Origin of the sequence: Rathayibacter sp. VKM Ac-2801, from assembly GCF_009834245.1 — a bacterium.
GTDB lineage: Bacteria > Actinomycetota > Actinomycetes > Actinomycetales > Microbacteriaceae > Rathayibacter.
In genome coordinates, this window is sequence record NZ_CP047183.1 from 1 (window position 1) to 56,557 (window position 56,557).

The following is a 56,557-nucleotide window of genomic DNA, read 5'->3' on the forward strand; positions in this document are numbered from 1 at the left end:
ATGGCAGACGACACGTCGATGGTCGACGCGTGGAACGTGATCCTCGGCGCACTGTCCCAGGACGAGCGGATCACCGCTCCCCTCTACGGGTTCGTCTCGCTCGTGGAGCCCAAGGGCATCATGGCGGGCACCTTCTACCTGGAGGTCCCGAACGAGTTCACCCGCGGGATGCTCGAGCAGCGCGTGCGCGTTCCCCTGCTCAGCGCGATCGGGACGCTCGACGACTCCTTCGGTGTCACCACGTTCGCCTTCGTGGTGAACCCCGACATCGAGCACGAGCCCCTCGGCTCCCCGTCGTCGCAGGAGTCGATGAACCCCTTCGAGCCGATCACCGCGTCCTCGGCGACCGTCGCGCCGACCCGCGTGGTCGAGGAGCTGCGGACCGTGCCGGCGACCGACACGCGGCTGAACCCGAAGTACAGCTTCGACAACTTCGTCATCGGAGGCTCCAACCGGTTCGCGCACGCCGCGGCCGTCGCCGTCGCCGAGGCTCCCGCCAAGGCCTACAACCCGCTCTTCGTCTACGGCGACTCCGGACTCGGCAAGACGCACCTCCTCCACGCCATCGGCCACTACGCGATGAGCCTCTACCCGGGGATCCGCGTGCGGTACGTCTCGAGCGAGGAGTTCACGAACGACTTCATCAACTCGATCGCGAACAACCGGGGCAACGCCTTCCACGGCCGCTACCGCAACGTCGACATCCTCCTGATCGACGACATCCAGTTCCTGCAGGGGAAGGCGGAGACGCAGGAGGCGTTCTTCCACACCTTCAACCAGCTGCACGACCACAACAAGCAGGTCGTGATCACCTCCGATCTGCCGCCGAAGGCCCTGACGGGCTTCGAGGACCGGATGCGCTCGCGCTTCGAGTGGGGCCTCATCACCGATGTGCAGGCTCCCGACCTCGAGACCCGCATCGCGATCCTCCGCAAGAAGGCGGTCAGCGAGAAGCTGCTCGTGCCCGACGACATCCTCGAGTTCATGGCGTCGAAGGTGTCGAGCAACATCCGCGAGCTCGAGGGGACGCTCATCCGCGTCACCGCGTTCGCGAGCCTGAACCGCACGCCGGTCGACATGTCGCTCGTGCAGACCGTGCTGAAGGACCTGATCACGCTCGACGAGGACAACGTCATCTCGCCGGTCGACATCATCAATCACACCGCGGACTACTTCAAGCTCACCGTCGACGACCTCTACGGCTCGTCGCGCTCACAGGCCGTCGCCACCGCGCGCCAGATCGCCATGTACCTGTGCCGCGAGCTGACCAACCTGTCGCTGCCCAAGATCGGCCAGCTGTTCGGCAACCGCGACCACACCACCGTGATGTACGCGAACAAGAAGATCTCGGAGCTCATGAAGGAGCGCCGCAGCATCTACAACCAGGTCACCGAGCTGACCACCCGCATCAAGACGAACCGCTAGCCGGCGGCCGGACGACCCACGGAGACGGCCCGTCGTGGGCCGCCGTGCCCTGGGTCGATCGGCGTCCGTGCGCGGTGGTCGACCAGCCGCGGCCTCCCTCCTCGCGTGAGGTGAGGCGGAGGCGACGGGGATCGCCGCACGAGGAGAAGGACGTCCTGTGGTGTCGGCGCGCGTCGGGATCAGGTGAGGGGTGCTGTCGGGGGTCTCGATACGCCGCGCTGCGGCTTCCTCTACCAGCCTGACCCGGACGAGCTCAGGAGGACCGGGTGCGCGGCGCAACGGCTGCTCGGCCGGCACGGTCCGGGCGCGATCGGTCGATCTCGATCCGCCGCACGACGGCGGAGGGACCAGTGCAGGGGAGAGGGACCGCCCGTCCTCTTCTGCGCCGCTCGGACGGCGGAGACGCCGCTCGCGACCTCCGGCGTGCCCGATGAGGTCGTCGACGGACCCCTCCGGCCCGACGCACGCGCCTCGGACACGCCGCCTCGCGCGCCTCCGAGGGCCGATTTCCACAGTGTGAGGAACCTGTGGATAACTGTGGACAACCACCTCGGGACTGTGCGCCGGGAGGGCCCGCCTGTGGAGGGCAACGGGTCGGCCCGAATCGCTCCACAGGGCGTCCACGGGCGCGCTCACACTCCCTCCACAGGGGCGGGTCCCTCCGATCCCACCCAGGAGTAGGGGTCCGAAGCGTTTTCCACAGTTTCCACACGTGTTAACACTGTTAACGCAGTTCTCTCTTTAATGAAGCCTCGACCGGCAACCTCTCCACAGCGGCTCGGGAGTGCTCGACGGACCACACCCTTCCGAGCTCGCCGAGCCCGGCGGGTACGATGGGCGACGGTCTTCGTCCGCGACTCGTCAGGGGTGTACTCGTGAGGTTCCAAGCCAACCGCGATGTCTTCAGCGAGGCGGTGTCCTTCGCGGTCAAGCTGCTTCCGCAGCGCACGACCCTGCCGATCCTCTCCGGAGTCCTCATCGAGGCGACCGCCGAGGGTCTGACGCTGTCCTCCTTCGACTACGAGGTGTCCGCGCAGACGCAGATCGCCGCCGACGTGGAGGAGACGGGGACCGTGCTGGTCTCCGGCCGCCTGCTCGCCGACATCGCGAACCGCCTCCCCAACGCTCCAGTGCGCATCGCCACGGAGGAGTCGCGTGTCTCGGTCTCGGCCGGCTCGGCGCACTTCACGCTCCTCCAGATGCCCGTGGAGGAGTACCCGAGCATCCCCGAGATCGACGCCTCCACCGGCCTCGTCCCGGCCGACGCCTTCGCGGCCGCCGTCTCGCAGGTGGCGGTCGCCGCCTCCCGCGACGACGTGACCCCCGTCATCACCGGCGTGCAGCTCGAGATCACCGAGAACACGATCGGCCTCGTCGCGACGGACCGCTACCGCGTCGCCGTCCGCGAGATCGACTGGGACAACGGGAACAACCCGGCGCCCACCCAGCCGCTCACCGCCCTCGTGCCCGCGCGCACGCTGCAGGAGGTCGGCAAGACCTTCGGCCACTCCGGCACTGTCTCCGTCGCGATCACCAACCGCGACGAGCGCGAGCTGATCGCCTTCACCGCGGACCGCAAGACCGTCACCTCGCTGCTGATCAAGGGCAACTTCCCGCCCGTGAAGCGCCTCTTCCCCGCCTCCGTCGAGAACTACGCGGTCATGTCGACCAGCGACCTCATCGAGGCCACCCGCCGCGTCTCGCTCGTCCTCGAGCGCGAGGCGGCCCTCCGCTTCAGCTTCAGCAGCGACGGCCTCACCCTCGAGGCCATCGGCTCGGAGCAGGCGCAGGCGTCCGAGAGCATCGACGCGATCGTGACCGGCGACGACGTGGTCGTCTCCCTCAAGCCGCAGTTCCTGCTCGACGGCCTCGCCGCCGTCCACTCGGAGTTCGTGCGCATCGCGTTCACGAAGACCGAGAACCCCAACAAGCCCGGCCCCGTCCTGATCACCGCGCAGACCTCGCGGGAGCAGCCCGGCAGCGACAGCTACCGCTACCTGCTCCAGCCCAACCTGCTGCTGCGCTGACCACTCGCCGGATCGCAGAGCCGCGACCGCCCCGCTCCCGACGAGCGCCCGCCCGCCGGACAACGAATCCAGGAAGGTTCACCATGCACATCGGACTCGTCGGCCTCGGCAAGATGGGCGACAACATGCGCTCCCGCCTCCGCTCCAAGGGGCTCGAGGTCACCGGTTACGACCGCAATCCCGACGTCTCGGACGCGGCCTCTCTCGACGAGATGATCGCCGCACTCCCCTCGCCCCGCATCGTCTGGGTGATGGTGCCGGCCGGCGAGATCACCGACGCGGTCGTCAAGGACCTGTCGGAGAAGCTCAGCGAGGGCGACCTCGTCATCGACGGCGGCAACTCCCGCTTCACCGAGGACTTCAAGCACGACGCGCTGCTGAAGCCCAAGGGCATCCACTACATCGACGCGGGCGTCTCCGGCGGCGTCTGGGGGCTCCAGAACGGCTACGGCCTGATGGTCGGCGGCCCGAAGGAGCTCGTCGAGTACGCCATGCCCGTCTTCGACGCGCTGCGCCCGGAGGGCCCCCGCGAGGAGGGCTTCGTCCACGTGGGCGAGGTCGGCGCCGGCCACTACGCGAAGATGGTCCACAACGGCATCGAGTACGCCCTGATGCAGGCGTTCGCCGAGGGCTACGAGCTGCTCGAGACCCGCAGCGACATCATCAAGGACGTCACCGGCACCTTCAAGGCGTGGCAGCGCGGCACGGTCGTGCGCTCCTGGCTGCTCGAGCTCCTCGTCCGCGCCCTCGAGCAGGACCCGGACTTCAAGAACATCGAGGGCTACGTGCAGGACTCGGGCGAGGGCCGCTGGACCATCGAGGAGGCCATCAACAACGCCGTCCCGGTGCCCACGATCAGCGCCTCGATCTTCGCCCGCTTCGTCTCCCGCCAGGAGGACTCCCCTGCGATGAAGGCCGTCGCAGCGCTCCGCAACCAGTTCGGCGGGCACTCCGTCAAAGCGGTCGACTGAGTCGTCCGGTGAGGACTGCCGTCGGCAGTCCTCACGGCGGTCGGCTTCTGGAGGCGGGCGCGTTCTGCAGAGCCGGTGACGGACGGCGGACTGCGGCCCGCCGCCCCCGTGAGGCAGGGATGCTCTCACGAGGGCGGCGGGCCTCCGGCCGCCTCCACCCTGCGACGGACGTCGGGCGGCGGCGGGCCTTTGGCCGCCTTCGCGGGTAGGGACGGGCACCGCCGATCATGGTGATCGAGTAGGCCCGGAGGGGCGTATCGAGACCCGGGACGAAGGTCGTGGGAGAGCGGACCGCAGAGCGCCGGACGGGCGGATCGGCCCGATCTTGCTGGTCGAGCAGCGCCGCAGGGGCGCGTCGAGACCCCGCGAAGACGGGTGGAGGAGAGGAGCGCGACGTGCAGGTGACGCAGCTGGCGCTCAGCGACTTCCGGAACTACGAGTCGGTCGACGTCGAGCTCGTGCCCGGACCGAACCTCTTCGTCGGCCGCAACGGACAGGGCAAGACGAACCTGGTCGAGTCGCTCGGCTACCTCTCCACTCTGGGCTCGCACCGCGTGTCGAGCGACCAGGCGCTCATCCGCGCCGGCCGGGACAGCGCCGTGGTGCGCGCCCGCCTCCGCAACGGCGAGCGCGATCTGCTGGCCGAGGTGCAGATCAACCGCTCCTCCCCCAACCGCGCGCAGATCAACCGCGGCGGGATCAAGCCGCGCGAGCTCCCCCGCTTCTTCTCCAGCGTCCTGTTCGCCCCGGAGGACCTGCTCCTCATCCGCGGCGACCCGTCGGCCCGCCGCCGCTTCCTCGATCAGCTGGTGATCCTCCGCTCCCCGCGGATGAGCGCCGTCCAGGCCGACTACGAGCGGGTGCTGCGGCAGCGCAACTCCCTCCTCAAGTCGGCGCGGGCGAGCGGCGTCCGCGACCCCTCGAAGCTCGGGACCCTCGACATCTGGGACGAGCGCCTGATCGCGCTCGGGACCGAGATCATGCAGTCGCGCCTCACCCTGGTGGACGAGCTGAGCGGACCGGTGCGCGCCGCGTACGAGGCGGTCGCCGGTGCCGACCAGCGTCCGGTGCTCCGCTCCCGCCTGAGCATCGAGGGTGCGGTCGACGACGACGGCGAGCCCGTGGAGCAGGCGGGAGCCGCGTCACCGGCGGCGGGCGAGGGACTGGCGGTGGCGTTCGCGTCCGCGCTGGCCGGGGTGCGCCGCCGCGAGCTCGACCGGGGGGTCTCCCTCGTCGGCCCGCACCGCGACGACGTGCAGTTCGAGCTGAACGCGCTGCCGGCGAAGGGCTACGCCAGCCACGGCGAGAGCTGGTCGTTCGCGCTGGCGCTGAAGCTGGGCGCCGCGGAGCTGCTCCGGCGCGACTCCCCCATGGGCGATCCGGTGCTGATGCTCGACGACGTCTTCGCCGAGCTGGACGCGCGCCGGCGCGAGCGTCTCGCCTCGGTGGTCGCCGACTACGAGCAGGTCCTGATCACCGCGGCCGTCTTCGACGACGTCCCGGAGGCCCTGGCCGCGCATACCGTGCGGATCGAGGCCGGCCGGATCGTCGGCACGGGCGCCGCCGCCGCGCCGATCGCCGTGCCGGAGCCGACCGCACCCGATCCCGCCTCCTCCGATCCGGTGTCCTCCGACTCGTCTTCTCCCGATCCGGTGTCCTCCGACTCGTCTTCTCCCGATCCGGTGTCCTCCGCCTCGACCTCTCCCGATGCGGTCTCCTCCGACTCCCCTTCTCCCGGTGACGTCTCCTCCGCCGCGCCCTCCTCCTCCTCGGAGCCCGCGGCCACACGTCCCGCGTCCCCGGAGCCGTCCGCCCCCGCCCCCTCGGAGCCGTCCGATGGCTGACTCCCCCCGCCGCGGAGCCCCCGCTCCCGACTCCGAGGCCGCCCGCGTCTACCGCCACCTCAAGGAGGTGTTCGGCGCCGACGGCCCGCGCCGCATCCGAAAGACCGTCGAGCGCGCCGAGCCCAAGGGCGACGCGATCCCGTTCGGCAAGGGCCGCGACCCGCACGACCTCGGCGACGTCCTCGACTCCCTCACTGTGAAGCTCGGCTGGACGGCGCCCCTGGCGCAGGGCGACCTGATGTCGTCGTGGACGGCGATCGCCGGCGAGGAGACGGCGAAGCACTCGACTCCGGTGGGCGTCGTCGACGGCGTGCTGACCGTCGCGTGCGAGTCGACGGCGTGGTCGACGCAGCTCCGGCTGATGCGGATCGAGATCATGAACCACATCGCCGTGAACTTCCCCGAGGCGGGCATCGCGTCGATCCGTTTCCAGGGCCCGGACGTCCCGAACTGGAAAAAGGGTCCCAGGTCGATTCCAGGGCGTGGTCCGCGCGACACCTACGGCTGAGGACGCATTTTCGGTCGACCGCCGATCTTTCGCGCCTCAGATCGCCGTCCAGCGCTTCGGATCGACCCGGCACGCGGTAGAATGGAGGGCCGCCGAACCGCAGTGACGCCGCCGCGCGGGCGATCTCCAGATCACCGTGCGCGTCGCGACGGACCGTCAGAGGAGAACTCCACAGCTATGACTCACGAGCCGAACGACTCCACGTCACCCGCAGCGAACGACCTGGACGCGAACGGCTCAGCAGCCCCCTCCGCTCCGCACGAGAGCATGTCGACCAAGTCGTCCGGCGACTACGGCGCGAACCAGATCCAGGTCCTCGAGGGCCTCGAGGCGGTCCGCAAGCGTCCCGGCATGTACATCGGATCCACGGGTCCGCGCGGTCTGCACCACCTGGTCTACGAGATCGTCGACAACGCCGTCGACGAGGCGCTCGCGGGCTACTGCGACAACATCGAGATCCTGATGCGCGCCGACGGAGGCGTCACCGTCTCCGACAACGGCCGCGGCATCCCGGTCGACATGCACCCGACCGAGGGCATCTCCACGGTCGAGCTGGTCCTCACCGTGCTGCACGCCGGCGGCAAGTTCGGCGGCGGCGGCTACGCGGTCTCCGGCGGCCTGCACGGCGTCGGCTCCTCCGTGGTCAACGCGCTGTCGACGCGCCTCGACGTCGAGGTCAAGCGCCAGGGCGCCGTGTACCGGATGAGCTTCACCGACGGAGTGCCGGACGCCCCGCTCGAGAAGGGCGAGGCCAGCGAGGAGACCGGCACGACGATCACCTTCTGGCCCAACGCGGGCATCTTCGAGACGGTCGAGTTCGACTACGAGACCCTGCGCGCGCGCTTCCAGCAGATGGCGTTCCTCAACAAGGGCCTGCGCATCGCGCTGACCGACCAGAACGAGGTCGAGTTCGAGGGGGAGGGCGAGAACGAGACCGAGGGCGACCGGACCGACGTCTTCCACTACGAGAAGGGCCTCGTCGACTACGTCGAGTACATCAACTCGCTGAAGAAGTCGGACCTCGTGCACTCCGAGATCATCGACTTCGAGTCCGAGGACACCGAGCGCCGCATCTCGCTCGAGGTCGCGATGCAGTGGACCACGGCCTACACCGAGAGCGTCCACACCTACGCGAACACGATCAACACCCACGAGGGCGGCACTCACGAGGAGGGCTTCCGCGCCGCGCTGACCACGCTGGTCAACCGCTACGCGCGCGCGAACAACCTGCTCAAGGAGAAGGACGAGAACCTCTCGGGCGACGACATCCGCGAGGGCCTCACCGCCGTCGTGTCGATCAAGCTCGGCGAGCCGCAGTTCGAGGGCCAGACCAAGACGAAGCTCGGCAACACCGAGGCGAAGGCGTTCGTGCAGCGCGTGGCCGGCGAGCAGCTGGCCGACTGGTTCGACCGCAACCCGAGCCAGGCGAAGGACATCATCCGCAAGGCGATCCAGGCGGCCTCGGCCCGCATGGCCGCGCGGAAGGCGCGCGAGACCGCCCGCCGCAAGGGCCTGCTCGAGGGCGGCGGCATGCCGGGCAAGCTCAAGGACTGCCAGTCCAAGGACCCGTCGATCTCCGAGATCTTCATCGTCGAGGGCGACTCCGCGGGTGGATCCGCGGTGCAGGGCCGCAATCCCGAGACGCAGGCGATCCTCCCCCTGCGCGGCAAGATCCTCAACGTCGAGAAGGCGCGGCTCGACCGCGCGCTCGGCAACAACGAGGTCCAGGCGATGATCACGGCGTTCGGCGCCGGCATCGGCGAGGACTTCAATCCCGACAAGGCCCGGTACCACAAGATCATCCTGATGGCCGACGCCGACGTCGACGGCCAGCACATCACGACGCTGCTGCTGACGCTCCTCTTCCGCTACATGCGCCCGCTGATCGATCTCGGCTACGTCTACCTCGCGCAGCCGCCGCTGTACCGACTGAAGTGGTCGAACTCCCCGCACGAGTACGTGTACAGCGACCGCGAGCGCGACGCCCTGATCGCGCACGGCTCGGCGACCAACAAGCGCATGCCCAAGGAGAACGGCATCCAGCGCTACAAGGGCCTCGGCGAGATGGACTACAAGGAGCTGTGGGAGACCACGATGGACCCCGCCACGCGGACCCTCCTCCAGGTCACCCTCGACGACGCGGCCGCGGCCGACGAGATCTTCTCCACCCTCATGGGCGAGGACGTCGAGTCCCGCCGCTCCTTCATCCAGAAGAATGCGAAGGACGTGAGGTTCCTCGACATCTAGATGACGAGGAAGCGCACGTCCTTCGAAAGGCGGCAGCCTGCGGATCGCACCGCGATCCGAAAGGCGGCAGCCCCGCGGCACACGGCCGCGGACCCGGCCACCTGAAGAAGGTGACGGCGGCCCTCCATGGGCCGCACCAACACCGCCGAACCGCCACCCGCTCCCCACTCGCCCCACATCACCCACCGACACCTGACACCCAGCGCGACCGCCGCCCCCGCTCCTCCGGGGCACGGACCCACCTGAGAGACCAGAGACCATGGCAGACGAAGCAGACACCCCCACCGGCCCGGACGAGAGCGACGACATCGTCACCGAGACCGGTGTGGTGATCCACGGTCACGACAAGATCGAGCCGGTCGACCTGCAGCTCGAGATGCAGCGCTCCTACCTCGACTACGCGATGAGCGTCATCGTCGGCCGGGCCCTGCCGGAGGTCCGCGACGGCCTGAAGCCCGTGCACCGCCGTGTGATCTACGCCATGTACGACGGCGGCTACCGTCCCGACAAGGCGTTCTCGAAGTGCTCGCGCGTCGTCGGCGACGTGATGGGCCAGTTCCACCCGCACGGCGACTCCGCGATCTACGACGCGCTGGTCCGCCTGGTGCAGCCGTGGAGCCTCCGCTACCCGCTCGCGCTCGGGCAGGGCAACTTCGGCTCCCCCGGCAACGACGGCGCGGCCGCCCCCCGGTACACCGAGACCAAGATGGCGCCGCTCGCGCTCGAGATGGTCCGCGACATCGACAAGAACACCGTCGACTTCCAGGACAACTACGACGGCCGCACTCGCGAGCCGGCGATCCTGCCCGCCCGCTTCCCGAACCTGCTGGTCAACGGCTCCGTCGGCATCGCGGTCGGCATGGCGACCAACATCCCGCCGCACAACCTGCGCGAGGTCGCCTCCGGCGCGAAGTGGGCGCTCGAGAACCCGGACGCGACGCGCGAGGAGCTCCTCGAGGCGCTGCTGCAGCGGATCAAGGGACCCGACTTCCCCACCGGCGCGCAGATCCTCGGTGTCCGCGGCATCCAGGACGCGTACCGCACCGGCCGCGGCTCGATCACGATGCGCGCCGTCGTCTCGATCGAGGAGATCCAGGGCCGCACCTGCCTCGTCGTCACCGAGCTGCCGTACCAGGTGAACCCGGACAACCTCGCGATCAAGATCGCCGAGCTGGTCAAGGACGGGCGCGTCTCCGGCATCGCGGACATCCGCGACGAGACCTCCGGTCGTACCGGCCAGCGCCTCGTCGTCGTCCTCAAGCGCGACGCCGTGGCGAAGGTGGTGCTGAACAACCTCTACAAGCACACGCCGCTGCAGGAGAACTTCGGCGCGAACATGCTCGCGATCGTCGACGGCATCCCGCGCACGCTCTCGCTCGACGGCTTCATCCGCGCGTGGGTCGACCACCAGGTCGAGGTCATCGTGCGACGCACCCAGTACCTCCTCGACGAGGCGGAGGCGCGGATCCACATCCTGCGCGGCTACCTCAAGGCGCTCGACGCGCTCGACGAGGTCATCGCCCTCATCCGCCGCTCCCCCACTGTGGAGGAGGCGCGCGACGGCCTGATGGAGCTGCTCGACATCGACGAGGTGCAGTCCCGCGCCATCCTCGACATGCAGCTGCGCCGCCTCGCGGCCCTCGAGCGCCAGAAGATCATCGACGAGCACGACCGGATCCAGGCCGAGATCGAGGACTACAAGTCGATCCTCGCGAGCCCCGAGCGCCAGCGCACGATCATCTCGGACGAGCTCGACGAGATCGTCGACCGCTTCGGCGACGACCGCCGCACCGAGATCCTCTTCGGATTCGACGGCGACATGAGCGTCGAGGACCTGATCCCCGAGGAGGAGATGGTCGTCACCGTCACCCGCGGCGGCTACCTCAAGCGCACCCGGAGCGACTCCTACCGGGCCCAGCACCGCGGTGGCCGCGGCGTGCGCGGCGCGCAGCTGAAGGCCGATGACATCGTCGAGCACTTCTTCGTCACCACCACGCACCACTGGCTGCTGTTCTTCACGAACACGGGACGCGTGTACCGCGCCAAGACCTACGAGCTGCAGGAGGCCGGCCGCGACGCCAAGGGCCAGCACATCGCGAACCTGCTCGCGCTCGAGCCGGGGGAGCAGATCGCGCAGATCCTCGACATCCGCGACTACGAGGCGGCCCGCTACCTCGTGCTCGCCACGCGCGACGGCCTCGTGAAGAAGACGGCCCTCTCGGAGTACGACACGAACCGCTCCGGCGGCATCATCGCGATCAAGCTGCGCGACGGCGACGAGCTCGTCTCGGCGCTCCTGGTGGAGGAGGACAGCGACGTGCTGCTGGTCTCCCGCAAGGGCATGTCGATCCGCTTCACCGCGTCCGACGAGGCGCTGCGTCCGATGGGCCGCTCCACCTCCGGAGTCCGCGGCATGTCGTTCCGCGGGGAGGACCGCCTCCTCGACGCCAACGTCGTCAGCGACGAGGGCTTCGTGTTCGTGGTCACCGAGGGCGGCTACGCCAAGCGCACCGCGGTCGATCAGTACCGCCTCCAGGGACGCGGCGGACTGGGCATCAAGGTGGCCAAGCTGGAGGAGAAGCGCGGCGACCTCGTGGGCGCCATCATCACCGGAGAGGACGACGAGGTGCTCGTCGTGCTCGCCAGCGGCAAGGTGGTACGCTCTGCCGTGGCCGAGGTACCGGCCAAGGGTCGCGACACCATGGGAGTCGTCTTCGCACGATTCGCTGAGGACGACCGCATCATCGCACTCGCCAAGAACACCGAACGCAATCTCGACGCCCAGGACGAGGATCCCGACGCCGCGGCGCCGGCCGAGTCCGCTCCGGTGTCGGAGGAGGATGGGTCCGTAGATGAGTAGCACCGTCGCCGAGAAGCTCGCCAGGAAGTCCGCGAAGAGCCCGGCGGCGAAGCAGGTCCGCCTGAAGCTCGTCTACGTCGACTTCTGGTCGGCCGTGAAGCTCTCGTTCCTGCTGGGCCTGACGCTCGCGATCATCACGATCGTCGTCGTCTACCTGGTCTACACGGTCCTGGCCCAGACGGGCGTGTTCGACGAGGTCAACGGCCTCGTGCAGGACATCGCCGGCGCGGAGGCGTTCGACCTCAACACGATCATCTCGCTGCCGCAGGTCATGGGCTTCGCGATCGTCGTCGCGGTGCTGAACACCATCGTCACCACTGCGCTCGGCGCGATCGTGGCGCTGCTGTACAACCTCAGCGTCAAGATCACGGGCGGCCTCCTGGTCGGCTTCACCAACCAGTAGAGCGCACGGTCCGGCCGATTGGGATTCCTGCTCGATGTCGGGTAGAGTCTCCTCTGGCCATTCCGGGGGTATAGCTCAGGCGGTTAGAGCGCTTCACTGATAATGAAGAGGTCCCAGGTTCAAGTCCTGGTACCCCCACCCGGTCCGAACGGCCCGTCACCTCGCGGTGGCGGGCCGTTCGACTCTCGGAGACGGATCGCCCCGTCTCCGGCCCGGGGCCTTAGCTCAGTTGGTAGAGCGCCTGCTTTGCAAGCAGGATGTCAGGAGTTCGAATCTCCTAGGCTCCACACTTCCTGCCCTCTCATGGGTGCTGTCGCTTCGCAGGCCGTCCTGCTCCGCCGGTCCACGGCATCCACGGTCGTCCGCCACGGTGCCGGTCCCGCTTCCGAGGTCGGCGGCCTCTCCTGCAGCCGACCGCCCGATCCTGCGATCAGGGCGTCACTCGGTCGGACGAGCCGCCCGTCAGCGGTCCACGCAGGCGAGGCCGAGGAACTGCTGGACCGAGAGGGTCTCGGACGTGCCGTCGCGGATGTCGCCGACGATGATCTCGCCGACGGAGAGCGTGTCGAACTGCTCGGCCGTGAAGACGACCGGACGGGCGAGCACGGAGCGGTCGGTCGCGTAGGCGCCCAGCGCGAGGTCGACGCCGAGCGGGAACCGCTCGATCACCGTGTCGGCCGGCCAGACCGTGGAGCCGGAGAGATCGGTCGCGCCCAGCTGCGTGACCGGCGACGGGGAGACCCAGCGGGTGACCCTCCGCAGCCCGTCGCCGATGGACAGGGGGGCGGAGTCGGAGGCGGCGAGGTCGAGGCCGTCGACGGACCCCGAGCACACGACGACGACTCCGAGGACCTCGCCCTGGTCGCCTCCCCGTCCGAGCCCCACCGCGGCCGTGGTCACCGGCTCCTCGGAGGCGCACGCCGAGACCGCGAGGGCGCCGAGCAGCACGAGGGTGCCTGCGAGCGCGGCGCGACGGTGCATGGGTCCTCCCGCGGCTACCCTACGCGGGGAGGGCGAGGGCCAGAGCGGCGAGAGCCTGCGGGAGGGAGGGGGCGCCCTCCGCTCGGAAGACCACCTCTCCGGTCGTGCCGCGGACGATGACCGTGGGGGTCGAGCGGATGCCGGCGGCCTCGGCCTCGACGGGGTGGAAGGCCACGTCGCGCTCGCGGATCTCCGCGGCCGGGACGAGCTCCGCGGCACGCTCGAGCACCGACCGCGCGGCATGGCAGGCGCCGCAGAAGGCGGACGTGTAGAGCTCGACGATCACGACGAAGGGAACGCCGGGGCGCGGCCGGGGATTCCCGGGCACCGTCAGCGGAGGAGCCAGGCCTCGTTCATGGTGAGGGCCGCATCGACGAGCTCGACGCGCTCCAGCTCCTCGACGTCGCTCAGGGGGAACCAGGCGGCGGCGTCCGTGGAGCCGTCCACCTCGTGCGTGAGCTCGCCGCCCACGATGCGGGCGCGGTAGACGACGCGGATGGCGTGCAGGGGGCCGGCCTCGGGATCGCTGCGGCGGTGCGCGGGGATCACGTGCGAGTCCACGCCGATGAGGGCCTCGAGCTCGGCGCGGTAGCCCGTCTCCTCGAAGATCTCGCGCACCGCGGCGTCGGCGGGAGACTCGCCCTCGTCGATACCGCCGCCCGGAAGCGTCCAGGCCGACCACGGGCCCTGGCTCCAGTGCGCGAGCAGCATCCGCTCGCCGTCGATGATCACGCCGTACGCGGCGACCCGGATGTCCACCGCAGAAGCCTAACCCGGGCATGCGAAGGAGCCGGACCCCCTAAGGGGCCCGGCTCCAGCGACGAGGACGTCAGGAAGCGGTCGAGGCCGCGTTCTGCGCGGCGCTCTGCGGCTCGTCCTCGGCGACCCACAGCTCGTCGTCGGCGCGGAACGTCTGCCAGACGGCGTAGCCGATGCCGCCGACGGCGACCAGCGCGGCACCGATCGCGAAGACCGTGCCGACCTTGTTCTTCTTCTTCGGGGGAGTGGTGAGCTCCTCCCAGCGCGCCTTCGAGATCTCGGCGAGCTTCGCGCGGTTCTTCGAGTCCTTGGCGGCCTCGAAGGCGGCAGCGGCCGTGCCGCCGACAGCGGCGAAGGTCGGGACGACCTTGTGCTTGTAGGCCTGACGGGCCGAGGAGTAGGTGCCTTCGACGGCTGAGACGCCGTTGTCGTAGACCGGCTTCACGCGCGAGTCGTACGTGTCCTTGACGAAGGGGACGAACTCCTTCTTGGCGTACTTCGACGCGTGGCGGCGGCTCTTCTCGAGCACGGAGGCCGCGTGCGCCAGCACCTCCTGCTGCTCGCCCCAGACCGCCTCGGCGTTCTTGCGAAGACGCTTGAGGTCCTTCTTGTGCTTACGTGACAGACCCATGTTGGTCCTCCATCGGCTACGAGCAGCGAACGCCTCAATACTGCCACTCATCGAACGGCGTCCGCATCGCGCACCCAGCGCATTGACACCGGGCGTTGCAGGGGCCTACAGACGCGCTGTGCGAGAATCCGATCATGCCTTTGCACACCGCAGTCGCGACGTTCCACACCAACAAGGGCGACATCGTCGTCAACCTCTACGGGAACCACGCTCCCAAGACGGTCCGCAACTTCGTCGGTCTCGCGACCGGCGACATCGAGTGGACCCACCCCGCCACGGGTGCGAAGACGAAGGAGCCGCTCTACAACGGCACCGTCTTCCACCGCATCATCCCCGACTTCATGCTCCAGGGCGGCGACCCGCTCGGCCAGGGCATCGGCGGCCCGGGCTACCAGTTCGACGACGAGATCAACTCGGAGCTGGACTTCACCCAGCCCTACATCCTCGCGATGGCGAACGCCGGCAAGCAGGCGGGCCGTGGCACGAACGGCTCGCAGTTCTTCATCACCGTGGCGCCGACCACCTGGCTCCAGGGCAAGCACACCATCTTCGGCGCCGTCGCCGACGAGGAGTCGAAGAAGCTCGTGCAGTCGCTCTCGGCGGTCCCCACCGACGGCCGTGACAAGCCGCTCGAGGACGTCGTGATCGAGAGCGTCGAGATCACCGAGGTCTGATCGCCTCATCCACCACTCATTCGAGGGCCGGGTCCGTCAGGGCCCGGCCCTCGTTCTCCCCGGAGGCACGTCCGTGACCCAGGTCCCGCCGAGCAGCACCTACTCCTGCTACCGACACCCCGACCGGCAGAGCTTCGTGCGCTGCCAGCGGTGCGGCCGCACCATCTGCGGCGAGTGCCAGACCCCTGCTCCGGTCGGCGTGATCTGCCCGGACGACATGGCGCAGCAGCGCGCCACCGCGCCGCGCACCCGCGGTCCCCTCCTCTCCCGCGTGCGGGCCATGACCCGCGCGGACCAGCCGACGGTGACCTACGCGATCATCGCGCTGTGCATCGTGCTGTGGATCGTCGAGATCCTCCCCTTCGTCGGCGGGCCGGCGGTGAATGCGCTCCTGTACGCCCCGGCCTACACGCTCCCCGGCTTCGGCGCCGGCTTCGAGCCGTGGCGGATGCTCACCTCGGTCTTCCTCCACAGCACGTCGCTCTTCATCGTCATCCCGTTCCACCTGGTGCTGAACATGTACACGCTGTGGGTGTTCGGCATGGTGCTCGAGCGGATGCTGGGCCGCGGGCGCTACCTGACCCTCTTCCTCCTGAGCGGGTTCGCCGGCTCGGTGGGCGTCCTGCTCCTCGCGAACCCGCTGACCCCGGTGATCGGCGCCTCCGGTGCGATCTTCGGGCTGATGGGCGCGTACCTGGTGATCCTCCGGCACCTGGGCGGTCAGGCGTCGCAGCTGCTGGTGCTGGTCGGACTGAACCTCGTCATCGGCTTCCTGCCCGGGATGAACGTGGCGTGGCAGGCGCACGTCGGCGGTCTGGTGGCCGGCGCGCTCATCGGGCTGGTCTTCACGAAGACCCGGCAGCGCGCCCAGCGGCGCACGCAGAACCTCCTCGTCGGGCTCATCGGAGTCGGACTGGTCGCGATCACCGCGGGCGCCTACGTCCTCGGCTGATCCCGTGCTCTCCCGCAGCGGCGGGTCCGGAAGTGCCTCGCGCACTCCCGGGCCCGCCGCTTCGTCGTCTCCGCGGCGACCGTCCCACCGCTGTCCACAGGTGCTCTCAACAGGTGGGGAGGAAGTTATCCACAGAGTTGTTAACACTGGGGAGAACGTTCCGGGTGTCCTCCTCGGGAGGACGACCCGTCGACGGCGGTGCATTGGAAGACCGGCGGACTGGCGCGGATCCGGCCACTCCTCCTCCCGAGGAGGGCGGCGCGACGCGGGGCGAGGAGTTCTCCACAAGAGATTCCACAGCTGGGGATAATTACAGCGGTGTAGTTCTCCGGCGCACGGCCACCAGCGCCGTCGCCTCACGGTCGTCGTCGTGGTGCAGCGAGGTGGCGAACCCGGCCGCCTGGAACGCGGAGGCACTCGCCGCAGCCTGATCCTCGCCGACCTCGATCACGACGACGCCGTGCGGTGCGAGCCACGCCCCCGCCTCCTGAGCGATGCGGCGGTGCAGGGCGAGCCCGTCCGATCCGCCGTCGAGCGTGAGCATCGGCTCGTGCACCCGGGCCTCCGGCGGCATGAGGGCGATCGCCGCGGTGGGGACGTAGGGAGCGTTGACGACGACGACGTCGATCCGCCCGCGCTCAGTCGCGGGGAGCGCGTCGAAGAGGTCGCCCTCGTGGACGTCGGCGCGGCCCTCGAGCGTGCGGCGGGCGCAGGCGACGGCGGCGGGGGAGAGGTCGGCCGCGAGCACGCGGACGTCCGGCCGCTCGTCGGCGATCGAGCGGGCGAGGGCGCCGGACCCGCAGCAGAGGTCGAGCACCACGGCGCCGTCCGGGAGGACCTCCAGGGCGCAGTCGACCAGCCACTCGGTGCGCACGCGGGGCACGAAGACGCCGGGAGCGACGGGGACGCGCAAGCCGCGGAAGGCGACCCAGCCGAGGATCTGCTCGAGGGGCTCGCCCGTCTCGCGGCGGCGGAGCAGCAGCTCGAGGTCGGAGGAGGAGCCGGCCGCCTCCTCGAGCAGGCCCGCCTCCTCTTCGGCGAAGACGCAGCCGGCGGCGCGCAGACGCTCCACCGACGACGGACGCCCCGTCGGCGGACCGGACGGGGCGTCGTTCACGACTCGGGGAGGCTCAGCGCCAGCGCGTCGTCATCAGGAAGCCGATGAACGCGATGCCGAAGCCGATGAGGATGTTGAGGTTGCCGAGATCGGGGATCGGCAGGGTGCCCTGGCTCACGTAGAAGACGATGATCCAGGCGAGTCCGAGCAGCATGAAGCCGAACATCACCGGCTTGAACCAGACCGGATTCGGTGCGTTCTCGCCGGTCCGGGCCTCGTCGCGCTCGGGCTTCGGGCTCTTCGTCGCTCGTGCCATGCCGACCACTGTACCGGGCGGAGGCTCCGGGCCGGGAGCACCGGGGCTGCGGGGGTGCTGTGCGGGCTCGCGGAGCGACCGGTGCGGGCGCTCGTGAGGTCTCATCGGCCCTCCTCAGGCGACGCCTCGGCAGAGCTCTCCACAGGTCCGGAGCACGCGCCACGGCCGGTCACGGCTCGCGCCTAGACTCGTCGCATGACCGCCCAGAACCCCGACGGGGCGGCTCTGCGGCCGCGAGGGAAGCGACGGAGGGCCCGCCCGGTCCGACGCCTCTCGTTCTTCGGAGTCGTCGGCGAGCTCCTGATGACCGCCGGCGTCCTGGTCCTGCTCTTCCTGGCCTGGCAGCTCTGGTGGAACGACGCGGTGATCGCCGGCCGGCAGACGACGCAGGCGGCGGAGCTCCGCGAGACCTGGGGCGACTCCGCTCCGGCTCCGCAGCCGACCGAGGCCGCCCCGGCGGAGCCGGTCGTCTCGACGGCCGCCGCCCTCGACACCTCCTTCGGCAACCTCTACATCCCGCGCTACGGCGAGGGGTGGGTGCGCACGATCGCCGAGGGCATCGACGCCGAGAACGTGCTCGACGAGGGGAGCATCGGCCACTACCCGGGGACGCAGATGCCCGGCCAGGCCGGCAACTTCGCGCTCGCCGCGCACCGCAGCGCCTACGGCGGAGGGATGCACCTGATCGACGAGCTCCAGCTCGGCGATCCGATCTACATCGAGACGGCGGACGGCTGGTACACCTACCGCTTCCGCAACCTCGAGTACGTCCAGCCCTCCGACGTCCAGGTGATCGACCCCGTCCCGTGGACTCCGGACGCGGCGCCGACCGACCGCCTGATCACGCTGACGAGCTGCAACCCGCTCTACTCGACGGCCGAGCGCATCATCGCGTACGGCGTCTTCGACTCGTTCCAGCCGCGGTCCGCGGGCGCTCCCGCCGAGATCGCCGCCTCGCTGGCTCAGGAGGGCTGACCGTGTACGCAGCGCTGTGGCGGCTCCTGCCCGGGCCGTGGTGGGTCCGGCTCCTCATCGTCCTGGTCCTCGTCGCCGCGGTCCTGGTCGCGTTCGACGAGTGGGTGTTCCCCTGGGTGCAGTCACTCGTGCTCGACCGGAACGTGACCGTCGGCTCGTGACCGCCGGCGCGGCCCCGCGGATCCTGGTCGTCGACCACCACGACAGCTTCGTGTTCACGCTGGTCTCGTACCTCCGCGAGCTCGGCGCCGAGGTCGACGTGGTCGAGGGCGACGAGCTCGGGACGGAGGCGCTTCTCGCCCGCGCGGAGGACGCGGACGGAGTCCTGGTCTCGCCCGGGCCGGGCCGCCCCGAGGACGTCCCCGCGTCGACAGCGCTCGTGCGGCTGGCGGAGGCGACCGGGCGGCCGCTGCTCGGGGTCTGCCTCGGCCACCAGGTGCTCGCCCACGCTCTCGGCGCCCGCGTCACGGAGGCGCCGGAGCTGCTGCACGGCCGGACGTCCGCCGTGCTCCACGACGGCGATCCGCTCTTCGACGGTCTGCCCTCCGGCTTCGCCGCGATGCGGTACCACTCGCTCGCGGTCGACGGCGAGAGCATCCCCGAGGAGCTGCGGGTGACGGCGCGGACACCGGAGGGAGTGGTCATGGCGGTCCGGCACCGGAGTGCTCCGCTCGTCGGCGTGCAGTTCCATCCGGAGTCCGTCCTCACCGAGGGCGGGCGGCGTCTTCTCGAGAACTGGCTGCGCGACGTCGAGTCCGTCGGACCGTCCCGACCTGCCGGCGACACGCCCGGCATTCCGATCCGAGTCCGATGAGGCGGAATCCGCCGGGCCCATCGGCCGGTTCATCGGCGTCCTGCCTCGGAGAACGACCGGTGGCCGTCATCCCCCGAACGGGGAGACGGATCTGATCGCGTTCTCACGCGGCAGACCGCCGTATGTCGGCTGAATCGGTCGCGCCAGTCGGTCTCCCTCGGGACCCGCCCGACGCCCGCCCCCGTTCAGCCGGTGGTGTACCCCCCAATCAGGTGGCGGGATTTGACGGGCGCCCGGCGGAGGATGGAAGCCTGTTTCCCTGCATAATCAGAGGGCGCCGACAGGGGGTCGGCGCCGCAGAAGAGAAGTCCGGGGGGACCTCATGGTCGCAGCGATCTCCTGGGCTTTCTCGGGAATCCGCGAGCTCGAGAACCTCGGTCCGCGCATCGTCGTCAAGCCGGGGACCGTCCCGAGCATCAGCGGCTCGGGATTCGGGACCGGCGACCTCAGCGTCGTGCTGATGACCGTCTCGCCGCTGAGGGTCCTGCGGGGCACGTGGCCGGCCGACGACACCTCCTTCCTCACCTTCAGCTTCCTCATCGACGGATTCGTGCGCATGGTCGCGCCGGACCGCACGGTGCTGCTGCGTCCGGGCTCCATCGCGTACCAGCAGGGGACGACGACGTTCACGACCGAGTCGACGACCCCGGCCACGATCCTCCACCTCTCGCTGCGCGCCGACGAGATGCGCCGCTACGGCTTCGACACGTCGGCTCCGGTCTACGCGCTCGATCCCGACGCCCGCTCCACCCGCGCCGCGTACGCCTTCACGACCGCCTTCGCCCTCGCGGCGGAGTCCGGGACGGGCCTTCCCGGCGAGGGCGAGGTCACCGGCTTCGCGCACGTGGTCAAGCAGCTCCTCACCAGCGCGTTCCTCGCAGCGGCGAGCTCGCAGCCGGGCACCACGAGCGTGCGGGCCGCGACGCTCGGGCGCGCGCGCACGGTCATCGACCGGACGCATCGGACGCCGCGCTGCACCCCGGAGGCGGTGGCCGACGCGGTCAACGTGTCCACTCGCTCCCTCCAGCGGCTCTTCGAGGACGCGGGCACCACGGTCGCCAGCGAGATCGAGCGCTCCCGGGTCGCCAGCGCCGTGGAGCTGCTGCGCCGCCGCCCGCGGGAGGTCCCGCTCGAGGCGATCGCCGCCGCGTCCGGATTCTCCTCGGCCGACCACCTCCGCCGTGCGCTCAAGCGCCGCGAGGGGCTCACCCCGAGCGACATCCGCGGCAGGATCGCGCGCCCCGCGGACGGATCCGCGGTCGGCGAGGTCGTGCGGCTCCAGCCCCCGCTCGCAGACGCGCGCCGGGCCTAGCCGTCCACCTCGGGGCCGTCGGCCTCGTGGAGCATCGACCCCGACGAGCATCGACCGGACGGGCCCTTCCCTGCGCGCGGAGCAGCGGCCGAGCCCAAATCGGGCACCGTCGGTCGACGCCGCACCCGCCGCGGGCTGCAGGGCGGGTCAGCCCGCGCAGTAGCCGAGCTGGACGGTCGAGCCCTGCGGGACATCGCCCGGAGCCAGGGACTGCGTCGTGATGGGCGGGTTCGCCCGGGTCGCGTCGCAGGTCTCGTCCGGGACCTCGACGCCGACCAGCTGCAGCTTCTCGGAGGCGAGGGTGGCCAGCGCGCTGCTGAGGGACGTCCCGACGAGGTCGGGAAGGGTGACCTGGCCGGAGGAGACGGTGAGGTCGACCGGCGTGCCCGGGGCGACCTGCTGTCCCGCTCCGGGGGAGGCGGAGAGCACGACGTCGCCCGGGACGGTCGGCGAGTTCTCGCGGGTCTGGGAGCCCTCGACGAAGCCGACGGAGGTGAGCGCGTCGATGGCCTCGGCGAGGCTCTGCCCGACGGTGTCCGGCACGGCGACGGGCTGCGGGCCCTGGGACACGACGATGCGGATGACCGTCTCGGGTGCGACGATCGTGCCCGAGCCCGGATCCGTGCGGATCACCTCGCCCTCGGGGACGGTCGAGCTGTACTCCGCGACCTGGCTCGGCACGAGGTCGAGCTCGGTCAGGGTCGACTGGGCGCTGTCGTAGGTGGTCTCGGTGAGGGTGGGGACCTCGCGCGACTGCGACGGGAGCGTCGACGCGGGCTGGAGCGTCAGCACCCAGATCACGAGCGCGGCGACGATCACGGCGAGCACGACGATCGAGGACCAGATCCAGAGGACCGGCGGGCGGCGCTGGGTGCGGACGATCGAGTTGTCCTCGGCCAGCTGGCGGAGGGCGAGCTCGGAGTCGTTCACCCCACCCTGGCTGCGGGCCGCGAAGAGCGAGGTGGTCAGCTCGTCGATCGGGCGGTGGTCGGGGAGGCGCCCGGCGGCGGCGTCGCGCAGGTCGTCGCGGAACTCCGCCGCACCCTGGAATCGCTCGTAGCGGTCCTTCGAGAGTGCGCGCGCGACGACCGCGTCGAGTGCCGGCGTGACGGCGGGGTTGATGGAGCTCGGCGCCGGCGGCGTCTCGCTGACGTGCTGGTAGGCGACGGCCACCGGGGTGTCGCCGCGGAAGGGCGCACGGCCGGTGAGGAGCTCGAAGAGCACGATGCCGGCGGAGTAGAGGTCGCTGCGGGCGTCGACCTGCTCGCCCTTCGCCTGCTCGGGGGAGAAGTAGGCCGCCGTGCCGAGGATCGCCGTGGTCTGCGCCACCGTCGCGGCGGAGTCGGAGACGGCGCGGGCGATCCCGAAGTCCATCACCTTCACCTGGCCCGACGGGGTCAGCATGATGTTGCCGGGCTTGATGTCGCGGTGGACGACGCCCGCGCGGTGCGAGTACTCGAGGGCGGTGAGGATGCCCTCCGTGATGCGGACGGCCTCGTCGACGTCGAGGGGGCCCTCGGCGATCAGGTCCTTGAGCAGGCGGCCCTCGATGTGCTCCATGACGATGAACGGCCGGCGCGACTCGGCGCCGTTGTCCTCGAGGGAGACCTCCTCGCCCGCGTCGAAGACCCGGACGATCGTGGGGTGCGACATGCGCGACGCGGATTGCGCCTCCTGGCGGAACCGCAGGCGGAAGGCGGAGTCGGAGGAGAGGGAGAGCTTCAGCTCCTTGATGGCGACGGTGCGGCCGAGCCGGGTGTCGGTGCCGAGGTACACCTCGGACATCCCGCCGCGGCCGAGCCGGGGCCCGACCTGGTACCGTCCCGCGATCAGGCGACCCTCATCCGTCACGCGCACGCTCCCGCCCTGTACTTCCGTGTGGTGCGGCCCCGAGGAGCCAGGGCAAGTGTACCTATGGGCTCCTGGTGTTCCGGGCGGGGGCGCGGCGCGACGGCGGCGAGGCGCCCGGCCGGAGCGGCGCCCGGCCGAGCGCCTCGCCGCTACTCGGCGGGGGTGGCCGACGCCGAGGGCTTCGACGTGGGGGTTGGCGCCGGGGTCGGAGCCGGCTCCTCGACTGTGACGGAGAGGGTGGGCGAGGCCGCCGACTCCGACTCGCCGCAGAGCACGGTGTAGGTGACGTCGATCGTGCCGGCCGTGGTGCCGGCCTGGATCGTCGCGGTCGTCGAGTTCGACGGGTTGGTGCTCGTCACGCTCGCGCCCTCGCCGGTCGCGGTCACCCGGTAACCGCTCACGGAGGTTCCGCTCGGGCACTGGTTGTAGTTGCTCCAGGTGACGTTGAACGTCGCGCCCGCCTCGACGCTGGAGGCGGCGGGGGTGACGGTCGGCACGGCGGTCGGGGCGTCCGGAGTCGCGACCTCGGTGAAGACGGAGACCTCGATGGTCGTGCCCTTCACCACGTTCGCGGTGGGGTTCACGTCCTCGACGAGTCCGACCTGCTCGGCGGTGGGGGCGCTCGGTCCGTCCGCGCGGCGGACGCCCATGCCGAGGGCCTCCAGCTCGGTCTCGACGTCGTCGAACGAGCGCCCGACGTAGTCGGCCTTGTCGATGACGACCGTGTTCGAGGTCGGCGTCGGCGTGGGGCTCGGGGTCTCGGACGGCGTCGGCGACGGGGCCGTGCTGGTCGTCGCGGTCGGGGAGGCGGCGGGGTCGCTGCTCCCGCCGGTCGTCAGGGCGAAGATCGTGCCCGCGATGACGACGGCGAGGATCACGATGAGGGCGATCAGCGGCCAGGTCCAGGGGCTGCGCTTGCGCGGCTCCTCGGCCGGCTCGAGCGGCTCCTCGACCGGCACGAACGGAGCGGCGGCCGCGGCCGCGGGCGCACCGGAGGGCAGCACCGTGGTCGCCTGGGTCGCGCCCTGGTTCGAGGGGAGGACCGTGGTCGCCTGCGTTGCGGGCAGGTCGCTGAGGACCGCGGGGACGGCCAGCGCTGCTCCGCGCACGTCGCCCGAGCGCAGCGCCTGGGCCGCCCGCGCGAGGTGCGCGGCGGTGGCGGGGCGGTCGGCCGGCTTCTTGGCGATGCAGGAGTAGACGAGGTTGCGCACCGGCTCGGCGACCGTGACCGGCAGCTCCGGCGGGGTGTCGTTGATCTGCGCCATCGCGATGGCGACCTGCGACTCGCCCGTGAAGGGACGGCGGCCGGCCAGGCACTCGTACGCGACGATGCCCAGCGAGTAGATGTCGGTGGCGGGGGAGGCGGGCTGGCCGCTCGCCTGCTCCGGGGACAGGTACTGGACGGTGCCCATGACCTGCCCGGTCGCCGTCAGCGGGACCTGGTCGGCGATGCGCGCGATGCCGAAGTCGGTGATCTTGACGCGGCCGTCCGGCGTGATGAGCAGGTTGCCCGGCTTCACGTCGCGGTGCACGAGGCCCGCGGCGTGCGCGGCGTGCAGGGCGAGCGCGGTCTGCGCGACGATGTCGAGGACCTTGTCGGTCGAGAGGACGCGCTCGCGCTCGAGGACGGTCGAGAGCGCCTCGCCCGGGACGAGCTCCATGACCAGGTAGGCCGAGCCGTCCTCCTCGCCGTAGTCGTAGACGTTGGCGATGCCCTCGTGGTTGACCAGCGCCGCGTGGCGGGCCTCGGCGCGGAAGCGCTCGAGGAAGCCGGGGTCTCCGAGGTACTCGTCCTTCAGGATCTTGATCGCGATGGTGCGGCCGATGACCAGATCGGTCGCCTGCCACACCTCTCCCATGCCGCCGATGGCGATCCGGGACTGCAGCTCGTAGCGTCCCCCGAAGGTGAGGCCTGTCGTGGGTCTCATTTGTTCAGCACCGCCTCTAGTACCTGTTGTCCGATGGGTGCGGCGATCAGGTTGCCGTACCCGGTCTGGCCGAGCCCTCCACCGTTCTCCACGAGCACGGTGATGGCGTACTGCGGGTCGTCCGCAGGCGCGAAGCCGGTGAACCAGAGGGTGTACGGGTCGTCCCCGCCGTTCTCGGCGGTACCGGTCTTACCGGCCACAGTGACGCCCCCTATTGTTGCATTCGTCGCCGCGCCGCCCTGGACGCTGGCGACCATCATCGCCTTGACGGCGTCCGCGGTCTGCGTGCTCACCGCCCGGCCGAGCGACTTCTCCTGGAACTGCTGCAGCACGCTGAGGTCCTGCGAGCGGATCGAGTCGACCAGGTTCGGCTGCATCACCTCGCCGCCGTTCGCGATCGCGGCGGAGACCATGGCGATCTGCAGCGGCGTCGCGCGCACCTCGTACTGCCCGAAGGCGGTGAGGGCCGTCTGGGCGTCGTCCGTCTTGGTCGGGTAGGTGCTCGCCTCGACCGACATCGGGATCTCGAGCTCGGTGTCGAAGCCGAACTTCTCGGCCTGCGAGCGGATCGCGTCCGCACCCAGCTGCACGCCCATCTCGGCCATCGGGACGTTGCAGGAGAGCGAGACGGCGGTGGCCAGCGTGACCGTGTCGCCGGAGCCGCAGAGACCGCCTCCGGAGTTGATCACCTGCGACGAGGAGCCGGGCAGCGTGTACGCCTCGACGTTGGGGAAGCTCGAGTCGGCGGTGAAGCGGCCGGACTCGAGGGCGGCCGAGGCCACGACGAGCTTGAAGACGGAGCCGGGCGGGTTGAGCGAGCCGCCGATGGCCCGGTTCACGAGGGGCTCGGAGGGGTCGTCGTTCAGCGCCCGGTAGGCGGCGAGGACGTCGTCGGTGTCATGGGAGGCGAGAGCAGTGGGGTCGAAGGTGGGCTTCGAGACCATCGCGAGGATGCGGCCGGTGGCCGGCTCCGTCACGACGACGGCCCCCGTGTAGTCGCCGAGCGCGTCGAAGGCGGCCTGCTGGGCGACAGGGTCGATCGAGAGCTCGACCGACGCCCCCTTCGGGTCCTGGCCCGTGACGAGGTTGTTGATCTCGTCGAAGAACTGCGAGTTCGAGGTGCCCGAGAGGTAGTCGTTGAGCGTGCGCTCGATGCCGGTGGTGCCCTGGTTCAGGGTGAAGTAGCCGGTCACGGCGGAGTAGAGCGGGCCGTCGGCGTACTGCCGCTGGAACTTGTACAGGTCGTCGGACGGCGTCGAGGAGGCGATCGGCTGACCGCCGGCGAGGATCGCGCCGCGCTCGGTCGAGAAGCTCTCGTAGAGGGTCCGCGTGTTGCGGCCGTCCTCGTCGAGGGAGTCGGCCTGGATCACCTGGATGGTGGTGGTGGAGAGGAAGAGGGCCACGAACATCGTCAGCACGACGAGGCTCACCCGTTTGAGTTCTCGGTTCATCGACGGATCACACCACCAGACGAGGCTGACTGCGGACTGTGTCGGACAGGCGCAGCAGCACCGCCACGATCATCCAGTTCGCCACGAGGGAGGAGCCGCCGGCGGCGAGGAACGGCGTGGTCAGGCCGGTCAGCGGGATGACGCGGGTGACGCCTCCGATGACGATGAAGCACTGCAGGGCGATCACGAACGAGAGGCCGACTCCCAGGAGGCGCCCGAAGTCGTCCTGCCCGGCGAAGCCGATGCGGAACCCGCGCGAGACCAGCAGAAGATAGAGGCCGAAGATCGCGAAGAGCCCGGCGAGGCCCAGCTCCTCGCCGAGGCTGGCGATGATGTAGTCGGACTGCGGGACCGGCGTGAGATCCGGCATCCCCTGGCCGAGGCCCGTGCCGAGCAGCCCGCCGTGCGCGAGGCCGAAGAGGCCCTGCACGAGCTGGTAGCTGCCGCCCGGATCCGCCCCGTAGCGCTCGGCGCTGAAGGGCTCGAGCCAGTTCGCGAAGCGGTTGCCCACGTAGTCGAGCGTCTGGCTCGCCAGGAGCGCGCCGCCGAGGAACAGGCCGACGCCGATGAGGACCCAGCTGGTGCGGCCGGTCGCGACGTAGAGCATGACCAGGAAGAGGCCGAAGTAGAGCAGCGCCGTGCCGAGATCGCGCTGGAAGACGATGACGCCCATCGTGACGGCCCAGACCACCAGGATCGGGCCGAGGTCGCGCAGGCGCGGGAAGCGCATCCCGAGGACGGTGCGGCCCACCATCGAGAGGGAGTCGCGGTTGCGCACGAGATAGCCGGCGAAGAAGACCGCGAGGGCGATCTTGGCGATCTCGCCGGGCTGGAAGCTCGCCACGTCGCCGATCCCGATCCACACCCGCGCCCCGCTGACCTCGCGGCCGATGAAGGGCAGGAGCGGCAGCAGGAGCAGCACGATCGCCGCGAAGCCGGCGACGTAGGTGTAGCGGAACAGCACGCGGTGGTTGCGGACGACCAGCAGCACCACGATCGCGGCCACGACGGCCAGGGCGCTCCAGAAGATCTGCCGCACCGCCACCGACTCCCAGCCGGTCGCGCCGTCGGCGATGTCGATCCGGTAGATCTCGGCGACGCCCAGCCCGTTCAGCACGGTGGCGATCGGGAGGAGGAAGGGATCGGCGGCCGGAGCCGCGAAGCGCAGCACGACGTGCACGGCGAGCACGAGGGCCGAGAGGCCCGCGCCCAGCGAGACCAGCGTGGTGTCGATCGAGCCGAGGGCGCCGAGCTGCACGAGCACGATCGCGCCGGCGTCGATCCCGCAGGCGAAGACCAGGAGCAGCAGCTCGAGGTTGCGCAGCTTCTGGCGGAAGAAGCCCTGCCGTTCGGCGGCGGGGCGGGCGGTGGCCGTGGCGGCGTCCGTCATGGTGCTCCGTTCGCGTCCGTGAGGCGCTCGACGATCTCGACCGCGCCGGCGTAGGAGTCGGCGCTGATCGTCTGCTCCAGCTGCTCGACGTCGTAGGCGCGGAGGGAGTCGAGCGGGATGCCCGTGTCCTCCTTCACCTCCGAGAGCGAGAGCGGGCCGACCGACTGCTGGATGCCCTGGTAGATGATCACGGTGTCCCCGTCGGTGCCGACGTAGAAGCGCGACTGCGTCCAGTCGTAGGCGAAGAGGATCCCGAGGAAGCCGATGATGAGCACGAGGGACAGGCCGACGAGCCACGTGATGCGGCGGCGCAGGTGCCGGCGGCGGTCCTCCTCGATCAGCTCGTCGAGGTAGTCCTCGGACGCGGGCTCGAAGTGGGTGGGGCCCTGCGCGGCGGGCGCCCGGGTGTGCAGGCGGAGGCCGGGGATCCGGACGCGGTTCTGCGAGTCGTCGGTGCTGAAGGGCGTGGGCGCGGCGGCGGATCCGACGATCACCGGCTCCTCCACGGGGGCGAGGATGCGCGCGGTGTCGCCGGCGCCCGGGATGTCGAGGACGACGACGGTGACGTTGTCGGGGGCGCCGTGGGAGAGGCTGTCGCGGATCAGGCGGTCGGCCACCTGCTGCGCGGTCTCGTCGCGGCTGAGCTCCTTGAGGATCTCGTCGTGCGGGACGACGCCGGAGAGGCCGTCGGAGCAGATCAGCCAGCGGTCGTGCGGCTCGGTCTCGAGCGTCAGCGTGTCGATCTCGGGGTTGGTGTGCACGTCGCCGAGGACCCGCATCAGGACGGAGCGGCGCGGGTGCGTCATCGCCTCCTCCTCCGTGATGCGGCCGGAGTCGACCAGGCGCTGCACGAAGGTGTGGTCCGTCGTGACCTGCTCGAGCCTGCCGTCGCGGAGGACGTAGATGCGGGAGTCGCCGATGTGCGCGATGGCCACCGACTCGCCGACGCGGGCGATCGCGCTGACGGTGGTGCCCATGCCGGTGAGCTCGGGGTGATCGACCACGGCGTCGGCCAGCAGGGTGTTGGCCGCCAGCAGGGTGCGCTTGAGCTCGTCCTCGGCCTCGTAGGTGGAGGCGTAGACGCGGTCGGCCTCCGCGATGCGCTTGATCGCGATGGAGGAGGCGACGTCGCCGCCCGCGTGGCCGCCCATGCCGTCGGCGACGACGAAGAGCTGCCGGCCCGCGTAGCCGGAGTCCTGATTGTTGGAGCGGATCCTGCCGACGTGCGAGACGGCGGCGCTCTCGCGCACCGCACCGTGGCCGGAGCCGCTCTCCGGAGTGGGGGCCACGCGCTACGACCGCCGCAGTTCGAAGGTGGTGGTGCCGACCTTCACGGGCGTGTCCAGCGGCACCTTGGTGGGTGCGCCGACGCGACGGCCGTCGAGGAAGGTGCCGTTGGTGGAGTCGAGGTCCTGGATCATCCACTCGTCGTTCCAGAGGAGCAGGCGCGCGTGGTGGGTCGAGGTGTAGTCGTCGCGGATGACCAGCGTCGACTCGGCGGAGCGGCCGATCGTCAGCGGGTCGCCGGTCAGCTCGAGCTCGGTGCCCCGCTTGGGGCCCGAGGTGATGACGAGGCGCTGCGCCGTGTGGACCGTGGCGGCGCCTCCCTGCTCGGCGCGCTCGGCGGCGGCCTCGCGGCTCCTCCGGGCCGAGGGGGCCGACGGGGAGACGGGCTGCGCGGGCGCGGGAGCCGGGGCGGCCGCGGCGACCACGGGCTGGGCCGCCGTCACGAACGGGGCCTCGGGCGACGCGGCCTGCGCGCCGGGCGGCAGCTTGCGCACGCGCTGCCCGAACAGGTCGGAGCGCAGCGCGTAGACGATGCCGAACACGAAGAACCACAGCAGCGCGAGGAACGCGATGCGCAGGAGGAAGAGAGTGAGCTCGCTCATAGCCGGTCGTCCCAGAATCCCTCGGAGCCGCGTCCGGCTGCCCTGCCGGACGACGGGCGGTCGGTGCGTGCGGGCGCGGAGCCCTGCACGACGCGGTAGACGATCGAGGTGCGCCCGATCGTGATGGTCTGCTCGGGGGCGAGGGGCGCCTGCGTGACGGGCCGGCCGTCGAGCTTGGAGCCGTTCGTGGACCCGAGGTCGTGCACCTGGGCGCGGGAGCCGTCCCAGAGGATCTCGACGTGCTTGCGGGAGGTGCCCGAGTCGTCGACGGTGATGTCGGCGTCGCTGCCGCGGCCGATGACGGTGCGGGCCTTGGTGATCGGGTGGCGCCGGCCGTCGATGTCGAGGACGGGCGTGTAGGCGACGGTGCCCTTCACACTGCGGGAGTCGACCTCGACCATGCCGTCGCTGAGCGCCGGGTCGACGGCGAGCGAGATGTCGATCGGGCCGGGGAAGCGGAAGCCCTGCTTGGTGGCGTGCTCGGTGGCGACCGTGGTGAGCTCGTCGATCAGCGTGGCGCCGAGGCGCTGCATCCGGTCGAGGTCGGTCGCGGACATCCGCAGGACGAGGCTGTTGGGGACGAGGATGCGGTCGCGGCTGACCACCGCGGCGGTGGTGTCGAGCTCCCGGCGGAGGGCGGAGGCGAGCTCGACCGGCTGCAGACCCGACTTGAAGGTCCGCGCGAACGCGCCGTTGACGACGCGCTCGAGTCCCTTCTCGAAGTTGTCCAGTATGCCCACAGTCTTCCGATCTTCCGGTTCTTCGCCTTCTCGGCGGTCGCGCACGGATCGAGATGTCTGCGCGCCCGTCGCCGCTTCCTCTTCTTGGTCTGCGCCGCGCACGGCTACGGGCATGTTACTGGGATGGTCTGGATGCGCGATCCTCCGCAGTGGTTTCGCGGCCGGAGGGCCGTGTGCGCGCTCTCTCCGCGGCGCCCCGGTCCCGGCTCCCGGGGGAGCGGCGGCCCGGGGCTGCGGGTGCCGGTTCGGCTCGGGGGCCGCGGGATGCTACGATTTCTCGTCGGCGCTTCGGTGCCGCTGGTGAGCGCGAGTGGCGGAATAGGCAGACGCGCACGGTTCAGGTCCGTGTGCCCGAAAGGGCGTGGGGGTTCAACTCCCCCCTCGCGCACCAGATGAAGAGCCCCCGATCGGATGTCCGGTCGGGGGCTTCTTCGTGTCGTGGGGCGGTCGCGCTGTTCTGGCCTGGCGGTGTCGGTGCGATTCGCAGGGGATCGACGCAGGGGAGCGCTCTCCTCCCGTCGATCGACCGAGGGAGACGCGGATCTCCTGCAGATCGCACCGGATGCCGCGGTCAGCGGCGGGTGAGCTCCACGACGGGGATCGTGCGGGTGGTGCGCTTCTCGTAGTCGAGGAAGCCGGCGGAGGCGGTGGTGAAGCGGGCCCAGCCGGCGTCGCGCTCGTCTCCGGTGAGGACGCGGGCCCGGACGTCGACGGTGCCGTCGTCGGGAGTCTCGATCGCCAGGTCCGGGTGCGCGACGAGGTTGTGGAACCAGGCGGGGTGCTTCGGCGCGCCCGCGGCGGACGCGGCGAGCAGCCAGACGTCGTCGGAGGGATGCAGCGCCATCAGCGGAGTCACGCGCTCCTCGCCCGAGCGGGCGCCGCGGTGGTGCACCAGCACGAGGCTCCTCCCGAAGCCGCCGGTGGTCACCGTCCCGCCGTTCGCGCGGAACTCCTCGATGATCGTGTCGTTCCAGTCGGCCATGCTCGTCCTCCTCGACGCGGTGCCGGCACTCGAGTACCGGGGTCAGGCGCGGGCGCCCAGGGCGTCCTCGCGACTGCTGCTCCCACCCGGCGGCTGAGCGCCACCGGTGACCGCGGCGGGATCCGCCAGCGCCCGCCGCCAGGGTAGCTCCGCGGCGCCGACGAGTTCCAGCCTCGAGCGCAGAGCCGCCCGCTCGATCCGCACGCCGCGTGCGAGGTCGCTCAGGGCGCGGGCGGAGACCCGAGCCGCGAGGCGCTCGCGGTCGACGGTGAGCAGCGAGCCGAGGAAGCCGCCGAGCACGACCGCGGTGGGGTTGAAGAGGTTGATGTAGGTGGACAGGCCCTCCGAGAGCAGGTCGACCTGGCGGGCGACCTCGCCCAGGACGGCGGGGTCGCGGGAGGTGCCCAGGGCGATGTCGAGCTCGTCCTGGTCGAGGACGCGGGCGCCGAGGACGTCGAGGAGGGAGCGCATCCGCACCTCGGCCTCGAGGCAGCCGCGCCGCCCGCAGCCGCAGAGGCGGCCGTCCGTGGCGACGAGGGTGTGGCCGAGCTCGGCCGCGAACCCCGAGGAGCCCTGGAGCGGGACGCCGCCGATGATGACTCCTCCGCCGATGCCGCCGGCGCCGCCGGTGACGTAGACGACATCGGCGACGCCGTGCGCCGCTCCGAAGAGGGATTCGCCGATGGCGCCGAGAGTCGCGTCGTTGCCGACCGACACCGGCAGGTCGAGGGCGCGGCTCAGCTGGGTGGTGAGGTCGACGTCGCGCCAGCCCAGGTGCGGGGCGCGGTGGACGAAGCCGGAGTCGGCCTGCACGAGGCCGGGGACGGCGACGCCCGCGCCGACGAGCGTGCGCAGCGACTCCCGCTCGGAGCGGAAGCCCTCGACGATGCCGGTGACGACGCGGACCACGGTGGCGGGGCTCGCCGGCTTCGGTGTGTCGAAGCGGACGCGGCGCAGCAGCTCGCCGTTCAGGCCGACCAGGCCGACGATGATCGCGTCGGTGTCGAGGTGGACGCCCACGGCCGCGAACCGGTCGCCGGGGACGACGGTGGCGCTGGGGCGGCCGATGCGGCCGTCGGGCGCGGTGGTCTCCTCCGCGACCCAGCCGAGCTCGCTCAGCTCGCCGACGAGGTTCGCGACGGCGGAGCGGTTCAGTCCGGTGAGGCGGCCGAGCTCGGCGCGGCTGGTGGGCCCGGAGCGGTGCACCAGCGTCGCGAGGCTCGCCAGGTTCGTGCGGCGCAGCAGCGCGTTGCTGGAGGCTCCGACTGCTCCTGCCATGATCGCCTGCCTGTCGCTGGACCCGGACGGGTCTCGGATGCACTCGGGCGCGGCTCCCCCGAGGAGAAGCCGCGCCCGAGAACTGTAGAAGAAAGGACTGGAAGCGCCGTCCGCCCCCACCCCCCAGTGCGCTCAGCGTCCGAGAGCCGCGCGAAGCGCGCTCGTCCCCCCGCAGGCTTCGAACGTCTCCCGGGGTCTCCGCGCGGTGCTCTGCAAGGCGGAGGAGGAAGCGATACCGGCGGTATCGCGCCCGACGACAACGCCGCAGAGGACCGTGCGGAGGCCGCGGTCCTGCTAGCGGCCGCCCGCGCGGCGCTTGTTGAAGATGTCGAACGCTACCGCGAGCAGGAGCACGAAGCCCTTGATCGCCATCTGCCAGGCCGCGTCGACCGAGAGGATGGACAGGCCCATGTTGAGCACGCCCATCACGAGTCCGCCGATGACGGCTCCGACGACGGTGCCCACGCCTCCCTGGACGGCCGCGCCGCCGATGAAGACCGCGGCGATCGCGTCCAGCTCGTAGTTCTGTCCGGCCGAGGCGACCGCACCGCCGGCGCGGGCGGTGCTGACGATGCCCGCGACTCCGGCCAGTGCGCCCATGTTGACGAAGATGAAGAAGTTGACCCACTTCGTCTTGACGCCGGACATCATCGCGGCGAACAGGTTGCCGCCCATCGCGTAGATGTGGCGGCCGAAGACCGTCCGGCCGAGCACGAAGCTGTAGGCGAGGATCAGCACGGCGAGCACGATCAGGATGATCGGGGTTCCGCTGTAGCCGGCGAGCAGCCAGGCGAGGGCCATGATCGCGATGACCGCGATGGCCGACTTCGCGACCAGCGAGCCGATGGGCTCGCGGGGCAGCTCGAGGCGGCGGAGGGTCGCGCGGCTGCGGAGCTGCTGGGCCACGAGGACGACGCAGACGATCAGGCCGAGGACCAGGGTGAGCGCGTCGCGCCCGGCGATCCCGCCGAGGACGCCCGGCAGCCAGCCGGCGCCGATCGCGGTGAACTCGGTGGGGAGGCCGTTGATCGTTCCGCCGGTGAGGAGGACGAGGGTGAAGCCGCGGAAGATCAGCATGCCCGCGAGGGTCACGATGAACGCCGGTATGCCGACGAAGGCGACCCAGAAGCCCTGCCAGGCTCCGACGGCGGCGCCGGTGACGAGGGCGACGACGACGGCCGCCCACCAGGGCAGGCCCCAGTTGTTCATCGCGATCGCCGAGATGGCGCCAACCATCGCCACGACCGAGCCGACCGAGAGGTCGATGTGGCCGGCGATGATGACCATCACCATGCCGATCGCGAGGATCAGCACGTAGGCGTTCTGCTGGATCAGGTTGTTGACGTTGCCGGGCAGGAGCAGGCGCCCGCCGGTCAGCACCTGGAAGAGCAGGATGATGATGGCCAGCGCGGCGAGGATGCCGTACTGCCGGAGGTTGATGTTCAGCCGGCGCGAGCGCTTGGGCGGGGTGGAGGGCGTGTCGGCGGGTGTCCCTGCCGGAGCTGTCGTGGTCGTGGCGCTCATCGGGCCTGTTCCTTTCCGGCGGTCATGTAGTGCATGAGGTGCTCCTGGGTGGCGTCGGCGCGATCGATCTCGCCCGTGATCCGGCCCTCGGAGATGGTGTAGATGCGGTCGGCGAGGCCGATCAGCTCGGGCAGCTCGGACGAGATGACGACGACCGCCTTGCCCTGGGCCGCGAGCTCGTTGATGATCCCGTAGATCTCGTACTTGGCTCCCACGTCGATGCCGCGGGTGGGCTCGTCGAGGATCAGCACGTCGGGACCGGAGAAGATCCACTTCGAGAGGACGACCTTCTGCTGGTTGCCGCCGGAGAGCTTCCCCGTGACGGCCGAGACGGTCGGCGCCTTGATGTTCATCTTCGAGCGGTACGAGTCGGCGACCTTGTACTCGCGGTGCTTGTCGATCACGCCGAGCCGGGCCAGGCGCGAGAGCGCGGCGGCCGAGACGTTGACGGTGATGTCGCCGATGAGGTTGAGCCCGTAGCGCTTGCGGTCCTCGGTCGCGTAGGCGAGGCCGTTGCGGATCGCCTCGTCGACGGTGCGGGTCTGGATCTCCTTGCCGTCCTTGTAGACGCGGCCGGTGATGCCGGTGCCGTAGCTCCTCCCGAAGATGCTCATCGCGAGCTCGGTGCGGCCGGCGCCCATCAGGCCCGCGAAGCCGACGATCTCGCCGGCGCGGACGGTGAAGGAGGCGTCGTCGACGACGACCCGGTTGATGTCGACCGGGTGGTGGACCGTCCAGTTCTCGACGCGCAGCTTCTCCTCGCCGATCTGCGGGTCGCGCGGCGGGAACATGCTGTTGAGGTCGCGGCCGACCATCGCGCGGATGATGCGGCTCTCGGACGCCTCCTCGCCGGCCATCGGGAAGCTCTCGATGGTGCGGCCGTCGCGGATGATCGTGACGGTGTCCGCGATGGCGCGGATCTCCTTCAGCTTGTGGCTGATGATGATGCAGGTGATGCCCTGCTTGCGGAGCTGGTCGATCAGGCCGAGCAGGTGGTCGCTGTCCTCGTCGTTGAGGGCGGCGGTGGGCTCGTCGAGGATGAGGAGCTTCACCTCCTTGGCGAGGGCCTTGGCGATCTCGACGAGCTGCTGCTTGCCGACGCCGAGCTCGAGGATCTTGGTCGCGGGGCTCTCGGCGAGGCCGACGCGGGCGAGCAGCTTGGCCGCCTCCGCGTTGGTCGCGTTCCAGTTGATGACGCCGCGGGTCGACTTCTCGTTGCCGAGGAAGATGTTCTCGGCGATGGAGAGGTAGGGGCTGAGGGCGAGCTCCTGGTGGATGATCACGATGCCGTCGGCCTCGCTGTCGTTGATCGTCCGGTACTGCGCCTCCTTGCCCTCGAACTCGATGGTGCCCTCGAAGCTGCCGTACGGGTAGACGCCGGAGAGGACTTTCATCAGGGTCGACTTGCCGGCGCCGTTCTCGCCGCAGATGGCGTGGACCTCGCCGGGCTGGACCGAGAGCGAGACGCCGTCGAGGGCGCGGACGCCGCCGCCGAACTCCTTGACGATGTCGCGCATGATGAGGATGGGACTGGCCAACAGGGCCTCACTTCGTTGGGGGGAGCGGAGAGAAAGGGGAGAAGGGCGGGGTGGGGGAGGATCGCTCCTCCCTCACCCCGCCCGACGGATCAGAGTCCGACGTCGCCGGCCTTGAGGAAGCCGGAGTCGACGAGGACCGACTGCACGTCGTCCTTCGTGACGACCTGCGGCTCCAGCAGGTAGGACGGGACGACCTTCTCGCCGTTGTTGTAGGTCTCGGTGTCGTTGACCTCGGGCTCCTCGCCCGCGACGATCGACTGCACCATCTGGAAGACGCGGTCGCCGAGGGTGCGGGTGTCCTTCCAGACCGTCATGGACTGCTCGTCGGCGAGGATCGCCTTGACGTTGGCCTTGTCGGCGTCCTGACCGGTGATGACCGGGTAGTCGGCGCCGGGGGTGTAGCCGGCCGACTTCAGCGAGGCCTCGATGCCGATGGCGAGGCTGTCGTTGGGCGAGAGCACCACGTCGACCTTCTGGCCGCCGGTGTAGAAGGACGAGAGGCGGTTGTCCATCTCGGACTGCGCCTTGTCGGAGGCCCAGCCCTGGATGCCGATCGAGGCCCAGTCGTCGTCCGACGCGGGCGACTTGCCCGAGGGGACGGTGAGCTTGCCGCTCTCGATGTAGGGCTGCAGGACGTCCCAGGCGCCGGAGAAGAAGAACTTCGCGTTGTTGTCGTCGGGGCTGCCGGCGAAGGGCTCGAGGGTGAAGGGGCCCGCGGCGTTCTTCAGGTCGAGGGTCGACTCGATGTACTGGCCCTGGAGCTGGCCGACCTTGTAGTTGTCGAAAGTCGCGTAGTAGTCGACGTCCGGGGTGCCGTTGATGAGGCGGTCGTAGGCGATGACGGTGGCGTTCTGCTTCTTCGCCTCGGCGAGGACGGGCGCGAGCGCCTCGCCGTCGATCGCGGCGATGACCAGGATCTTGGAGCCGCCGGCGATCTGGTTCTGGATCTGCGAGATCTGCTGATCGGTCTTGTTGTCGGCGTACTGGAGGTCGACGGTGCAGTCCTCGCCCTCGAGCTGCTTCTGCAGGCCTTCGCCGTCGTTGATCCAGCGCTCGAGGCTGCGGGTCGGCATCGAGATGCCGACGGAGCAGTCGCCTTCTGCGCCGGCGCCTGCAGCGGCGCCGCCCGAGTTGGCGGGGCTCGCGGAACAGGCCGCGAGGCCGAGGGAGATGATGCCGGCGGCGGCCAGCGTGGTGATGCCGCGGGAGAACTTCATGGAGTGCATTCCTCTCTGAAAGCAGTGTCCGAGGGAGAGGACGGCGCGAGGCGTGCACGTGTGGAGCACGCCGTCGTGTCGTCGCCCAGGAGAGCGGGAGAGCCCCGAGGGGCTTTGTCCACGGAGAGAACATATTCCCTGGATCCGGGGGAGTAAAGCGCGCGGCGCGATTTCGACCAGGCGATGCAGAAATGTGATCTTCGGTCCGTCGATCCGCGCCGTTGCTGGGTGAGAACGCTCTCAGAGCTCGCGTACAGTCCGCTCGCGGTTCGTCGGCGGGGCGCTCGCGCCGACCGCGTCAGGGAATCGCGAGGACTGAGCGCAGGGCCGTAGGGGAACCGTGAGGACCGCTCCGCGGGGCTCCCGCGAGGTGTTGCATCGCTTCCCGTGCCGCTTCCCGGCAGGCGTCCGATCCCGGGCGTCGTCCGCTCCTCGGATGGAGTCCTCCGTGCTCGACCTCGCCTACCTCCTCGGCGTGCTCGCCCTCTTCTCGCTCATCGCTCTCGCTGCGAAGGGGGTCGAGAAGCTGGGCGGGCCGCCCCCCTCGACGACCCGCGGATCCCGCGAGAAGGAGGCGGGCCGGTGATCGTCTTCGACGCCCTCGCGGCCGTGCTGGCCCTCGCCGCCGTCGTCTACCTCGTCGCGGCCCTGATCCGACCGGAGCGCTTCTGATGGATCCGCTCCTCGCCGTCCTCCAGGTCGCGACCGTCGGCCTGGCCGTCGCGCTCCTCCACCGCCCCCTCGGCGACCACATGTTCCGCGTCTACACCTCGACGCGCGACCTCGCGCTCGAGCGCGGCGTCTACCGCCTGATCGGCGTCGACTCCGCCGGCGAGCAGAGCTGGCGCGCCTACCTCCGGGCCGTGCTGGCCTTCTCGCTCGTCGGCGTGCTCCTGCTCTACGGGATGCAGCGCCTCCAGGCGGTCCTGCCCGGCTCCCTCGGGCTCCCCGCGGTGCCGGAGGGGCTGGCCTTCAACACCGCCGTCTCGTTCGTCACCAACACCAACTGGCAGTCCTACTCGCCGGAGGCGACCCTCGGCTTCGCGGTGCAGCTCGGCGGTCTCGCCGTGCAGAACTTCGTCTCGGGGGCCGTGGGCCTGGCGGTGGCGGTGGCGCTGATCCGCGGATTCGCGCGCCGCTCCTCCGGCACGCTCGGCAACTTCTGGGTCGACCTCGTGCGCGGCACGCTGCGCCTCCTGCTGCCCCTCGCGGTGGTGGCAGCGGTCGTGATGATCGCGGGCGGCGTGATCCAGAACCTGAACGGCCCGCTGACGGTGACGACGCTCACCGGCGGCGAGCAGAGCATCCCGGGCGGCATGGTCGCGTCGCAGGAGGCGATCAAGCTGCTCGGCACCAACGGCGGCGGCTACTTCAACGCGAACTCGGCGCACCCGTTCGAGAACCCCTCGGCGTGGGTGTCGCTGCTGCAGATCGTGCTGATCCTCGCGATCCCGTTCTCACTGCCGCGCACCTTCGGCCGGATGGTCGGCGACGTGCGGCAGGGGCGCGCGATCCTCGCAGCGATGGCGACGATCTTCGTCGTGTCGCTCGCGGCCCTCACCGCGCTGGAGGCGGCGGGCGGCGGGTCCGCGGCGCAGGCGGCCGGAGCTGCGATGGAGGGCAAGGAGACGCGCTTCGGCATCGCCGGCTCCGCCCTCTACGCGACCGCCTCGACCCTGACCTCGACCGGCGCCGTCAACGCGATGCACGACTCCTTCACCGCGCTCGGCGGCATGCTGCCGATGCTCAACATGATGCTCGGCGAGGTCGCCCCCGGCGGCGTCGGCTCGGGCCTCTACGGGATGCTCGTGCTCGCCGTGCTGGCCGTGTTCGTCGGCGGGCTGCTGGTCGGCCGGACGCCGGAGTACCTGGGCAAGAAGCTCGGCCCGCGCGAGATCAAGCTCGCGAGCCTCTACATCCTCGTGACGCCGACGCTCGTGCTCGCCGGCACGGCCCTGAGCTTCGCGATCCCGGCGGTGCGGGAGGACGTGGAGGGCACGTCGATCCTCAACCCCGGACTGCACGGGCTCTCGGAGGTGCTCTACGCGTTCACCTCCGCGGCCAACAACAACGGCTCGGCGTTCGCGGGGCTGACGGCGAACACGCCCTGGTTCAACACGGCGCTCGGCGTCGCGATGCTCCTCGGCCGCTTCCTCCCGATCCTGCTGGTGCTCGCCCTGGCCGGCTCGCTCGCGGCGCAGTCGCCGGTGCCCTCCAGCGCCGGCACGCTGCCCACCCACCGGCCGCAGTTCGTCGGCCTCCTCGTGGGCGTCACGGTCGTCGTGACCGCGCTCACCTACTTCCCCGTACTCGCGCTGGGCCCCCTGGCGGAAGGACTGCGACTCCGATGACCACTGCACTCACTGAGGCCCCCGCGGAACCCGCGCGGCCCACCCGCGCCGCCCTCGGACCGCGCCAGCTCGCCGCCGCCCTCCCCGGAGCGCTGCGCAAGCTCGATCCGCGCCTGATGTGGCGCAACCCCGTGATGTTCATCGTCGAGGTCGGCGCCGTGCTGACCACGCTGCTGGCGATCGCCGAGCCGTTCCTCGGCGGGCCGGAGGAATCGGGCGGATCGACCGTGCCCGTCACCTTCACGGCCGGCATCGCGATCTGGCTCTGGCTCACCGTGGTCTTCGCGAATCTGGCGGAGTCGGTGGCGGAGGGCCGCGGCAAGGCCCAGGCCGAGAGCCTGCGCGCCACCCGCACCAGCACTCCGGCCCGGCGCGTGGCCGACTACGACCCCGCCGACCCCTCGGCCCTGTCGGCCCGCCTGGTCGAGGTCTCCTCGGCCGAGCTGCAGCTGGGCGACGTGGTCGTGGCGGAAGCGGGCGACCTCGTCCCCGGTGACGGCGACATCGTCTGGGGCATCGCCTCCATCGACGAGTCGGCCATCACGGGCGAGTCGGCCCCGGTCGTACGCGAGAGCGGAGGCGACCGCAGCGCGGTGACGGGCGGCACGCGGGTGCTCTCGGACCGGATCGTGGTGCGCATCACCTCCAAGCCCGGCGAGACCTTCGTCGACCGCATGATCGGCCTGGTCGAGGGAGCGTCACGGCAGAAGACGCCGAACGAGATCGCGCTCGACATCCTCCTGGCGAGCCTCTCGATCGTGTTCGTCGTGGTCGTGCTGACGCTGAACCCGATCGCCTCGTTCGCCGGAGCCTCGGTGAGCGTCCCGGTGCTGGTCGCCCTGCTCGTCTGCCTCATCCCGACCACCATCGGCGCCCTCCTCTCGGCCATCGGCATCGCCGGCATGGACCGGCTCGTGCAGCGGAACGTGCTCGCGATGTCCGGCCGGGCCGTGGAGGCGGCGGGCGACGTCACGACGCTCCTGCTCGACAAGACGGGGACGATCACCTACGGCAACCGCCGCGCGGTGGCGTTCCTCCCGCTCGACGGAGTGGCGCAGGCCGCCCTCGTCGACGCCGCCGCCTCCTCCTCGCTCAGCGACCCGACGCCCGAGGGGAAGTCGATCGTCGACCTCGCGGGCGACTCGGGCCGCCCCGCCGTCGAGCCCGCCCAGGCCGCCGTGGTGCCGTTCACCGCGCAGACTCGGATGAGCGGGCTCGACCTCCCCGACGGCTCCTCCATCCGCAAGGGCGCCGGCTCGGCCGTGCGCGCCTGGGTGGAGGAGGAGGGGCCGCTCCCGTCCGCGGTCGCGGAGCGCCTCATGGTGCTCGTCGACGGCGTCTCGGAGAGCGGCGGCACGCCCCTCGTGGTCGCGGTGAAGGACGCCCACGGCGCCCGCCTGCTCGGCGTCGTGCACCTGAAGGACGTGGTGAAGGACGGGCTCGCCGAGCGCTTCTCGGAGCTGCGGGCGATGGGCATCCGCACCGTGATGATCACGGGCGACAATCCCCTGACGGCCAAGGCGATCGCGGCGGAGGCGGGAGTCGACGACTACCTCGCCGAGGCGACCCCCGAGGACAAGCTCGCCCTGATCCGGCGCGAGCAGGAGGGCGGCGCGCTGGTCGCGATGACCGGCGACGGCACCAACGACGCTCCGGCTCTCGCTCAGGCCGACGTGGGCGTGGCGATGAACACCGGCACCTCGGCGGCGAAGGAGGCGGGCAACATGGTCGACCTCGACTCCGACCCCACCAAGCTCATCGACATCGTGCGGATCGGGAAGCAGCTGCTGATCACCCGCGGGGCGCTCACCACGTTCTCGATCGCGAACGACGTGGCGAAGTACTTCGCGATCATCCCGGCGATGTTCGCGGGGGTCTTCCCCGGGCTCGCGGTGCTGAACGTGATGCAGCTGCACTCGCCGGCCTCGGCGATCCTCTCGGCGATCGTGTTCAACGCGCTGGTGATCGTCGTGCTCATCCCGCTCGCGCTGCGGGGGGTGGCGTACCGCCCGGTCGCCGCGTCGCGCATCCTCAGCCGCAACCTCCTGGTCTACGGGCTGGGCGGAGTGATCGCTCCGTTCCTCGGGATCAAGCTCGTCGACCTGATCGTCGCCGCGATCCCCGGCTTCTGACCCGCCCGTCCCGACCATCGAAGACAGAGAGAAGAGACCATGTTCCGTCCCTACGGTGTCGCGCTGCGCGCGATGATCGTGCTCACCGTGCTGCTGGGAGCGGCGTACCCGCTCGCGGTGCTCGGGATCGGGCAGCTCGCCCTGCCCGCTCAGGCGAACGGCTCGCTGCTGCGCCAGGACGGCGCGGTGGTCGGCTCGTCGCTCATCGGCCAGTCGTTCGCCGACGCCGACGGAGCGCCCCTGCCGGAGTGGTTCCAGTCGCGTCCCTCCGCCGCGGGCTACGACGCCGCGGCCTCGACCGGCAGCAACCTCGGCCCCGAGAACGCCGACCTGGTCGCCTCGATCGAGGAGCGCCGGGCCGCGATCGCCGCGTTCGAGGGCGTCGACCCGGCCGCGGTGCCGGCCGATGCGCTGACCGCCTCCGCCTCCGGGCTCGACCCCGCGATCAGCCCCGACTACGCCCAGCTGCAGGCGCCCCGCGTCGCCGCCGCCCGCGGGCTCGACGAGACCGCCGTGCGCGCGCTGGTCGAGGAGCACACGGAGGGCCGCGAGCTGGGCTACCTCGGCGAGCCGACGGTCGACGTGCTCGAGCTCAACGCCGCTCTCGCGCGGCTGTGACCGCTCCGGTGGCGCCTCCGGCTCGTAGAATCGCGATCGGCTCGTCGGGACCGTCCGATCGAGCGGATCGACGCCGGTCCCGCGAGCCCGGGACGCCCCGGAGCCGCGAGCACGAGGGGAGGCCGGGAGCATGACGAAGGGCCGCCTGCGCGTGCTCCTCGGAGCCGCGCCCGGAGTGGGCAAGACCTACACGATGCTCGAGGAGGGCCGTCGGCTCGCCGCCGAGGGGCGCGACGTCGTGGTGGCCGTGGTCGAGACGCACGGCCGCTCCGCCACCGCCGCGATGGTCGAGGGGCTCGAGGTCGTGCCGAGGAGGCCCGTCGAGCACCGCGGCGTGCTGCTCGACGAGATGGACCTCGACGCGGTGCTCGCCCGCCGGCCGGACGTCGCGCTGGTCGACGAGCTCGCGCACACCAACGCGCCCGGCTCCCGGCACGAGAAGCGCTGGGAGGACGTGCGGACGCTCCTCGACGCCGGCATCACCGTGTTCTCGACCGTGAACATCCAGCACATCGAGTCGCTCAACGACGTCGTGCACGCGATCACCGGAGCGCCGCAGCGCGAGACGATCCCGGACGCGGTCCTCCGTGCCGCCGACCAGATCGAGGTCGTCGACCTGGCGCCCCAGGCGCTGCGCGACCGCCTCGCCGACGGCCGCGTCTACCCGCCCGAGCGCATCGACGCCGCACTGTCCAACTACTTCCGGCTCGGGAACCTGACCGCCCTGCGCGAGCTCGCGCTGCTCTGGCTCGCCGACGAGGTCGACAGTGCGCTGCGCGACTACCGCGTCGAGCACGGCATCGACAGCACCTGGGAGGCGCGCGAGCGCGTGGTCGTGACCCTCACCGGCGGGCCGGAGGGCGAGACCCTGCTGCGGCGTGGCGCGCGGATCGCGGCCCGCGCCTCCGGAGGCGACCTGCTCGCCGTGCACGTGGTGACCCCCGACGGCCTGCGCACCCCGCGGCCGCACGTGCTCGAGGCGCAGCGCGCGCTGGTCGAGAAGCTCGGCGGCAGCTACCACCAGGTCGTCGGCGAGGACGTGCCGCGCACGCTGGTCGAGTTCGCCCGCTCGGTGAACGCGACGCAGCTGGTGATCGGCGTGAGCAGGCGGAGCCGTCTCGCCTCGGCGCTGACGCCCGGCACGGCGTCGACGGTGATCCGCGAGTCCGGCAACATCGACGTGCACATCGTCAGCCACTCCGCCGCCGGGCGCACCGCAGTGCTGCCGAGGCTCGACGGGGCCCTGACGCTGCGGCGCCGCCTCCTGGGACTGGCCCTCGCCCTCGTGGGCGGTCCGCTGGTGACCTGGCTGCTCTCGAGCCTCCGCAGCGACGAGTCGATCACGAGCGACGTGCTCTCGTACCAGCTGCTCGTGGTGGTGGTCGCGCTGGTCGGCGGGCTCTGGCCGGCCCTCTTCGCGGCCGTGCTCTCGGGGCTGACCCTCGACTTCTTCTTCGTCGATCCGCTCTACACGATCACCGTCGACGAGCCGCTGCACGCGCTGGCGCTGGTGCTCTACGTGCTGAACGCGGCGCTCGTCAGCGCCGTGGTCGACCGCGCCGCCCGGCGGGCGCGGGCCGCCAAGCGCTCGGGGGCGGAGTCGGAGCTGCTGGCGACGATCGCGGGCGGCGTGATCCGCGGCCAGGGGGCGCTGCAGGCGATCCTCGAGCGCTCCCGCGAGGCGTTCGGGCTGACCGGCGTGCGGCTGCTGCGCGACGGCGGGGTCGTCGCGGCCGACGGCGAGCCGCAGCCGGAGGGCGACCCCGCGCGCATCGCGGTGGGCGAGGGCGCCGTGCTCGAGCTGCACGGCCGCGAGCTGGAGGGGAGCGAGCGACGGCTGCTGCAGGTGGTCGCCGCACAGCTGGACTCGGTGCTCGAGAACGCGGCCCTCAGCGAGACGGCCAGCTCCCTCGCTCCGCTGGCCGAGACCGACCGGGTGCGCAGCGCCCTGCTCTCGGCGGTCAGCCACGATCTGCGTCGACCCCTCGCCGCGGCCACCGCAGCGGTCAGCGGGCTGCGCTCGCCCGAGGTGGTCTGGAGCGAGCGCGACCGCGAGGAGCTGCTCGCCACGGCCGACGAGAGCCTCACCGTGCTCGCCGCGCTGGTCACCGACCTGCTGGACGTGACGCGGCTGGAGGCGGGGGCGCTCGCCGTTGCCCTCGCTCCGCTCGACGCCGCCGACGTGGTGCTCCCCGCGCTCGACGAGCTCGGGCTCGGTCCCGGCGAGGTCGACCTCGACCTCGATCCGGAGGGCCCGGCGCTGCTCGCCGACGCCGTGCTGCTGCAGCGCGTCGTGGTCAACCTGCTCGCGAACGCCGTCCGCTACGCACCGCCCGGGACCCGGGTGCGCGTGGCCGCCAGCGCCTTCGGCGGGAGCGCGCAGCTGCGGATCGTCGACCACGGCCCCGGGGTGCCCGAGGAGCGGCGCGCCGAGATCTTCGTGCCGTTCCAGCGGCTCGGCGACGACGACAACCTCACGGGCCTGGGCCTCGGCCTCGCGCTCTCGAAGGGGTTCACGGAGGGGATGGGCGGCACGCTCGAGACGGAGGACACTCCGGGGGGCGGGCTGACGATGGTGGTGACGCTGCCGCTGGCGCCGGAGGCTGCGGCCACCGCTCCTGCTGCTCCTGCCGCTTCGCACGACGGCGTGTCGGCCGCCGCCCCGCACGAGGACTCCGGAGGAGCCGCATGAAGATCCTGATCGCCGACGACGACCCGCAGATCCTGCGCGCCCTGCGCATCACGCTCACCGCCCGCGGATACGACGTGGTGACGGCCGGCGACGGCACCGAGGCGATCAACCGCGCGGTGGACGAGCATCCGGACCTCTACATGATCGACCTCGGGATGCCCCGACTCGACGGGGTCGAGGTCATCCACGGGCTTCGCGGCTGGACGAGCGCGCCCATCCTGGTGGTCTCGGGGCGGACCGGCGCGGCCGACAAGGTGGGCGCGCTCGACGCCGGAGCCGACGACTACGTGACCAAGCCGTTCTCGATGGACGAGGTGCTCGCCCGCATCCGGGCCCTCTCGCGGCGCGTGCAGCCGGCCGACGGCGAGCCGCTGGTCGTGATCGGCGAGGTGACCGTGGACCTGGTGGCCAAGAGCGCGACGCGGGACGGCGCCTCCGTGCGGCTCACCCCGACGGAGTGGCAGGTGCTCGAGATCCTGATCCGCAACGCGGGCAAGCTGGTCACCCGCCGCTCGCTGCTGGCCGAGATCTGGGGCCCCGCGCACGTCACCGACACGGGCTACCTCCGCCTCTACCTCGCGCAGCTGCGCAAGAAGCTCGAGCCCGACCCCGCGCATCCGCGCCACCTGCTGACCGAGGCCGGCATGGGCTACCGCTTCGTGCCCTGACCGCCGGCCTGGGCGGGTCACCAGTCGTGGACGGTGCCGTCGGCGAGGCGGTTGAAGGGCAGGTACGCGCGCACGTAGGGGTACTTCCCGGCGGCGTCGACGTCGAGCTCGACGCCCAGCCCGGGGGCGTCGCCCGGGTGCAGACGCCCCTCGCTCCAGGTGAACGACTGCTGGAAGACGCTGTCGGTCCGCTCGCCGTGCTTCATGTACTCCTGGATCCCGAAGTTGTGGATCGCCAGGCCGAGGTGCATCGCGGCCGCCATGCCCACCGGGGAGACGTCGGTCGGGCCGTGCATCCCCGACTTGATCTGGTACTGCGCGGCGTGGTCGAGGATCCTCCGGAGGTGGGAGACGCCTCCGGTGTGCGTGACCGCGCTGCGGATGTAGTCGATCAGCTGCTCGCGGATGAGGAGCTGGTAGTCCCAGACGGTGTTGAAGACCTCGCCGATCGCCAGGGGCGTGGTGGTGTGCTGCCGGACGAGGCGCAGGGCCTCCTGGTTCTCGGCGGGCGTGCAGTCCTCGAGCCAGAAGAGGTCGTACGGCTCGAGGGACTTGCCGAGGGCCGCGGCCTGGATCGGCGTCATGCGGTGGTGGCCGTCGTGGAGGAGGGGGAGCTCCGGCCCGAACTCGTTGCGGACGGCTTCGAAGACGCGGGGGACGTGGCGCAGGTAGGCGCGCGTGTCCCAGTCCTCCTCGTTCGGCAGGCCGCCGCGCTGCGCCGGCTCGTGGTCGTAGCGCACGCCGGCGTTGCCCTCGAGGACGGCGTTGGAGGCGATGCCGTAGATCGAGGTCAGCCCCGGCACCGCGGTCTGCACGCGGATCGCGCGGTACCCCTGCTCCTGGTGCTCGCGGATGCTGTCGAACAGCTCGGCGTCCGTCCGCCCCGACGCGTGGCCGTAGGCGAGCAGGCCGGTGCGGGACGCTCCTCCGAGCAGCTGGTAGAGCGGCATGCCGGCGGCCTTGCCCTTGATGTCCCAGAGGGCGGTGTCGACCGCTGCGATCGCCGCCATCGTGACCGGCCCGCGGCGCCAGTAGGACGACCGGTACAGGAACTGCCAGGTGTCCTCGATGCGCGAGGCGTCGCGGCCGAGGAGCAGGGGCACGACGTGGTCGGCGAGGTAGGAGACCACGGCGAGCTCGCGGCCGTTGAGCGTGGCATCGCCGAGCCCGGTCAGGCCGTCGTCGGTCGTGAGCTTGAGGGTGACGAAGTTGCGGTCGGGGCTGGTGACGACGACCTCGGCCTTGTCGATCTTCATGGGGTGCCTTTCGTGGTGGGGGATCGGGTCAGGGGTTCCGGCCGGGAGCGCGGTCCATCGAGAACGCGGCGGTCGAGAGGCCGGGTGCCACGGGAGCGGCCTGGCCGGTGGTCTCGCGGCGCTCGGCGATCTCGGCGACGATCTGCGCGTGCCGGCGGTCGGTCAGCGGGTAGAACGCCATGATCAGCACCGCGAGCAGGGCCGCGACGGCCGGGATGAGGCCGGCGGCGGCGCGGATGCCCCACTCGGCGTGCTCGCTCTGCTCCGCGGCGCCGGCCACGTAGCCGCCCCAGGCCAGCGCGTACGCGGCGAGGGCGCCTCCGACCGCCTGGCCCGTCTTGCGGGTGAAGGAGAACAGGGCGTAGATCGTGCCCTCGGAGCGGATGCCGGTCTTCCACTCCCCGTACTCGACGGTGTCCGCCTCGATGGCCCAGACGAGCATGTTGACGAGCTGGATGCCGACGTAGGCGAGGACCAGACCGCCGAAGCCGACCGCCACCGCACCGCCCGGGGTGAGGAAGACGACCGTTCCGCCGCTGATCATGACCGCGACGCCGGCCATGTAGGCGTTGCGCTTGCCGAACCGCCGCACGATCGCGGGGATGAGGGCGGCGAGGCCGAAGGTCAGGGCGAGCTGGATCAGCGACATCGCGGCGTAGAGCTGCACCGATCCGAGCACGTCGCGCAGGTAGTAGAGCTGCACGGTCTGGAGCGCGAGCGTCCCGGTGAGGAACAGGAACGAGCTGAGGCAGAGGAAGAGCAGCGGCCGGTTGGAGCGGAGGGTCGTCATGCTCTGACGGAACGTGACGTGCGCGACGTCGCGCTGGACGCGCTCCTTCGCGGTCAGGATCGTGAAGAGGTACAGCGCGGAGCCGACGACGACGAAGCTCAGCGTGACGATCGAGAAGAGCGACTGCAGATCGGCGCCGGGGACGACCAGCGGGGCCATGAAGGTCCCGAGCCCGGCCCCCACGATCGCGCCACCGATGGCGCGGGCGCTGGCGAGCTTCGCGCGCTCGGTGCCGACCTGCGTCATCGCTCCGGCGAGCGAGCCGTAGGGGATGTTGACGAGGCTGTAGGCGAGGCCGAGCGCGGCGTAGCTCAGGTAGGCGTAGAGCAGGGTGCCGCTCTCGCCGATCTGCGGGACGGAGAAGGTCGCGGCCGAGAGCAGGAGGAGCGGGACCGATCCGAACATCAGGAAGGGCCGGAACTTGCCGAAGCGCCTGCTGTAGGTGCGGTCCACGACCCGGCCGGCGAAGACGTCGGCGAACGCGTCGAAGATCCGCACGACGAGCAGAAGCGTTCCCGCCGCGGCCGCGGAGATCCCGGCGACGTCGGTGTAGTAGACGAGCAGGAACATCGTGGCGGTGGTGAAGGCGAGGTTGTTCGCCGTGTCGCCGGCGCCGTAGCCCACGATGCTCAGCTTCGAGAGCTTCTGGGCGGCGGGCGCTCCGGGCGCGGTGGTGCGGGGGGTCATGCGGGCTCCTTTACCCGGGCGCGGACCCGTGGAGGATCCGCGCCGCGTCGAGACGGTGCGAGGGGTGGCAATCGATTGCCGACGGCGCCGAGGGGCGCTGCGCGGAGAGGCGAGGAGGGGTCTAGGCCTCAGCGGAGGCGGCGGCGACCGCGGCGACGAGGGCCGGGTCGTCGGCGAGGCGCGGGTCGACGAGCCGCAGCAGCGCCTCGACGGGCAGGCCGGAGCCGAGGGCGCGGTCGAGGGCGGGGCGCTGCGCGTCGGGCAGCCGGTCGCCCCGGAGCAGCAGCGCGATCCAGTCGGCGACGGCACGGAGGGAGGCGGCCCCGTCGCGTCCGGCCGCGCGCTCGGCGAGGAGCACGGGCGCGATCCGGATGCGGAGCTTGGCGGTCGCGTCGGCGCCGATCTGCTCGAGGCGGTGCTCGATCCGGGGGTTGCCGAAGCGCTCGAGGAGGGCGGCGCAGTAGGCGTCCGCGTCGAGGCCGGCGGGGAGGCCGGCCGCCGCCTCCGCCCAGAAGGCCTCGACGGCGCTCCGGCAGGAGGGTTCGGCGATCGCCTCCGCGACGGTGGCGAGGCCCCTCCGGCGGCCGGTGGCGGCGAGGAGCGTGTGCGCTCCGTTGAGGAGTCGCAGCTTGCGCCGCTCGAAGGGCTCGATGTCGTCCACGAAGCGGGCTCCGGCGCGCTCCCAGGCGGGCCGGCCGGCGGGGAAGCCGCCGCAGAGGACCCAGTCGCGGAACGGCTCGGTGACGACCGCCGCGGCGTCGCTGATGCCCGTGAGCTCGGCCGCCGCCTCCCGGTCCGCGGCGGTGGTGGCCGGGGTGATCCTGTCGACGGAGGTCGAGACGAACGAGACGGTGCGGTCGATCCAGTCGGCGAGCGACGGGTCGAGCCGCTCGGCGAGGAGGCGCAGTCCACGGCGCACCAGGGGTCCGTTGCCGGAGAGGTTGTCGCAGGGGACGACGGCGAGCGGGCCGGAGCCGGCGTCGCGCCGGGCGGCGAGGCCGAGCAGGAGGCGGCCGAGCGCGGTCACCGGCGCCCCTCCCGAACGCAGCAGGGCGAGGTCGCTCCGGACGACGGGGTCGTTGAGGTCGGGACCGCCGTCCGCGGCGAGACGGTATCCGGCCTCCGTGATCGTCAGTGTGACGATCGCCGTCGCCGGAGCCGCGACGAGCGCGACGAGCCGCGCGACGTCCGCGCCGTCGACAGCCTCGACGATGCTGCCCACGATCGTCGCCGAGTCCCTCTCCGGTCCGCGCTCGACCAGCGTGAACAGGCCGTCCTGCGCGGCGAGCTCCTCGGCCGCCCGGGGGCTCCGGCCGGTGACGGCGGCGATGCCCCACTCGTGATCGTCGTCGACGGCGTGCGTGTACCAGGCCTGGTGTGCGCGGTGGAAGGCGCCGAGGCCGAGGTGGACGATGCGGACGGGAGCCGCCGGCAGGCCCGTGGACGCGCGGTCGAGAGCGCCTCCTCCGCCGTGCCCGCTCACAGCTTGAAGACCTTCCTGGGCTGGGCGTCGACGAGGTCCAGGATGACGGCGCTCGCCGTCTCGGAGTCGACCCGCCCCTCGGCGACCAGGCGCGCGAGGAACGAGGCGTCGAGCCTCCGCGCCATGTCGTGACGGGCCGGGATGGAGAGGAACGCGCGGGTGTCATCGATGAAGCCGGAGCTGCGCGAGAAGCCGGCGGTCTCGGTCACGGCGGCGCGGAAGCGCAGTACCGCGTCGGGCGCGTCGAGGAACCACCACGGCGCTCCGAGGAACACCGACGGGTAGTAGCCGGCGAGGGGAGCGAGCTCGCGCGAGTGGGTGCTCTCGTCGATCCCGAAGAGGACGAGGTGGAAGCCCGGCGCGTTGCCGAGCTCCTGCAGCAGCGGGCGGAGGGGCTCGGCGAACCGGGTCGAGACGGGGATGTCGTGGCCGGTGTCGGGACCGAAGCGCTCGAAGGTCGGCCGGTCGTGGTTGCGCAGCACCCCGGCGTGGACGGTCATCACCAGGCCGTCGTCGACGCTCATGCGGGCGGACTGCAGCAGCAGGTGGGCGGCGAGGACGCGGCCGCCCTCGGCGTCGATCGTGCCGGCGCGGGCGCGGGCGAAGAGGGACTGCGCCTCGGCGGGGTCGAGGTCGACGGTCAGCGGCTCCAGCACTCCGTGGTCGGCGGAGACGGCGCCGTGATCGAGGAAGTGCCGGCGCCGGGCGCGGAGGGCCTCGAGGAATCCGGGGAAGCTCGACTCCTTCGTGCCGGTGGCGGCTGCCAGGGCGGCGACGCGCTCGGACCAGCCGGGGGTGGAGGGATCGAGGTAGGCGTCGGGGCGGAAGGTCGGCAGCACGCGGCCCGGGAACGCCGGATCCTCCGCCAGCGCCCGGTGGACGGCCAGGTCGTCCAGCGGATCGTCGGTCGTCGCCAGCACCTCGATCCCGAACCGCTCGAAGAGCGCGCGCGGGCGGAAGGCGTCCGACGCCAGCCGGGCCCCGATCGCCTCGAAGAGGGCGTCGGCGGTGGAGGCGTCGGGCTGCTCGGTGACGCCGAACTGCTCGGCGAGGATCGACTGGAGCCAGTAGCCCGAGGCGGTGCCCGCGAAGATCCGCCAATGTGCGCAGAACGTGCGCCACACCTCCTCCGGGCCGGCGAGGCGCTCGCCTCCCGGGATGCCGAGATCGCCGAGGTCGATCCCGGCGGAGTGGAGCAGCCGGGTGACGTAGTGGTCGTGCCGGAGGAAGAGCTCGGCCGCGTCGGCGAAGGGCCGGTCCTCGAGCAGGAGGCGCGGATCCACGTGCCCGTGCGGGGAGAGGATCGGCAGGTCGGCGACGCTCGCGTAGAGGTCGCGGGCGATCGACCGGGTCGTCGGGTCGATCGGCAGGAGTCGGTCGGGATCGTTCAGCAGCTTCATCGGCACGGGGCCATCCAAGTATGGGTGCCGAGGAGTGTCAACCGATTGCCAGACGTGTCGCACCGCGTGGCGCGCTGAGGCGCGTACCGCAGGTCAGGAGGCGCGGCGGGGCCCCGTCGAGGCGCGCGGCACGAACTCCGTCGGCAGGTCGTCGGCGTGCTCCGGAGGCTCCTCGTCGCCGAGCACCCGGCGGACCGCCCGCTCACCCATCCGGCCCAGCGGCGCGCTGATGGTCGACAGCGGCGGCGAGGTGAAGTCGCTGCCGAAGATGTCGTCGAAGCCGATGATGCTGAGCTGCTCCGGGATCGCGACGCCCGCCTCCTGAGCCGCGCGCATCAGGCCGATCGCCACCAGGTCGTTGTAGGCGATCACCGCGCCGACGCCGGAGGCGGTCACCCGGGCGAGCGCACTCCGCCCGCCCTCGAGGGTCGAGACGCCCGGCCCGATCTCGACGACCGTCATGCCCCGCTGCGGAGCACGGTCGAGGAGGAGGTCCCAGCGCGCGGCGCTCATCCACGAGTCGGGCGGACCGGCGATGAAGGCGAGGGAGCGGTGGCCGAGGGCCGCGAGGTGGTCGAGCGCGGCGTCGATCCCGGGAGCGAGATCGGGCACGATCCCCGCGACGCCGGGGACCACCCGGTTGAGGACGACGACCGGGATGCGCCCGGCCAGCGCGATGATCTCCTCGTCGCTGAGGCGGGTGCTGACGAGGACGAGCCCGTCGGTGGAGGCGGCGATGCGGTCGGCCGCCTCGGCCTCGCGCTCCCCGGACTCCTGCGACTCGGCGAGGATCATCGTGAAGCCGCGGAGCGACGCCGCCCGCTCCGCTCCGCGCACGGCGGGGAAGAAGGCCGGGTTGGTGATGTCGGCCACCAGGAGTCCGAGGGTCGAGCTGCGGCCCGTCGGCAGCGCGCGCGCCATCGGGTTGAGCCGGTAGCCCAGCTCCTTCGCGGCGGCGCGGATCCGCTGCTCGGTCGCGGCGTTCAGTCGACCGGGCGTGCTCAGCCCGCGGGAGACGGTGGAGGGGGCGACTCCGGCGAGGCGGGCGACGTCGTAGATCGTCGTCGCGGAGCGGCCGCGGCGTCTCGCGGCGGAGGGGCCGGTGGGCGCGTCTTCGCTGGGCACGATCGCGGTCTTCTCTCGAGGGGCACGGCGGCGGACGGGGCCGTCCGCCGCCCATGGTGCCACAGGGCTGCGAAGCCCGCCCGGGCCGCCTCCCTCGTCCGGGTCGATCGCGGATCGGCGACGCCGCGCTCCGGGAGGCCGCCGTCTCCGGTCGGCCGCCCACCGCTCCCGCCCGTCCAGCGCGGATCCGCCCCCGTCAGCTCCGCTCCGGGAACGCCCCCTCCTCGCGGATGCGCTCGTTGAGCGCCGCCAGGAACACGCCCTCGTCGAGGTCGAGCGGCTCCTCGCGTCCCGTCCAGCTCGAGTAGTGGATCGCGTTGGCGAGCCGGACCCCGAGGATCCCCTCCGCCCCGGGCGCGAGCAGCGGCGTGCCGTGCAGGATGCTGTCGGCGAAGTCCTGCAGGACGGCTGTGTGCTGCTCGCCCCAGACCGACGCCGACTCGATCCGCTCCGTCGTGGAGAGGCCCGCGGTGTCGTAGCGGCCGGTGAGCAGGAGGCCCACGTCCTCGGCGCTGAGGGCGCTGCTGATCTCGCGCTCGGGGGCGCTCAGGCGGGTGATCGTCGCGACCCGGGAGTCGTCGACGACGATCCGGCCGCGGTCGCCGACGATCTCGAGGCGGTCCGTGCCGATCGGATCGTGGGTGGTGGTGACCAGCACTCCGGTCGTCCCCCCGCCGAAGTCGGCGAGCACCGTCACCTCGTCCTCCACCGCGATGTCGCGGCACCGCCCGTAGCCGGCCTTCGCGACCACCGACTCGGGCACTCCGCACAGCCACTGCCACAGGTCGAGCTGGTGGGGCGCCTGGTTGACCAGGACGCCTCCGCCCTCGCCTCCCCAGGTCGCCCGCCACGCGCTCTGGTCGAAGTAGGCCTGAGGCCGCCACCAGGTCGTGATGATCCAGTTCGAGCGCAGGATCCGGCCGATCCCGCCCTCGTCGATGATCTCCTTGAGCCTGCGGTAGAGCGGGTTCGCCCGCTGGTTGAACATGATCGCGAAGCGCTGCCCGGGGCGGGCGGCGGCGGCCTCGTTCAGCTCCGCCACCTGCGCGGCGTAGACGCCCGCCGGCTTGTCGACCAGCACGTGCAGCCCGTGCTCGAGCGCCTCGATGCCGATCCCGGGGTGGAGGTAGTGCGGAGTGCAGACGACGACGGCGTCGACCTCTCCGCTCGCGAGGAGGGAGCGGTGGTCGGCGTGGAAGGACGCTCCGGGCGCGAGTGCGGCGGCCGTCGCCTCCCGGGCGGGGTCGACGTCGGCGACGGCGGTGACGACGAGGTCGCGCACCCTCCCGTCGGCGAGGAAGCGGGCGTAGGAGGAGCCCTGGGCGCCGAATCCGATGATGCCGAGGCGGACGGTGGTCATGGGAGGAGTCCTTCCTTCGAGGTGGAGTGGGGGATCCGGCCGGCCGCGCTCGGAGCGTAGGCGGCCTGGACGATCGCGAGCGACCTCGCCGCCTCGCGGGGCGAGATCCAGAAGGGCTCGTCCTCGCCGAGACGGGCGTAGAAGTCGTGCACGAGCAGCTCGTGCGAGGCGCCCCAGTACGAGCGCCCGCCGGCTCGGCGCTCCGCGTCCGGGACGACCTCGACCGATCCGTCGTCGCACCGCACGGTGAGGGCGCCGCGCAGCGAGACGGTGGCGCGCTCGGTGCGCAGCCGGAGCTCGACCGGCTCGTCCCACGCGTTCGCCACGGTCGCGTAGAGGACGCTGCGCGCTCCGGAGGCGTGGGTGAGCACCAGATCGGCGGTGTCCTCCACCTCGATCGGCAGCAGGCGCGTGGAGGCGGAGCCGCGCACCGCGACCACCTCGCCGACGAGCCACTGCAGGAGGTCGACGGTGTGGATCGCCTGGTTCATCAGCATCCCCCCGCCGCCCTCGGCCCGCGTCCCGCGCCAGGGGCGGTCGAGGTAGTAGCCGGGGGTGCGGTGCCAGAGCACGGTCGCGGCCGCGCCCGTCACGGCGCCCAGGGAGCCGGACGCCAGCAGCTCGCGGAGGCGCTGCACGGGCGGGTTGTAGCGGTTCTGGAAGCAGACGCCGATGCGGGCCCCGCCCCGCTCGGCCGCGGCGATCACCTGCTCGCCCTCCGCGACGGAGGAGGCGAGCGGCTTCTCGAGGAGCACCGCGACGCCGCGCTCCAGGGCCGCGACCGCCAGCGCGGCGTGCGTGCTGTGGGGGGTGCAGACGTGCACGACGTCGGGGTGGACGGAGTCGAGCATCCGGACCGCCTCGGGGAAGCCCGGCACCGCGTGCCTCTCGGCCGCCGCGGCGAGCCGTCCCGGGTCGGTGTCGCAGACCGCCACCAGCTCCGCGCCGGGCGCCGTGCCGATCGCCGCGAGGTGGGCGGAGGAGATGTCGCCGCAGCCGATCACCGCCGCGCGGACGGTCATCGCAGGTCGATCCCGAGCGAGGAGGCGAGTCGCCGGAAGGCCCGAGCGGCGACTCCGAACGACTCGGGGCCGGAGAAGCCGCCGAGGGCGTCCGTGATCGCGAGGTGCGGCTCCAGCGAGGCGACGCCCGCGTAGCCGTCGTCGCGCAGGGCGGTGAGCGTCTCGTGCAGCTGGCCGTCGCCCTCGCCGGCGGGCACCACGGCGCCGGTCGCGGCCACCGCGTCCTTCACCTGCAGGTAGTCGACGTGGGGCCGCAGCGCCGCCCAGCCGTCGTCGAAGGGCCGCACCCCGCACTGCACGAAGTTCGCGTTGTCCCAGGCGAGGCGCAGGGCGGGGGAGCCGACGGACTCGACCAGGTCGAGGATCCGCTCGGGGACGTCGCCGTAGATGTCCTTCTCGTTCTCGTGCAGCAGCACCACGCCCTCGCGCTCGGCACGGTCGGCGAGCCTCCGCATCCGCAGCAGGACGTCGTCGCGGATGCTCTCGACCGGCACTCCCTCGCCCCGGTAGAACGAGAAGACGCGGATGCTCGGCGTGCCGAGGGCGTGCGCGACCCGGATGACGCGGTCGAGGCGCGCCACCTCGAGATCGGGGTCGAGGGCGACGTCGACCTTGCCGATGGGCGAGGCGACGGCCGAGACGGACTGGCCGCCGCGCTCGAGCACGGCGGCGAGGCGGGCGAGGCGCTCGTCGTCGAGGTCGACGACGTTCCGGCCCCAGGCGCTGCGCACCTCGATGCTGTGCGCGCCGAGCGCTCGGAGGACGGCGACCTGGACGACCGGGTCGGGGTCGATCTCGTCGCCGAAGCCGGAGAGGGTCCAGGGTGCGGGGGTCGCGGGTGCGGTGGTCGCGGGTGCGGTGGTCACAGAGCGTGCCTCGTTCTCGTCGTCGGGAACCGGCGGGCAGGAGCGCCGCCATGACACGACCATACGCGTATTGGCAACCGGTTGACAAGATCGGAGGCGCGCCTCTACCGTCGGTGGCGTTCCGGGCCGCGGCGACGTCGGCCCCCACCGCGACCGGGAGGACTGCCGTGACCAGGATCGGCGTGCAGGCGATGATGCTGAAGGACGCGTTCGCCTCGGCGGGCGCCTTCGCGACGCTCCGGGAGGTCAGCGCGATCGGCTACCGCTCGGTGGAGATCTCGCAGATCCCGCTGACGGCGGCCACGCTGGCCGAGCTGCAGCGGGCGCGGGACGAGCTCGGCGTGGAAATCGCGGCGATCTCCGCGGGCCTGGCTCCGGGTGACTCCCCGGGCGCCGCGCTCGAGGGCGGGCTCGCCGGGATCGTCGCGGATGCCCGCGCGCTCGGCACGCGCACGGTCCGGATCGGCATGCTGCCCGCCTCCGCGGCGGCCTCGCCGGCCGCTCTGCTCGACTTCTCCGACCGCTGCCAGGCCGCCGCGGCGAGGCTCCGCGACGAAGGGCTGCGGCTGCTGCTCCACAACCACCACGTCGAGTTCGCGCGGCACGGCGGCCGCCTCCTGCTCGACGTCGTCGCCGAGCGGGCTCCGCTGGTGGGGCTCGAGCTCGACGTGCACTGGGTGCAGCGGGGCGGCCTCGATCCCGTGACGACGCTGCGCCGGTACGGGGAGCGCGTCGCCCTGGTGCACCTGAAGGACTACCGGGTCGGGCCGCCCGCCGACGTGTCCGGCGGCTGGTCCGTGCAGGACTTCACCTCCAACGTGCAGTTCGCCGAGGTGGGGGAGGGCAACCTCGACTTCCCCGGGATCATCGGGACGAGCCTCGAGCTCGGCGTCGAGCACCTCCTCGTCGAGCAGGACGAGCGCTACGGGCGGAGCGCGCTCGACTGCCTGCGGACCTCGCACGCGAACCTCGTCGCGATGGGCTTCGCCGACCTGTTCTGAGGCGCGGTCGAGGCTCCTCCCCAGGGATCGGAGCGGCCCGTTCTCCACTGATCAGGGGGCCCGGGTCCCCGTCGCGCCGCGCGCCGCGGCACGCTCGACCCGTCGACGGAGGAGATGGTGGCGATGGTCGTTCCGGACAGCGTGCTCGGCGTGATGGCGCTCGTCGCTCTGGTGCTGCCCGGGGTGCTCTACGCCTCGGTGCGGGTCTGGGCGGCGGGGTTCCGCTGAGCGACCACACGGTCTCCGCGCGTCTGTTCGAGGCGGTCCTGGTGAGCATCGCGCTCGACGCGGCGTACCTCGTCGTGGCGGGCGAGGAGCTGATCCGCCTGGCGGCCGATCCCCGTGCGGCGGTCCTGCGGGAGCCGAGGGCCGCGGGCTGGTGGATCCTCGTGCTCGGAGTGCTGGTGCCGGCGGCGCTCGGCTCGGCGCTGCACGTGCGGCTGCGGTGGTGGCGGCCGCCGTGGCGGGTGCTCCGGAGGCGGGGGCTCGGCTGGGTGCGCGTCCCGGCGGGGCGGACGACGGCCTACGAGAGCGTGCCGACCGCGTGGGACAAGGTGGCGGC

At 71.5% G+C, this 56,557-nt stretch carries 48 protein-coding genes, 3 tRNA genes and 1 pseudogene (1 of these 52 cut by a window edge); 26 read left to right on the top strand and 26 right to left on the bottom strand.

The features are described 5' to 3' along the window. The 10 genes and pseudogenes from dnaA to GSU45_RS00050 all read left to right on the top strand — a co-directional run bounded on the left by dnaA (position 1) and on the right by GSU45_RS00050 (position 12,572). The gene (gene dnaA / locus GSU45_RS00005; RefSeq protein ID WP_159911640.1) at positions 1–1,425 is read left to right on the top strand and encodes a chromosomal replication initiator protein DnaA; all 1,425 of its coding nucleotides are present in this window, start codon (positions 1–3) and stop codon (positions 1,423–1,425) included. 875 nt (positions 1,426–2,300) lie between these two features. Next, positions 2,301–3,452 carry a DNA polymerase III subunit beta gene (gene dnaN / locus GSU45_RS00010; protein ID WP_159911642.1) on the top strand — a complete coding sequence of 384 codons (1,152 nt, stop codon included), beginning with the start codon at positions 2,301–2,303 and terminating at the stop codon, positions 3,450–3,452. 83 nt (positions 3,453–3,535) lie between these two features. Further along, positions 3,536–4,423: a phosphogluconate dehydrogenase (NAD(+)-dependent, decarboxylating) gene (gene gnd / locus GSU45_RS00015; RefSeq protein ID WP_104222677.1), complete on the top strand. Its 888-nt coding sequence runs from the start codon at positions 3,536–3,538 to the stop codon at positions 4,421–4,423. Positions 4,424–4,818: 395 nt separating this feature from the next. Further along, positions 4,819–5,973: pseudogene (gene recF, locus GSU45_RS00020) on the top strand (DNA replication/repair protein RecF); the annotation flags it as partial. A 286-nt stretch (positions 5,974–6,259) separates the two neighbouring features. After that, entirely contained in the window at positions 6,260–6,775 is a 516-nt protein-coding gene (locus GSU45_RS00025) for a DciA family protein (protein ID WP_159911644.1), read from the top strand. 267 nt (positions 6,776–7,042) lie between these two features. Further along, the gene (gyrB, locus tag GSU45_RS00030) at positions 7,043–9,022 is read left to right on the top strand and encodes a DNA topoisomerase (ATP-hydrolyzing) subunit B (RefSeq protein ID WP_208543515.1); all 1,980 of its coding nucleotides are present in this window, start codon (positions 7,043–7,045) and stop codon (positions 9,020–9,022) included. A 259-nt stretch (positions 9,023–9,281) separates the two neighbouring features. Next, positions 9,282–11,882 carry a DNA gyrase subunit A gene (gene gyrA, locus GSU45_RS00035; RefSeq protein ID WP_159911648.1) on the top strand — a complete coding sequence of 867 codons (2,601 nt, stop codon included), beginning with the start codon at positions 9,282–9,284 and terminating at the stop codon, positions 11,880–11,882. Then, positions 11,875–12,285, top strand: coding sequence for a DUF3566 domain-containing protein (locus GSU45_RS00040; protein ID WP_104222673.1), 411 nt, complete (start codon positions 11,875–11,877; stop codon positions 12,283–12,285). Before gyrA ends, GSU45_RS00040 begins: the two co-directional genes overlap by 8 nt. A 64-nt stretch (positions 12,286–12,349) precedes the next feature. Continuing rightward, positions 12,350–12,423: transfer RNA gene (locus GSU45_RS00045), tRNA-Ile, on the top strand. Between the two features lie 76 nt (positions 12,424–12,499). Continuing rightward, positions 12,500–12,572 (top strand) — tRNA-Ala (locus GSU45_RS00050). A gap of 175 nt (positions 12,573–12,747) precedes the next feature. Here the strand turns inward: GSU45_RS00050 and GSU45_RS00055 are convergent. The 4 genes from GSU45_RS00055 to GSU45_RS00070 form a co-directional block, all read right to left on the bottom strand. Continuing rightward, the gene (locus GSU45_RS00055) at positions 12,748–13,266 is read right to left on the bottom strand and encodes a hypothetical protein (protein WP_159911650.1); all 519 of its coding nucleotides are present in this window, start codon (positions 13,264–13,266) and stop codon (positions 12,748–12,750) included. Positions 13,267–13,285: 19 nt separating this feature from the next. Further along, a complete protein-coding gene (locus GSU45_RS00060) occupies positions 13,286–13,552 on the bottom strand; it encodes a glutaredoxin domain-containing protein (RefSeq protein WP_159916698.1) in 267 nt (88 codons plus the stop codon). 44 nt (positions 13,553–13,596) lie between these two features. Beyond that, positions 13,597–14,025 (bottom strand): NUDIX hydrolase, encoded by a 429-nt coding sequence (locus GSU45_RS00065; protein ID WP_104222671.1) that lies wholly within the window; start codon positions 14,023–14,025, stop codon positions 13,597–13,599. Positions 14,026–14,095: 70 nt separating this feature from the next. Further along, complete coding sequence (locus GSU45_RS00070) at positions 14,096–14,656, bottom strand: hypothetical protein (RefSeq protein WP_159911652.1); 561 nt, start codon at positions 14,654–14,656, stop codon at positions 14,096–14,098. A 134-nt stretch (positions 14,657–14,790) separates the two neighbouring features. Between GSU45_RS00070 and GSU45_RS00075 the strand changes: the two genes are divergently transcribed. Beyond that, positions 14,791–15,330, top strand: coding sequence for a peptidylprolyl isomerase (locus GSU45_RS00075; protein ID WP_104222669.1), 540 nt, complete (start codon positions 14,791–14,793; stop codon positions 15,328–15,330). Between the two features lie 73 nt (positions 15,331–15,403). Further along, positions 15,404–16,282 carry a rhomboid family intramembrane serine protease gene (locus tag GSU45_RS00080; RefSeq protein WP_104222668.1) on the top strand — a complete coding sequence of 293 codons (879 nt, stop codon included), beginning with the start codon at positions 15,404–15,406 and terminating at the stop codon, positions 16,280–16,282. Between the two features lie 310 nt (positions 16,283–16,592). On the opposite strand, the gene GSU45_RS00085 is transcribed toward GSU45_RS00080, so the two are convergent. Continuing rightward, positions 16,593–17,399 carry a putative protein N(5)-glutamine methyltransferase gene (locus GSU45_RS00085; protein ID WP_244248154.1) on the bottom strand — a complete coding sequence of 269 codons (807 nt, stop codon included), beginning with the start codon at positions 17,397–17,399 and terminating at the stop codon, positions 16,593–16,595. A 13-nt stretch (positions 17,400–17,412) separates the two neighbouring features. After that, complete coding sequence (locus tag GSU45_RS00090) at positions 17,413–17,655, bottom strand: cell division protein CrgA (RefSeq protein ID WP_104222667.1); 243 nt, start codon at positions 17,653–17,655, stop codon at positions 17,413–17,415. 195 nt (positions 17,656–17,850) lie between these two features. Here GSU45_RS00090 and GSU45_RS00095 point away from each other — a divergent pair, with 195 nt between their 5' ends. The 4 genes from GSU45_RS00095 to GSU45_RS00105 all read left to right on the top strand — a co-directional run bounded on the left by GSU45_RS00095 (position 17,851) and on the right by GSU45_RS00105 (position 20,756). Beyond that, complete coding sequence (locus tag GSU45_RS00095; RefSeq protein ID WP_159911654.1) at positions 17,851–18,630, top strand: class E sortase; 780 nt, start codon at positions 17,851–17,853, stop codon at positions 18,628–18,630. A gap of 2 nt (positions 18,631–18,632) precedes the next feature. Continuing rightward, positions 18,633–18,791: a hypothetical protein gene (locus GSU45_RS17045; RefSeq protein ID WP_167302034.1), complete on the top strand. Its 159-nt coding sequence runs from the start codon at positions 18,633–18,635 to the stop codon at positions 18,789–18,791. Then, positions 18,788–19,444 carry an aminodeoxychorismate/anthranilate synthase component II gene (locus GSU45_RS00100; RefSeq protein ID WP_159911656.1) on the top strand — a complete coding sequence of 219 codons (657 nt, stop codon included), beginning with the start codon at positions 18,788–18,790 and terminating at the stop codon, positions 19,442–19,444. Before GSU45_RS17045 ends, GSU45_RS00100 begins: the two co-directional genes overlap by 4 nt. 322 nt (positions 19,445–19,766) lie before the next feature. Then, a complete protein-coding gene (locus GSU45_RS00105) occupies positions 19,767–20,756 on the top strand; it encodes a helix-turn-helix domain-containing protein (protein ID WP_159911658.1) in 990 nt (329 codons plus the stop codon). 147 nt (positions 20,757–20,903) lie between these two features. On the opposite strand, the gene pknB is transcribed toward GSU45_RS00105, so the two are convergent. From pknB to GSU45_RS00140, 7 genes are all read right to left on the bottom strand, one after another. After that, a complete protein-coding gene (gene pknB, locus GSU45_RS00110; protein ID WP_159911660.1) occupies positions 20,904–22,607 on the bottom strand; it encodes a Stk1 family PASTA domain-containing Ser/Thr kinase in 1,704 nt (567 codons plus the stop codon). Between the two features lie 149 nt (positions 22,608–22,756). Continuing rightward, complete coding sequence (locus GSU45_RS00115) at positions 22,757–24,535, bottom strand: serine/threonine-protein kinase (RefSeq protein WP_159911662.1); 1,779 nt, start codon at positions 24,533–24,535, stop codon at positions 22,757–22,759. Further along, positions 24,532–25,986, bottom strand: a complete 1,455-nt coding sequence (locus tag GSU45_RS00120; protein WP_159911664.1) for a penicillin-binding transpeptidase domain-containing protein — start codon at positions 25,984–25,986, stop codon at positions 24,532–24,534. The genes GSU45_RS00115 and GSU45_RS00120 overlap by 4 nt, the downstream gene beginning before the upstream one ends. Positions 25,987–25,993: 7 nt before the next feature. After that, positions 25,994–27,376 carry an FtsW/RodA/SpoVE family cell cycle protein gene (locus GSU45_RS00125; RefSeq protein ID WP_159911666.1) on the bottom strand — a complete coding sequence of 461 codons (1,383 nt, stop codon included), beginning with the start codon at positions 27,374–27,376 and terminating at the stop codon, positions 25,994–25,996. Beyond that, positions 27,373–28,665 (bottom strand): Stp1/IreP family PP2C-type Ser/Thr phosphatase, encoded by a 1,293-nt coding sequence (locus GSU45_RS00130; protein ID WP_244248155.1) that lies wholly within the window; start codon positions 28,663–28,665, stop codon positions 27,373–27,375. The genes GSU45_RS00125 and GSU45_RS00130 overlap by 4 nt, the downstream gene beginning before the upstream one ends. 3 nt (positions 28,666–28,668) lie before the next feature. Beyond that, entirely contained in the window at positions 28,669–29,265 is a 597-nt protein-coding gene (locus GSU45_RS00135) for an FHA domain-containing protein (protein ID WP_159911668.1), read from the bottom strand. Next, positions 29,262–30,005 (bottom strand): DUF3662 and FHA domain-containing protein, encoded by a 744-nt coding sequence (locus tag GSU45_RS00140; protein WP_104222658.1) that lies wholly within the window; start codon positions 30,003–30,005, stop codon positions 29,262–29,264. The genes GSU45_RS00135 and GSU45_RS00140 overlap by 4 nt, the downstream gene beginning before the upstream one ends. A gap of 304 nt (positions 30,006–30,309) precedes the next feature. Here GSU45_RS00140 and GSU45_RS00145 point away from each other — a divergent pair. Further along, positions 30,310–30,396 (top strand) — tRNA-Leu (locus GSU45_RS00145). Between the two features lie 180 nt (positions 30,397–30,576). On the opposite strand, the gene GSU45_RS00150 is transcribed toward GSU45_RS00145, so the two are convergent. The 5 genes from GSU45_RS00150 to chvE all read right to left on the bottom strand — a co-directional run bounded on the left by GSU45_RS00150 (position 30,577) and on the right by chvE (position 36,553). Continuing rightward, a complete protein-coding gene (locus GSU45_RS00150) occupies positions 30,577–30,987 on the bottom strand; it encodes a nitroreductase/quinone reductase family protein (protein WP_159911677.1) in 411 nt (136 codons plus the stop codon). Positions 30,988–31,029: 42 nt separating this feature from the next. Further along, positions 31,030–32,265, bottom strand: a complete 1,236-nt coding sequence (locus GSU45_RS00155; RefSeq protein WP_159911679.1) for an ROK family protein — start codon at positions 32,263–32,265, stop codon at positions 31,030–31,032. Between the two features lie 294 nt (positions 32,266–32,559). Next, positions 32,560–33,789, bottom strand: coding sequence for a multiple monosaccharide ABC transporter permease (gene mmsB, locus GSU45_RS00160; protein ID WP_159911681.1), 1,230 nt, complete (start codon positions 33,787–33,789; stop codon positions 32,560–32,562). After that, positions 33,786–35,306, bottom strand: coding sequence for a multiple monosaccharide ABC transporter ATP-binding protein (mmsA, locus tag GSU45_RS00165; protein ID WP_159916706.1), 1,521 nt, complete (start codon positions 35,304–35,306; stop codon positions 33,786–33,788). Before mmsA ends, mmsB begins: the two co-directional genes overlap by 4 nt. A 110-nt stretch (positions 35,307–35,416) precedes the next feature. Next, a complete protein-coding gene (chvE, locus tag GSU45_RS00170; protein WP_159911683.1) occupies positions 35,417–36,553 on the bottom strand; it encodes a multiple monosaccharide ABC transporter substrate-binding protein in 1,137 nt (378 codons plus the stop codon). 427 nt (positions 36,554–36,980) lie between these two features. On the opposite strand from chvE, the gene GSU45_RS17050 reads away from it, so the two are divergent. The 7 genes from GSU45_RS17050 to GSU45_RS00200 all read left to right on the top strand — a co-directional run bounded on the left by GSU45_RS17050 (position 36,981) and on the right by GSU45_RS00200 (position 45,005). Then, complete coding sequence (locus tag GSU45_RS17050) at positions 36,981–37,130, top strand: hypothetical protein (protein ID WP_167302036.1); 150 nt, start codon at positions 36,981–36,983, stop codon at positions 37,128–37,130. Next, positions 37,127–37,216, top strand: coding sequence for a K(+)-transporting ATPase subunit F (gene kdpF, locus GSU45_RS00175; protein WP_068209492.1), 90 nt, complete (start codon positions 37,127–37,129; stop codon positions 37,214–37,216). Before GSU45_RS17050 ends, kdpF begins: the two co-directional genes overlap by 4 nt. After that, a complete protein-coding gene (kdpA, locus tag GSU45_RS00180; RefSeq protein ID WP_159911685.1) occupies positions 37,216–38,895 on the top strand; it encodes a potassium-transporting ATPase subunit KdpA in 1,680 nt (559 codons plus the stop codon). Before kdpF ends, kdpA begins: the two co-directional genes overlap by 1 nt. Continuing rightward, positions 38,892–41,027: a potassium-transporting ATPase subunit KdpB gene (gene kdpB / locus GSU45_RS00185; RefSeq protein WP_159911687.1), complete on the top strand. Its 2,136-nt coding sequence runs from the start codon at positions 38,892–38,894 to the stop codon at positions 41,025–41,027. Before kdpA ends, kdpB begins: the two co-directional genes overlap by 4 nt. Before the next feature lie 39 nt (positions 41,028–41,066). Then, positions 41,067–41,645, top strand: a complete 579-nt coding sequence (gene kdpC, locus GSU45_RS00190; protein ID WP_159911689.1) for a potassium-transporting ATPase subunit KdpC — start codon at positions 41,067–41,069, stop codon at positions 41,643–41,645. A 130-nt stretch (positions 41,646–41,775) separates the two neighbouring features. After that, positions 41,776–44,337 (top strand): DUF4118 domain-containing protein, encoded by a 2,562-nt coding sequence (locus GSU45_RS00195; RefSeq protein ID WP_159911691.1) that lies wholly within the window; start codon positions 41,776–41,778, stop codon positions 44,335–44,337. Further along, a complete protein-coding gene (locus GSU45_RS00200; protein ID WP_104275506.1) occupies positions 44,334–45,005 on the top strand; it encodes a response regulator in 672 nt (223 codons plus the stop codon). Before GSU45_RS00195 ends, GSU45_RS00200 begins: the two co-directional genes overlap by 4 nt. A 17-nt stretch (positions 45,006–45,022) precedes the next feature. On the opposite strand, the gene manD is transcribed toward GSU45_RS00200, so the two are convergent. From manD to GSU45_RS00240, 8 genes are all read right to left on the bottom strand, one after another. Continuing rightward, entirely contained in the window at positions 45,023–46,261 is a 1,239-nt protein-coding gene (gene manD, locus GSU45_RS00205) for a D-mannonate dehydratase ManD (protein ID WP_159911693.1), read from the bottom strand. 28 nt (positions 46,262–46,289) lie between these two features. Continuing rightward, entirely contained in the window at positions 46,290–47,738 is a 1,449-nt protein-coding gene (gene uidB, locus GSU45_RS00210; RefSeq protein ID WP_159911695.1) for a glucuronide transporter, read from the bottom strand. A 121-nt stretch (positions 47,739–47,859) separates the two neighbouring features. Beyond that, a complete protein-coding gene (locus GSU45_RS00215; protein ID WP_244248156.1) occupies positions 47,860–49,221 on the bottom strand; it encodes a mannitol dehydrogenase family protein in 1,362 nt (453 codons plus the stop codon). Further along, positions 49,218–50,621, bottom strand: a complete 1,404-nt coding sequence (gene uxaC / locus GSU45_RS00220) for a glucuronate isomerase (RefSeq protein WP_159916712.1) — start codon at positions 50,619–50,621, stop codon at positions 49,218–49,220. The genes GSU45_RS00215 and uxaC overlap by 4 nt, the downstream gene beginning before the upstream one ends. Positions 50,622–50,714: 93 nt before the next feature. Beyond that, positions 50,715–51,746 carry a LacI family DNA-binding transcriptional regulator gene (locus tag GSU45_RS00225; protein ID WP_159911697.1) on the bottom strand — a complete coding sequence of 344 codons (1,032 nt, stop codon included), beginning with the start codon at positions 51,744–51,746 and terminating at the stop codon, positions 50,715–50,717. A gap of 196 nt (positions 51,747–51,942) precedes the next feature. Then, the gene (locus tag GSU45_RS00230; protein ID WP_159911699.1) at positions 51,943–53,106 is read right to left on the bottom strand and encodes a Gfo/Idh/MocA family oxidoreductase; all 1,164 of its coding nucleotides are present in this window, start codon (positions 53,104–53,106) and stop codon (positions 51,943–51,945) included. Beyond that, a complete protein-coding gene (locus tag GSU45_RS00235; RefSeq protein WP_159911701.1) occupies positions 53,103–54,128 on the bottom strand; it encodes a Gfo/Idh/MocA family oxidoreductase in 1,026 nt (341 codons plus the stop codon). Before GSU45_RS00235 ends, GSU45_RS00230 begins: the two co-directional genes overlap by 4 nt. Then, positions 54,125–54,994, bottom strand: a complete 870-nt coding sequence (locus GSU45_RS00240; RefSeq protein WP_244248157.1) for a sugar phosphate isomerase/epimerase family protein — start codon at positions 54,992–54,994, stop codon at positions 54,125–54,127. The genes GSU45_RS00235 and GSU45_RS00240 overlap by 4 nt, the downstream gene beginning before the upstream one ends. Positions 54,995–55,161: 167 nt before the next feature. On the opposite strand from GSU45_RS00240, the gene GSU45_RS00245 reads away from it, so the two are divergent. Both GSU45_RS00245 and GSU45_RS00250 read left to right on the top strand, forming a co-directional pair. Beyond that, entirely contained in the window at positions 55,162–55,995 is an 834-nt protein-coding gene (locus GSU45_RS00245; protein ID WP_244248158.1) for a sugar phosphate isomerase/epimerase, read from the top strand. A gap of 269 nt (positions 55,996–56,264) precedes the next feature. Further along, positions 56,265–56,557 carry the 5' portion of a DUF6338 family protein gene (locus GSU45_RS00250; protein WP_159911705.1) on the top strand. It continues 262 nt past the right edge of the window, so only the first 293 of its 555 coding nucleotides appear in the window; its start codon is at positions 56,265–56,267; its stop codon lies off the right edge, out of view.

What these genes read in the sequence shown, in the direction of transcription:
- chvE (WP_159911683.1), bottom strand. Translation starts at nt 36,553, where the DNA reads ATGCACTCCATGAAGTTCTCCCGCGGCATCACCACGCTGGCCGCCGCC.
- uxaC (WP_159916712.1), bottom strand. Translation starts at nt 50,621, where the DNA reads ATGAAGCTGCTGAACGATCCCGACCGACTCCTGCCGATCGACCCGACG.
- mmsB (WP_159911681.1), bottom strand. Translation starts at nt 33,789, where the DNA reads ATGAGCGCCACGACCACGACAGCTCCGGCAGGGACACCCGCCGACACG.
- GSU45_RS00070 (WP_159911652.1), bottom strand. Translation starts at nt 14,656, where the DNA reads ATGGGTCTGTCACGTAAGCACAAGAAGGACCTCAAGCGTCTTCGCAAG.
- GSU45_RS00105 (WP_159911658.1), top strand. Translation starts at nt 19,767, where the DNA reads ATGGTCGCAGCGATCTCCTGGGCTTTCTCGGGAATCCGCGAGCTCGAG.
- GSU45_RS00155 (WP_159911679.1), bottom strand. Translation starts at nt 32,265, where the DNA reads ATGGCAGGAGCAGTCGGAGCCTCCAGCAACGCGCTGCTGCGCCGCACG.
- GSU45_RS00200 (WP_104275506.1), top strand. Translation starts at nt 44,334, where the DNA reads ATGAAGATCCTGATCGCCGACGACGACCCGCAGATCCTGCGCGCCCTG.
- GSU45_RS00120 (WP_159911664.1), bottom strand. Translation starts at nt 25,986, where the DNA reads ATGAACCGAGAACTCAAACGGGTGAGCCTCGTCGTGCTGACGATGTTC.
- GSU45_RS00055 (WP_159911650.1), bottom strand. Translation starts at nt 13,266, where the DNA reads ATGCACCGTCGCGCCGCGCTCGCAGGCACCCTCGTGCTGCTCGGCGCC.
- gnd (WP_104222677.1), top strand. Translation starts at nt 3,536, where the DNA reads ATGCACATCGGACTCGTCGGCCTCGGCAAGATGGGCGACAACATGCGC.
- GSU45_RS00150 (WP_159911677.1), bottom strand. Translation starts at nt 30,987, where the DNA reads ATGGCCGACTGGAACGACACGATCATCGAGGAGTTCCGCGCGAACGGC.
- uidB (WP_159911695.1), bottom strand. Translation starts at nt 47,738, where the DNA reads ATGACCCCCCGCACCACCGCGCCCGGAGCGCCCGCCGCCCAGAAGCTC.
- GSU45_RS00235 (WP_159911701.1), bottom strand. Translation starts at nt 54,128, where the DNA reads ATGACCGTCCGCGCGGCGGTGATCGGCTGCGGCGACATCTCCTCCGCC.
- dnaA (WP_159911640.1), top strand. Translation starts at nt 1, where the DNA reads ATGGCAGACGACACGTCGATGGTCGACGCGTGGAACGTGATCCTCGGC.
- gyrA (WP_159911648.1), top strand. Translation starts at nt 9,282, where the DNA reads ATGGCAGACGAAGCAGACACCCCCACCGGCCCGGACGAGAGCGACGAC.
- kdpC (WP_159911689.1), top strand. Translation starts at nt 41,067, where the DNA reads ATGTTCCGTCCCTACGGTGTCGCGCTGCGCGCGATGATCGTGCTCACC.
- gyrB (WP_208543515.1), top strand. Translation starts at nt 7,043, where the DNA reads ATGTCGACCAAGTCGTCCGGCGACTACGGCGCGAACCAGATCCAGGTC.
- GSU45_RS00040 (WP_104222673.1), top strand. Translation starts at nt 11,875, where the DNA reads ATGAGTAGCACCGTCGCCGAGAAGCTCGCCAGGAAGTCCGCGAAGAGC.
- GSU45_RS00135 (WP_159911668.1), bottom strand. Translation starts at nt 29,265, where the DNA reads ATGAGCGAGCTCACTCTCTTCCTCCTGCGCATCGCGTTCCTCGCGCTG.
- GSU45_RS00195 (WP_159911691.1), top strand. Translation starts at nt 41,776, where the DNA reads ATGACGAAGGGCCGCCTGCGCGTGCTCCTCGGAGCCGCGCCCGGAGTG.
- GSU45_RS00125 (WP_159911666.1), bottom strand. Translation starts at nt 27,376, where the DNA reads ATGACGGACGCCGCCACGGCCACCGCCCGCCCCGCCGCCGAACGGCAG.
- kdpA (WP_159911685.1), top strand. Translation starts at nt 37,216, where the DNA reads ATGGATCCGCTCCTCGCCGTCCTCCAGGTCGCGACCGTCGGCCTGGCC.
- kdpB (WP_159911687.1), top strand. Translation starts at nt 38,892, where the DNA reads ATGACCACTGCACTCACTGAGGCCCCCGCGGAACCCGCGCGGCCCACC.
- GSU45_RS00095 (WP_159911654.1), top strand. Translation starts at nt 17,851, where the DNA reads ATGACCGCCCAGAACCCCGACGGGGCGGCTCTGCGGCCGCGAGGGAAG.
- GSU45_RS00090 (WP_104222667.1), bottom strand. Translation starts at nt 17,655, where the DNA reads ATGGCACGAGCGACGAAGAGCCCGAAGCCCGAGCGCGACGAGGCCCGG.
- GSU45_RS00230 (WP_159911699.1), bottom strand. Translation starts at nt 53,106, where the DNA reads ATGACCACCGTCCGCCTCGGCATCATCGGATTCGGCGCCCAGGGCTCC.
- mmsA (WP_159916706.1), bottom strand. Translation starts at nt 35,306, where the DNA reads ATGCGCGACATCGTCAAGGAGTTCGGCGGCGGCGTCCGCGCCCTCGAC.
- manD (WP_159911693.1), bottom strand. Translation starts at nt 46,261, where the DNA reads ATGAAGATCGACAAGGCCGAGGTCGTCGTCACCAGCCCCGACCGCAAC.
- GSU45_RS00075 (WP_104222669.1), top strand. Translation starts at nt 14,791, where the DNA reads ATGCCTTTGCACACCGCAGTCGCGACGTTCCACACCAACAAGGGCGAC.
- GSU45_RS00115 (WP_159911662.1), bottom strand. Translation starts at nt 24,535, where the DNA reads ATGAGACCCACGACAGGCCTCACCTTCGGGGGACGCTACGAGCTGCAG.
- GSU45_RS17050 (WP_167302036.1), top strand. Translation starts at nt 36,981, where the DNA reads ATGGAGTCCTCCGTGCTCGACCTCGCCTACCTCCTCGGCGTGCTCGCC.
- GSU45_RS00025 (WP_159911644.1), top strand. Translation starts at nt 6,260, where the DNA reads ATGGCTGACTCCCCCCGCCGCGGAGCCCCCGCTCCCGACTCCGAGGCC.